Raw genomic sequence first — 57671 nt, forward strand, 5'->3', positions numbered from 1 at the left:
TTCGAGGTTGCCAGCAACAAGCTCTGCATCCGGCAGCTTGAAGTTGTCGACAAATTCGGTGATGTCGGCGCCGACGATGAACACGTCCTTGCCACTGCTGACGATCACGCCCTTGATCGAAGCATCTGCCTTGATGGTGTCTACGGCCTGACGCAGTTCGTTCAGGGTTAGACGGTTGAACTTGTTGACGGACTCACCCTTGAGGTCGAACTTCAGTTCGACGATGCCACTTTCAAGAGCCTTAACCGTGATGGCTTTACCTTCGTAAATCATCAACTGATCTCCACGATATGGAAGCTGAACAGTACACGTCGGACGCAGGCGAATGGCTTGGCAGGGACGTTAATCGTCGATGCTACGCCCATTCCCCCGGCACACCCGCCAACGCGATAGTCGGGATTCTGTAGGAGCGGTCTGAAATACAAACGCTCAATTCATACGCCCGTTTGATTTGGGTACGTCACCTTCACGGAATTTCCGGCAATTGTCAATCGCCCGAAACACGGGTTGAAACGCGACTTTCCGGTCATATCCGTACTGCGAAGACCTTAAACACGCCGAAGCATGCGGGGTCATTCATAGAATCAATTGTTAGAAAATGCGCCCTAATTCGCTGCAGCCCGTGTTTAACAAGCTACGCTGGCGGAACCAAGGGGAAATTGTGAACGCTTTTGGCGAATGCCCAGCGCAAGATCAGCCAACACCGATTTACCGGCCTGCCTGGCCAACCCGCCCGATGATTTTGTCGGGCTTTTTATTGCGTGCGACACAAGCCCCTGTAGGAGCTGCCGCAGGCTGCGATCTTTTGATCTTGCCTTTAAAAACCAAAGTCAAAAGATCGCAGCCTGCGGCAGCTCCTACAGGGGGATCCGAGTATGGACCGGAGCTTCAGGCGAGCGCCTTGAGGGTGGCGTCGATGTGCTGCAACACCTCGGCCTCGCCCTTCTCACCCCAATACAAGGCGATGATTTGCTTGTCGGCCTCGACCTTGTAGACATTACCCGGCAACTTTTCGAAATGATTGAGCAGCGCCTGATCTTCACAAGTTTCCTGCCATTGATTGACCCAGATACCCGGTGATTTTTGCCAGTAACTCCAGCATGCTGGCTGAGTGCCACGCCGTGGACGATGGTACTGGGCGCACGGGTTCGGCGGCTCCTGACTCAGCCAGTGTGGCCACTCCTGGGGCGCCAGTTGCATGGCCAGCCCAATGCGCCGGGCCTCCATGCGCAGGGCGATGCGCCCACTCTGGGCACGTGACGGGCGCAACCATGCCAGCGGGCTGAGTACCACCAGCAGGATTGACACCACTATCCACACCGTCATATCTGTACTCCCGATTCTTGATGAGCCCATTGTGTCACTTTGGAACCAATGCGCTTGAAACCAGCCATACTTACCAATATTGCAATCCTCAGGAGGAGCACCTCATGCCCTACAACCATATTCTGGTCGCTGTAGATCTGACCGAAGAGTGCGACCCTGTGATCCACCGCGCTCGCGAGCTGTCGGTGAGCAACGGCGCGAAATTGTCACTGGTGCACATTGTCGAGCCGATGGCGATGGCCTTCGGCGGCGACGTGCCGATGGACCTGTCACAACTGCAACAGCAGCAGTTCGATCAGGCCAAGGAGCGCCTTGACCGCTTGATCCTCAAATACCCGGAGCTCTCCAGGGAATACAGCCACCTGACCTATGGCCAGCCACGCCAGGAAATCCACCACCTGGCCAAGGAGCAAACCTGCGACCTGATCGTGGTGGGCAGCCACGGCCGGCACGGCCTGGCACTGCTGCTCGGCTCCACCGCCAATGACGTGCTGCATGGCGCGCCTTGCGATGTGCTTGCGGTGCGCCTGCAAACCAAAAGCTGACAACACCCGTCCTGTAGGAGCGAGCTCGCTCGCGATGAACCTGAGAACGCCGCGGGGCATCAGGTTTCCCGCGTCATCGTTGACGACCATCGCGAGCGAGCTCGCTCCTACAGGGAACTGCGTTGCATATGAAAAGCCCGGCGTTCATCTCTGAGCGCCGGGCTTTTTATTGCAGGATCAATCAGGCATCCAGTTCGGCCCAGCGCTCGACCATCACGTCGAGTTCAGCCTGCAACTGCGCCAGTTGAGCGATCACTGCAGCCGTCTCGGCAGCCGGGCGCAGGTAGAAACCCGCGTCGGCCATCTGCGCTTCAACGGCAGCGATCTGCTGCTCCATGGCTTCGATCTCGCCAGGCAACGCTTCCAGTTCACGCTGCAATTTGTAGCTGAGCTTCTTCTTTGCCACTGGTGCTTCGACAACTGCCGCCACTGGCGCGGGTTCGGCCTTGACTACAGCAGAGTTCAGGTCGGCCTTGCCGGACTTGCTCTCGGTCACGCCGAGCAGGCGCGGCGAGCCGCCCTGACGCAGCCAGTCCTGATAACCGCCGACGTACTCGCGCACCTTGCCTTCACCTTCGAAGACCAGGGTGCTGGTCACCACGTTGTCGAGGAATGCCCGGTCGTGACTGACCATCAATACGGTGCCGTTGAAGGTCAGCAGGACCTCTTCGAGCAATTCGAGGGTTTCGACGTCGAGGTCGTTGGTCGGTTCGTCGAGTACCAGCAGGTTCGCCGGCTTGCTGAACAGCTTGGCCAGCAACAGACGGGCACGTTCACCGCCGGACAGCGCCTTGACCGGCGTGCGCGCACGCTGCGGGCTGAACAGGAAGTCGCCTAGGTAGCTCAGTACGTGGCGGCTCTGGCCGTCGATATCGATGAAGTCGCGACCTTCGGCGACGTTGTCGATCACGGTCTTTTCCAGATCCAGCTGATGGCGCAACTGGTCGAAGTAGGCGACATCGATCCTGGTGCCCTCTTCCACCTTGCCGCTGGTTGGCTGCAAGCCGCTGAGCATCAGCTTCAGCAGCGTGGTCTTGCCGGTACCGTTGGCGCCGAGCAGACCGATACGGTCGCCGCGCTGCAGCACCATGGAGAAGTCCTTGATCAGGAACGGACCGCCCGGGTGAGCAAAGCTCACGTTATCGAGAACCATCACCTGCTTGCCGGACTTGTCGGCGGTTTCCAGCTGGATGTTGGCCTTGCCGGTCCGCTCGCGACGTTCGCTGCGCTCGACGCGCAAGGCTTTCAGCGCGCGTACGCGGCCTTCGTTACGGGTGCGACGGGCCTTGATACCCTGGCGAATCCACACTTCTTCCTGGGCCAGGCGCTTGTCGAACAGCGCGTTGGCGGTTTCTTCGGCCGCCAGAGCGGCTTCCTTGTGCACGAGGAAACTGGCGTAGTCGCCGTTCCAGTCGATCAGGCCGCCACGATCCAGTTCGAGGATCCGGGTTGCCAGGTTCTGCAGGAAAGAACGGTCGTGCGTGATGAACAGCACGGCGCCCTGGAAATCCTTCAGCGCTTCTTCAAGCCAGGCGATGGCACCGATGTCCAGGTGGTTGGTCGGCTCGTCGAGCAGCAGCAGGTCCGGCTCGGACACCAGGGCCTGGGCCAGCAGGACGCGACGACGCCAGCCGCCGGACAACTCGGCGAGGGTCTTGTCGGCCGGCAGTTGCAGGCGGCTCAGGGTGCTGTCGACCAGTGTCTGCAAGCGCCAGCCATCGCGGGCTTCGAGGTCGTGCTGGACGTGCATCAGCTTGTCCAGGTCGGCATCGGTGACGATGTTCTGGCTCAGGTGGTGATACTCGGCGAGCAACGCACCGACGCCGTCCAGGCCTTCGGCCACCACGTCGAACACTGTCCGCTCGTCGGCCACCGGCAATTCTTGCGGCAATTCGCCGATCTTGAGGCCGGGTGCGCGCCAAACGGAGCCGTCATCGGGCTTCTGGTCGCCCTTGACGAGCTTCATCATGCTGGACTTGCCAGTGCCGTTGCGGCCGATGATGCACACCCGCTCACCACGGGCGATCTGCCAGGACACCTTGTCCAACAACGGCATAGCGCCGAAAGCAAGGGACACATCGCTGAATTTGAGCAGGGTCATGAGCTTCTCCAAAAACCGGGCGCGCATTCTACCTGACTTGAGGCTTCAGAAGGCCGGCAATTTCACTCTCGTAGCACTCTGAACGACAAATGTTGCGAACTGATGCGGGAAGACCCGCAAAGCTTTCGCCGGCTGCTGGCAAAAGGCTAAGCTACAGACAATTCAGTGCGGGCCCGACCCGCACTTGTCATGTTTTCTCTGCCTGGACGTCTCATGCGCAGTCGCCTTTTCAATCTTTTGTCGTGCTTTTTACTTTCAGCCGCAGCGTTTCAATCCGCCCAGGCGGTGGACCTGTCCACCCAACGCCAATATTACGATGAAGCCAAGCGCGCCCTGGCCAAGGGTGATACCGGCCCGTATTTCCGTTACAGCCAGGCCCTCGCCGATTATCCGCTGGAACCGTACCTGGCCTACGACGAACTGACCGCGCGCCTGAAAACCGCGAGCAACGCCGAAATCGAGAAATTCCTCGCCGAACACGGCGACCTGCCCCAGGCCAACTGGATGAAACTGCGCTGGTTGCGCTGGCTGGCGGATCGGGGCGACTGGGCGACTTTCGTCAAGTATTACGACCCGAAAATGAACTTCACCGAACTGGACTGCCTGAATGCGCAGTACCAGCTCAGCCACAACCTCAAGGCCGAAGGTAACGCCAACGCGGAAAAACTCTGGCTGACCGGCAAATCCCAACCCGATGCCTGCGACACCCTGTTCGGCATGTGGGCGGCCGAAGGCCAGTTGACCGAGCAAAAACGCTGGGAGCGCGCCAAACTCGCCGCCCAGGCGCGCAACTACCCGCTGGCCAACGGCCTGGTCAACGGCTTGACCACCCTCGCCCCGCGCGGTCGCTTGCTGGTGGACGTCGCGCAGAAACCGGAACTGCTCAACCAGCCGTCACGCTTCACACCGGCCGATGAAGCCATGTCCGACGTGGTCAGCCTCGGCCTGCGCCGCCTGGCTCGCCAGGATCCGGACAAGGCCATGGACCTGCTCGACGGCTACGCCAGCAGCATGCACTTCTCCCGGGATGAAAAAGTGGCGATCGCCCGGGAAATCGGCCTGACCCTCGCACGACGTTTCGACAGCCGTGCACTGGATGTCATGACCAAATACGACCCCGAGCTGCGCGACAACACGGTTTCCGAATGGCGCCTGCGCCTGCTCCTGCGCCTGGCGCGCTGGGACGATGCCTATCAATTGACCCGCCGCCTGCCCCAGGACCTGGCCACCACCAACCGCTGGCGCTACTGGCAGGCCCGCAGCCTGGAACTGGCGCAACCACAGAATCCCGAAGCGCAGACGCTCTACAAGAACCTGGCCCGCGAACGCGACTTCTATGGCTTCCTCGCCGCCGATCGCTCGCAGTCGCCCTACTCGCTGCTCAACAAACCGTTGGTGCTCAGCCAGGCCACCATCAACAAGGTGCGCAACACCCCCGGTGTGCGCCGCGCCCTGGAGCTGCATGCCCGAGGGCAGATCGTTGATGGCCGTCGCGAGTGGTACTACGTCAGCCGTCACTTCAGCCGCGACGAAATGGTCGCCCAGGCCAAACTGGCCTACGACCTGAAATGGTACTTCCCGGCGATCCGCACCATCAGCCAGGCGCAGTATTGGGACGACCTGGATATCCGTTTCCCGATGGCTCACCGCGAGACCCTGGTGCGTGAAGCGAAGAGTCGCGGCCTGCATCCGAGCTGGGCGTTCGCCATCACCCGCCAGGAAAGTGCATTCATGGACGACGCCCGTTCCGGTGTCGGCGCCTCGGGCCTGATGCAACTGATGCCCGCCACCGCCAAGGAAACCGCACGCAAGTTCAGCATTCCCTATAGCTCGCCACAGCAACTGTTCGATCCGGACAAAAACATCCAGCTCGGCGCCGCCTACCTGAGCCAGGTGCACAGCCAGTTCAACGGCAACCGCGTCCTTGCCTCCGCCGCCTACAACGCCGGCCCGGGTCGCGTGCGCCAATGGCTGCGCGGTGCCGACCACCTGAGTTTCGATGTGTGGGTGGAAAGCATCCCGTTCGACGAAACCCGCCAGTACGTGCAAAACGTGTTGTCGTACTCGGTGATCTACGGCCAGAAGCTCAACTCGCCACAGCCGATCGTGGATTGGCATGAGCGGTTTTTCGACGATCAATGACCGGTAATGCCGGTTATGTAGGAGCTGCCGCAGGCTGCGATCTTTTGATCCTGCTCTAAAAAATGCCCGCATCAAACGATGCGGGCATTTTTTTGTCAGGGGCCTTGAAGATCAAAGGATCGCAGCCTGCGGCAGCTCCTACAGTTCGGCGGTAGCCTTGCCGTCACTGAACTGCAATGCCGCCAGACGTGCATACAAGGCATTGCTGGCAATCAGTTCCTGGTGCGTTCCTACCGCCACCAGTTTCCCCTGGTCCATCACTGCGATCCGGTCGGCGTTTTTAACCGTGGCCAGGCGATGGGCGATCACCAGGGTGGTTCGATTCTTCATCAGGCTCGGCAGCGCCTGCTGGATCAGGTGCTCACTCTGGGCATCGAGGGCGCTGGTGGCTTCGTCCAGGAGCAGGATCGGCGCGTCCACCAGCAACGCGCGGGCGATGGCCAGGCGTTGGCGCTGGCCGCCGGACAAGCCGAGCCCGCCATCCCCCAGATGAGTCTGGTAACCGTTGGGCATGGCTTCGATAAAGTCATGGGCGTAAGCGATCTTTGCCGCATCCTGTACCTCGGTCAGCGTCGCCTGCGGATTGCCGTAGCGAATGTTGTCTTCAATGCTGCCGAAAAACAGCGCCGGGGTCTGTGACACCAGGGCGAAGCAGCGGCGCAGATCCAGCGGATCGAGTTGAGTCAACGGCACCTCATCGAGCAGGATGCGCCCCTCGGCCGGGTCGTAGAAGCGCAGCAGCAAGTCATACACCGTAGACTTGCCGGCCCCGGAGGGCCCGACCAGCGCGAGCGTCTCACCGGCATTGACCGTCAGACTCAGGCCGTCGACGGCATAGCTTTCCGGCCGCGACGGGTAGGAAAAACGCACATTTTGCAGTTGCAGGCGACCCTCGACCCGTTCCGGCAGCGTCACCGCGCCTGCGACCGGTGGCAGGATGATGTTTTCCGAACGCAGCAACTCGGCGATCCGCTCGGCCGCACCGGCTGCCCGCTGCAATTCACCGACCACCTCGCTCAAGGTGCCGAACGCACTGCCGACGATCAGGCTGTAGAACACGAACGCCGCCAGCTCACCGGCGGAAATTCGCCCGGCAATGACGTCCATCCCGCCAACCCAGAGCATCACCCCGACCGCGCCCAGGACCAACACGATCACCAGGGTTATCAGCCACGCCCGCTGGAAGATGCGCTTGCGTGCGGTGGTGAACGCCTCCTCCACGGTCACGGCAAACCGTTGCTCGTCCTGGACCTGATGGTTGTAGGCCTGCACGGTCTTGATCTGCCCCAGGGTTTCGGAAACATAGCTGCCGATATCGGCAATCCGGTCCTGGCTCAGGCGCGAGAGGTTACGCACCCGACGGCCGAAGATCAGGATCGGCGCGATCACCAGGGGCAAGGCCACTACCACGATACTGGTGAGCTTGGGGTTGGTGATGAACAACAGGACGATCCCGCCGATCACCATCAACAGATTGCGCAGGAACAACGACAGCGAAGAGCCGATGACCGATTGCAGCAGCGTGGTGTCGGCGGTCAGGCGGGACTGGATTTCGGAGCTGCGATTGTCTTCGTAAAAACCCGGGTGCAGGTAAATCAGGTGATTGAACACATCACGCCGGATATCGGCAACGCAGCGCTCGCCGATCCACGACACCAGGTAAAACCGTGCAAAGGTTCCGATCGCCAGCCCCACGACCAGCAACATGAACAGGCCAATGGACTGATTGAGCAGGTGTGGCGACTGGGTCATGAACCCCTTGTCCACCAGCAGGCGGATGCCCTGCCCCATGGACAAGGTGATGCCGGCAGTGGCGATCAACGCCAGCAAGGCGCCGAAGGCCTGCCAGCGATACGGCGCAATGAAACGACTCGCCAGGCGAACAGCACGGCGGTGACGGGCAGAGAGCATCGCAAACATCCGGGACAAGACAATCATTAGGGTCAGCCTACACCGCTCAATGGGGTGGCTCGCTGCAAATCACAATGAGTCAGGTTAATTATGTCCACCAACACTAGAGGCTAGACGCTATTGGTCTAAAGTTCGGCTAGCCACGCGAAGGCATTTCTGCTGCACTGGTTCTGTCCCCCCGGAAAGATCGCAGGGAGTTGTCATAGCCCGGTCACCTGGCGGTTCTACAGTAAGCGCACAACCTGATGAGGAGACAGGCCATGTCCTTGCAACACAGCAGCGATGACAAGATTCAAGTGATCCGCACGCAACCAGACCAGTCTCTGGGCTGCTCGATTATCGACGAGCAAGGCCGCGAAGTACCGATCACTGAAGAAATGATCCAGAAAGCTTGCAGCGAACTGGAAAAGCGATTGGTCAAGCCTGCCGAACAAGAGTGATATAGCCACCGTCTTCTTGACCCGGCCCATTGTTGGCCGGGTTTTTTATGCCTGCTGATCCAATCCAGAACTGTGGCGCGCCCTTCGCGAGCAGGCTCGCTCCCACACTGGATCTTCATGCACCACAAATCCCCTGTGGGAGCGGGCTTGCTCGCGAAGGGGCCGCCACGGTCTATCAGATTGCCGTCGCCCCCAACGCCGCCACAATCCGCTGCAACTCAGGCGCATCCCCCTCGATCCGCACCTGCAACCCGTCGATCTCACGGCGCGACGGGTATTGCTTGCGCAACACATCGAATGCCGCACGCTGCTCGCTGACACTGCCGACAAGGCTGCGACGGAAATCCGCATCATCACGACGCGGGTCATACACGCCACGGCACAGCATCGCCAAGGCCCAGGCCGGGTCGCTTTGCGCATTCAGGGTCACGTGCGACAGCCAGGGTGCCGGCAGCAAATCGCTCAGGCTGACGCGGGCCGGTTGCCCGAGGAAATCGCAATACGCCTGATAAATCTGCGCGGTGCCCCGCTGCTTGCCGTCGAGGCTGTAACCGGCAATGTGCGGTGTGGCCAGCACGCACAGCTCGGCCAGCGCCACGTCGACCTCAGGCTCGCCTTCCCAGACATCGAGCACTGCCTGCAGGTCTTCGCGTTCCAGCAGCACATCGCGCAGTGCCGCGTTGTTGACCACCGGTCCTCGACTGGCATTGATCAGCCAGGTACCGGACCTGAGCTGGTTAAGGCGTTTTTCATCGAACAGATGCCAGGTCGATTGCGGCCCCTGCTTGGTCAGCGGCGTGTGCAGGCTGATGACGTCGCACTCTTCGATGATCTGCTCAAGGCTGACGTAGTCACCGCCTTCAGTCGCCTGCCGGGGTGGATCGCACACCAGCACCTTCCAGCCCAGGCCCTGCAGGACCTTGACCAGTCGGCCGCCCACCTCGCCGGCGCCGACCACGCCGTAGGTACGCCGGGTCAGGTCGGCCCCTTCGATTTCGGCCAGGGTCAGCAAGCTGCCGAGCACATAGTCGACCACGCCGCGGGCATTGCAGCCCGGTGCACTGGACCAGGTGATGCCGGCCTGCTGAAAGTAATCCAGGTCCAGATGATCGGTGCCGATGGTGCACGTACCGACAAAGCGCACCTTGCTGCCTTCGAGCAGCGCGCGATTGACGTTGGTCACCGAACGCACCAACAGCACATCGGCCTGCTCGACCGTGGCACGGTCGATGGCGCGCCCCGGCACCCGGCGGATTTCACCGAAGCCTTCAAAGAAGGCCTCGAGCAGGGGGATATTTTCGTCGGCAACAATCAGCATGGCAGGCTCCTTTGGCGGATCGGCAGTGTAGGCGTAGATGCCTCGTTACGCCTAGCCTGCATACCGTGTAGGAGCTGCCGGAGGCTGCGATCTTTTGATCTTGCTCTTAAAAACAAAGTCAAAAGATCGCAGCCTGCGGCAGCTCCTACAGAGATTACAAATCCATAACACGCGTCTTTTCCTGACTGCCGCGTCAACGCGTAGAATGCGCGGCTGTGCATCAAAACCTCTTGGACGTTTCGCTATTGAATCCTGTTATTGAAAGTACCGTCGCCACTGCTCCCGCGCGAACGACACCCGTTCGCCTGGAACTCAAGGGCCTGCTCGGCCTGGCCCTGCCCATCATGATCGCGCAACTGGCCACCACGGCCATGGGCTTCGTCGATGCGGTGATGGCCGGCCGTGTAAGCCCACGGGACCTGGCCTCGGTGGCCCTGGGCAACTCGATCTGGATTCCGGTCTACCTGTTGATGTCCGGCGTTCTGCTGGCAACCACACCCAAGGTCGCGCAACGCTTTGGTGCCGCGCAGTTCGACGAGATCGGCCCGCTGGTACGCCAGGCGCTGTGGCTGGCATTGTGTGTCGGCTTGATCGGTAGCGGCCTGCTGCTCGGCGCCGAGCCGATCCTGCACTGGATGAAAGTCGATCCGCAATTGATCGAGCCGAGCATGGGTTACCTGCACGGGATCGCTCTCGGGTTTCCCGGCATGGCGCTCTATTACGTATTGCGCTGCTATAGCGATGGCATGGGGCGTACTCGCCCGAGCATGGTCATCGGCTTGTGCGGCCTGCTGCTGAACATCCCGCTGAACTATGCCTTGATCTACGGCCATTTCGGCGCACCGGCCCTGGGCGGCGTCGGTTGTGGCTGGGCCAGCGGCATTGTGATGTGGTTCATGGCGTTGAGCATGGCCGGCTGGACTTTCTGGGCCCCCTTCTATGCCCGCACCCGGGTGCTGGTGCGCTTCGACCGCCCGCAATGGGCCGTGATCAAGCGCCTGGTCGGCATTGGCCTGCCGATCGGTATCGCCGTCTTCGCCGAGTCCAGCATCTTCGCGGTCATCGCGCTGTTGATCGGCAGTCTCGGCTCGACCGTGGTGGCCGGGCATCAGATCGCCCTCAATATCAGCTCGTTGCTGTTCATGATTCCTTATTCGCTGGGCATGGCGGTGACCGTGCGCGTCGGTCAGGCACTGGGGGCCGGCAATCCCTGGCAGGCACGCTTCGCGGCGAAGGTCGGGCTCGGCGCGGCACTGGTGTTCGCGGCGTTCTCGGCGAGCCTGATCCTGCTGCTGCGTGAACCTATCGCCTCGATCTACACACCTGACAAGGCCGTGATCCAGATTGCGTCGATGTTGATTGTGTATGCCGCGCTGTATCAGTTTTCCGATGCCATCCAGGTGATTTGCGCGGGCGCGTTGCGTGGGTATCAGGACACCCGGGTGACCATGATCCTGACCTTGTTCGCCTATTGGGGCATCGGCCTGCCGGTCGGCTACGTGCTGGGACTGACCGATTGGTTCGGTCCGGCCAGCGGCCCGAGCGGGCTGTGGGAAGGGTTGATTGCCGGCTTGAGCTGTGCGGCGCTGATGCTGTCGATCCGCCTGACGCTCAGCGCGCGCCGGCGAATTCGTAACAGCCGCTCGACGGGCTGACTGCACAAACAAAAAGACCTGCGTTTGCAGGTCTTTTTTTGGGTGTCATCAGCCGGACTTCTTGCGAATCCAGTAGAGGTAGGTGCCCTCCTCCTCGTGCTGCGCCACCAGTTCGTGGTCGAGAAACACACAGAACTTGGGAATGTCACGACGGGTCGACGGGTCTGTGGCGATGACCTTGAGCAGGCCGCCGGGCACCAGGTCACGGATGTGCTGGTGCAGCATCATCACCGGCTCGGGGCAGTTGAGGCCGGTGGCATCGAGGGTGCCGTCTACCGGCGTATCAAGCATTTCACTCATGATTCACTCCTGAAACTGGCCGACATTGTCGCGCATTGCCGGATTTGTGGCGAGGGAGCTTGCTCCCGCTCGGCGGCGAAGCCGACGCAAAACCTGTATATGTGGTGTGTCAGACACAACCAATAGCTAATAGATGACTTTAGGGCTGCTTCGCAGCCCAGCGGGAGCAAGCTCCCTCGCCACAAAAGCCCTTGCCAAAATCAACGGGATTTCGGTTTCTTCACGTCCAGCCGGCGCAAATGGCAGGTCACTTCTTCACGATCGTGATACAGCTGCTTGCAGCCGATCTCGACCTTGATGCCCCGCGCCTTGAAACCCTCGGCAATGCGCTCGAGCAGACGCTTCACTTCGGCATAGCGCTGTTTCATCGGCAGCTTGAGGTTGACCACCGCCTCGCGGCAATGGCCGTCACCGATCCACTCTTCCAGCATCGCCGCATTGCGCGCCGGCTTCTCGACGATGTCGCAGACCATCCAGTCCACCGGCTGCTTGGGCTTGAAGGTGAAACCGTCGGCCATCAGGTGTTGCACCAGACCGGTGTCCATCAGGCTTTCGGCCATCGGGCCGTTGTCGATGGCGGTCACCAGCATGCCGCGGTTGACCAGTTGCCAGGTCCAGCCACCCGGAGCGGCCCCGAGGTCGACGCCGGTCATGTCGCTGTGCAGGCGCTCGTCCCACTGGTCGCGCGGGATGAAGTGGTGCCAGGCCTCTTCCAGCTTCAGGGTCGAGCGGCTCGGCGCCTCCCGAGGAAACTTCAAACGGGGAATGCCCATTGGCCACATCGCCGAGTTGTTCGACTCGGCCAGCCCCATGAACACCTCACGGCCGCTTTTGAAGGTCAGCAACAACCGCGGCTTGTGCGCGTCTTCCACCAGTTTGCCGGCGGCCATCAGTGCCTTGCGCAGGTGCACTTCGAACTTTTTGCAGAAGTTCGACAGTTCCTTGCCATCATTGGTATCGACCATTTCCAGCCACAGGCTGCCGCACAGCGGAAAGTCCGCCATATGGGCTAGGATCACACTGATGCGGTCGGTTTCCGGCAGATCGATGAAAATCCCCCGGGCCCACTGGCGCGGGAAGATCAGCTCGGCGAAACGCTGCCCGCGCATCAGGCGCTCGGCGCCGTCTTCTTCGGTGCAGACGAATTCGGCGCAAGCGGTGGCGGCTTTGGCCTTGGCGTAGCCGGCCACGTTCAAGCGCGCGGCGAGGTCGGAAATCTCGGAACAGACTTCGCCTTCGAAGCCCGGCCGGCAATGCATGAATAGGGTGTTCATTCTTACTCCTGGGCAATGGCGATGAATTTCGGCCACTGCACGATGCCCAGGCTTGCCCTGAAGCAAAGCCTGTCACGAAAACCGGCGCATGATAGCCGACTTCGGAACCCAGGACTTACCCATAGAGTCCAGTTATTAGCCAGCTACCGAAAACAGGGCTAGGTTTAAGGCTCTGTCCGTCCCCTCAGTCCGTAGCCGTGCGGACTTCAAGGAGTGATCGCAATGCCGTCCCTCGATAGCCTGAAGACATTGAAAACCCTGCAGGTCGGCAACAAGACCTACCACTACTTCAGCCTGCCCGACGCTGCCAGGAGCCTGGGCGAGCTGGACAGGTTGCCGATGTCGTTGAAAGTCCTGCTGGAAAACCTGCTGCGCTGGGAGGACGAAAAAACCGTCACCGGCGCCGACCTCAAGGCACTGGCCGCGTGGCTCAAGGAGCGCCGCTCCGACCGCGAAATCCAGTACCGCCCGGCGCGGGTGCTGATGCAGGATTTCACCGGCGTTCCCGCCGTGGTCGACCTGGCCGCCATGCGCGCGGCGATGGCCAAGGCCGGTGGCGATCCACAGCGCATCAACCCGCTGTCGCCGGTGGACCTGGTGATCGACCACTCGGTGATGGTCGACAAGTTCGCCAGCAGCAGCGCTTTCGAGCAGAACGTCGACATTGAAATGCAGCGCAATGGCGAGCGTTATGCGTTCCTGCGCTGGGGCCAGAGTGCCTTTGACAACTTCAGTGTGGTGCCGCCGGGCACCGGGATCTGCCACCAGGTGAATCTTGAATACCTCGGTCGCACGGTCTGGACCAAGGACGAGGACGGCCGCACCTATGCCTTCCCCGACACCCTGGTCGGCACCGACTCCCACACCACCATGATCAACGGCCTCGGCGTGCTCGGCTGGGGCGTCGGTGGTATCGAGGCGGAAGCGGCGATGCTCGGGCAACCGGTGTCGATGCTGATTCCCGAAGTCATCGGTTTCAAACTCACCGGCAAGCTCAAGGAAGGCATCACCGCCACCGACCTGGTGCTGACCGTCACCCAGATGCTGCGCAAGAAAGGCGTGGTGGGCAAATTCGTCGAATTCTACGGCGACGGGCTTGCCGACCTGCCGCTGGCCGACCGCGCAACCATCGCCAACATGGCGCCGGAATACGGCGCCACCTGCGGTTTCTTCCCGGTGGACGACGTCACGCTGGAGTACCTGCGCCTGTCCGGCCGCCCCCTTGAAACAGTGCAATTGGTCGAGGCCTACAGCAAGGCCCAGGGCCTGTGGCGCCTGCCCGGCCAGGAGCCGGTGTTCACCGACAGCCTGGCGCTGGACATGGGCAGTGTCGAAGCCAGCCTCGCGGGACCAAAACGCCCGCAGGACCGGGTGTCGCTGCCGGATGTCGCGCAAGCCTTCAGCGACTTCGTCGACCTGCAATTCAAACCTACCAGCAAGGAAGAAGGCCGCCTGGAAAGTGAGGGCGGCGGTGGCGTCGCCGTCGGCAACGCCGATCTCGCCGGAGAGGCGGATTACCATTACGAAGGCCAGACCTATCGCCTGAAAAATGGCGCCGTGGTCATCGCGGCCATCACCTCCTGCACCAATACCTCCAACCCGAGCGTGATGATGGCGGCCGGACTGGTGGCGAAGAAGGCCGTGGAAAAAGGCCTGAAACGCAAACCCTGGGTGAAGAGTTCGCTGGCCCCCGGCTCGAAGGTGGTCACCGACTATTACAAGGCAGCCGACCTGACCCGTTACCTCGATGAATTGGGCTTTGCCCTGGTCGGCTACGGCTGCACCACCTGCATCGGCAACTCCGGACCGCTGCCGGAGCCCATCGAGAAGGCCATCCAACAAGCCGACCTCACCGTGGCATCGGTACTCTCGGGCAATCGCAACTTCGAAGGCCGGGTGCATCCGTTGGTGAAAACCAACTGGCTGGCTTCCCCCCCACTGGTGGTCGCCTATGCGTTGGCGGGCACGGTACGCACCGACCTCAGCCGCGAGCCGCTGGGCGAAGACAAGGACGGCAAACCGGTTTACCTGCGCGACATCTGGCCCAGCAGCAAAGAAATCGCCGACGCGGTGAATCAGGTCAACACTGCCATGTTCCACAAGGAATACGCCGAAGTGTTTGCCGGAGACGAACAATGGCAGGCGATCGAGGTTCCGCAAGCGGCGACCTATGTCTGGCAGGACGACTCAACCTACATCCAGCACCCGCCCTTTTTCGACGACATCGGCGGCCCGCCGCCCGTGGTCAAGGATGTCAGCGCAGCGAACATTCTCGCCCTGCTCGGCGACTCGGTGACCACTGATCACATCTCCCCGGCCGGCAACATCAAGGCGGACAGCCCGGCAGGGCAATACCTGCGCGACAAAGGCGTGGAACCGCGGGACTTCAACTCCTACGGTTCGCGGCGCGGCAACCATGAAGTGATGATGCGCGGCACCTTCGCCAACATCCGCATTCGCAACGAAATGCTCGGCGGCGAGGAAGGCGGCAACACCCGCTACATTCCCACCGGGGAAAAAATGCCGATCTACGACGCCGCCATGCGCTATCAGGCATCGGGCACCCCGCTGGTGGTGATTGCCGGCCAGGAATACGGCACCGGATCGAGCCGCGACTGGGCGGCCAAAGGCACCAATCTGCTGGGCGTCAAAGCGGTCATCGCCGAAAGCTTCGAGCGCATCCACCGCTCCAACCTGGTGGGCATGGGCGTGCTGCCGTTGCAGTTCAAGCTGGATCAGAACCGCAAGAGCCTGATCCTGAACGGCAGTGAAACCCTGGACATCCTCGGCTTGAGCGGTGTCGAGCTGACGCCACGGATGAACCTGACACTGGTCATCACTCGCGAAGACGGCAGCCGCGAGAAGGTCGAGGTGCTGTGCCGCATCGATACGCTCAATGAGGTGGAGTACTTCAAGTCCGGAGGGATTCTGCATTACGTGTTGCGGCAATTGATTGCGTCCTAGCCATGCGCTGATACAAACACCGCCTTCGGGCGGTGTTTTTTGTCTGGGCGCCAGCCAGTACAATCGCTCGCCTCATGCTCACCCTTTCATGCCTGACACATGAGCAAATGTGGGAGCGGGCTTGCTCGCAAATGCGCTGGATCAGTCGACACACGTGTTGAATGTCATGGCCTCTTCGCGAGCAAGCCCGCTCCCACAGAACATCAGGGGCGTTCGCAAGACTTCAACTCAAGGACTTCACATGATTGCCCTGCCATGGACGTTTCTGGCCCTGCTTTCCTTCGGCTACGGTCTGGCGCTGACCTACGGCCATCTCGGCTGGCTCTCGGCAATCACGGTGTCATTGTTGCTGGTCGCTGGCACGGCAGTTCGCCAGCGCGAGATCCCTTTTGTCCGCTACCTCGGCCACGGCCTGTTCATCGTCCTGGCCCTGGCCTTGGCGACGCATTGGCTACCCGGTTTCTACAACGGTCGTGTTATCGATCCCCAGCGTTTTACCGACGATGCCGCGTCATTCGCCATGCACCTGAACCTGGACAAGCCGCTGATCGGCTTCTGGCTATTGCTGGTTTGTCCGTGGATTGTCGGCCGCCGTTCGCTTCGATTGTCGCTGTATGCCACCGCAATGGCCCTGACCTTGAGTGCCGTGCTGGCGCTGGGCGGCGCGCTGTTGCTGAGTGTCGTCACTTGGGCACCGAAGTGGCCGGATTCTGCCTGGCTGTGGCTGCTGAACAATCTGCTTCTGGTGACACTGGTCGAGGAGGCACTGTTCCGCGGCTATATCCAGGGTGGCCTGAACCGATGCCTGAAAAACCTGCGCCATGGCGAAAACCTTGCCCTGCTCCTGGCTTCGCTGATCTTCGGCCTGGCCCATGCCGGGGCAGGCTGGCAATGGGTCCTGCTGGCCGGCCTGGCCGGGATCGGCTATGGCCTGGCCTACCGATTCGGCGGGCTGGCGGCCGCCATTGCCACTCACTTCGGCTTGAACCTGCTGCACTTCGGCCTGTTCACCTATCCGATGCTCGCCGGCTGACGCAAGGGTCATTTTGCGACGCATTGCCGATTATCAAAAAATAAACTCAACAATCCGCCGACCTCGCCGATACAGCACTTGAAAGCCTTGCGGATTAAAAAAGCCATGCGTAACAACCAGCCAATTACACAACGCGAGCGGACCTTCCCGGCTCAGCAACGGTTGATTTCCACCACCGATGCCAAGGGCATGATCACCTACTGCAACGACGCCTTTGTCGAAATCAGCGGGTTTTCCCGAGAGGAGCTGATCCGTGCACCGCACAACCTGGTCCGTCACCCTGACGTCCCGGCCGCGGTGTTCGCACACATGTGGGGCACACTGAAACAAGGCTTGCCATGGATGGGCATTGTGAAGAATCGCTGCAAGAGCGGTGACCACTACTGGGTGAACGCCTATGTGACACCGATCTTCGAAGGCAATCAGGTGACCGGTTACGAGTCGGTGCGGGTCAAGCCCACCGCCGAACAGATCCGCCGTGCCGAAGCGCTCTACCAACGCATCAACCAGGGCAAGTCAGCCATTCCCTCCTCGGACAAATGGCTGCCGATCCTGCAGGACTGGCTGCCGTTCATCCTGGTCAGCCAGTTGAGCTTCATGATCGGTGCATCGCTGAACTCCCATTGGGGTTTTGCCCTGGCCGCCGGTCTTTCGGTGCCGCTGGGCCTGATGGGCCTCCAGTGGCAACAGCGCGGCCTCAAGCGTTTGCTGCGCCTGGCCGAGCAGACCACCTCCGATCCGTTGATCGCACAGATGTACACCGACAGTCGCGGTGCCCAGGCGCGGCTGGAGATGTCCATCCTCAGCCAGGAAGCCCGCTTGAAAACCTGTCTGACGCGACTGCAGGATACAGCCGAGCACTTGACCGACCAGGCCAGGCAGTCCGATGCCCTGGCGCACAACAGCTCCAGTGGCCTGGAACGTCAACGGGTCGAGACCGAGCAGGTGGCCACCGCGGTCAACCAGATGGCCGCGACCACCCAGGAAGTCGCCAGCCACGTACAACGCACCGCCGATGCCACCCAGGAAGCCAATCGGCTGACCGGTCGCGGTCGTGACATCGCCGGGGAAACCCGCGAAGCCATCCAGCGCCTGTCGGTGGTGGTGGGTGAAACCGGCGTCACCGTGACCCAGCTGGCCAAGGACAGCAACGAAATCGGTGGCGTGGTCGACGTGATCAAAGGCATCGCCGACCAGACCAACCTGCTGGCCCTGAACGCTGCCATCGAAGCGGCCCGTGCCGGTGAGATGGGTCGTGGTTTTGCGGTGGTGGCCGACGAAGTCCGTCAGCTGGCGCAACGCACCAGCGAGTCCACCGGGCAGATCCATGCGCTGATCGCCAAGCTCCAGCAAACCGCCGGCACTGCGGTGCAAACCATGGAAGCCGGGCATCGCCAGGCCGAAGAAGGCGTGGCGCGGGTGCTGGAAGCGGACCAGGCGCTGGTGGGAATCAGTGAAGCGGTGGCCAACATCACCGACATGACCACCCAGATCGCCGCCGCGACCGAAGAGCAAAGTGCCGTGGCCGAAGAAATCAGCCGCAACATCAGCAACATCTCGGAGTTGGCGGACCAGACCTCGGAACAGGCGCAGAACTCGGCGTTGTTGAGTGAAGAGCTGACCAAGACGGCCAATACCCAGTATTCGTTGGTGGAGCGGTTCAACCGCTGACAGCAAAGTCAAAAGATCGCAGCCTTCGGCAGCTCCTACAGGGATCAGTGGTGTGATTGATTAACAAGGATCGCAGGCTGCGCCAGCCCCTGTAGGAGCTGGCGCAGCCTGCGATCTTTTGATCTTGCTTCCTACAAAAACCCAGCCACCCTGCACGCCGCAGCCGTCAAATGCTGCTCATGACTAAACCCGGAAGCCTTCAGCGGCTTCAAATCATGATCCCCCGCCGCCAGCCAGAACACTTCAATGCTCGGTGACAAGGTGTAACCCTCGACCGCCTCGCGATTGCCCAAAGCATCCCGCTCGCCCTGCACAATCAGGGTTCGGGTTTTCAAAGAAGCCAAATGTTCGACCCGAGGTTTCTCCGGCTTGCCCACCGCATAAAACGGATACCCAAGGCACACCAGCCCATCCGCCCCCAACTCATCGGCGAGCAAACTGGCCATGCGCCCGCCCATGGACTTGCCGCCGATCGCCAGCGCCCCAGTGACATGGCGTCGCACCTGGGCATACACCTCACGCCAGCATTCGAGCAATTTCGGCGCTGGATTCGGTGGGCGCTTGCCGCCGTCGATGCGCCGCTGCGCCATGTACGGAAACTCGAAGCGCAATACGTTGACGCCTTGTGCGGCGAGGCGTGCAGCCATGTCGCTCATCCAGTCGCTGTCCATCGGTGCGCCGGCACCGTGGGCGAGGATCAGCGTCGCCGCTGCCTTGCCGGCAGCGGCATTCCACAACCATCCATGATCCCGCACGCACTGCGCCCATTGATCCCCGTCAATACCGGCCTTGTGCCCTTTGTCCATGCTTGCCTCGCTTTTAGTCTGCCTATAACTCCGGCCGAAGGGTGCGCTGCCTTGCGCGAGTGCGCTCACTTCGGCTGAACCGTGGATGGGGAACCATGAACACTTCTATCAGTACCGCCTACAACTACAAGGTGGTCCGCCAATTCGCCATTATGACGGTGGTGTGGGGCATCGTCGGCATGGGGCTCGGGGTTTTTCTCGCTGCCCAGTTGGTCTGGCCCGAACTCAACCTCAATTTGCCCTGGACCAGCTTCGGCCGCTTGCGCCCGCTGCACACCAACGCGGTGATCTTCGCCTTCGGCGGCTGCGCGCTGTTCGCCAGCTCGTTCTATTCGGTGCAACGCACCTGCCAGACGCAATTGTTTGCGCCAAAAATCGCCGCGTTCTGCTTCTGGGGCTGGCAGCTTGTGATCCTGCTGGCAGCCATCAGCCTGCCGCTGGGCTACACCAGCTCCAAGGAATACGCCGAGCTGGAATGGCCGATCGACATCCTGATCACCATTGTCTGGGTCGCCTACGCCATCGTGTTCTTCGGCACGATCATGCAGCGCAAGACCAAACACATCTATGTCGGTAACTGGTTCTTCGGTGCGTTCATCATCACCGTGGCGATCCTGCACATCGTCAACAACATGGAACTGCCGGTCAGCTTCACCAAGTCCTACTCGCTGTACTCCGGTGCCACCGACGCGATGGTGCAATGGTGGTACGGCCACAACGCCGTGGGCTTTTTCCTCACCGCCGGGTTCCTCGGCATGATGTATTACTTCGTGCCGAAACAGGCCGAGCGCCCGGTGTATTCCTATCGCTTGTCGATCGTGCACTTCTGGGCGCTGATCACCCTGTACATCTGGGCCGGTCCCCACCACCTGCACTACACCGCGCTGCCGGACTGGGCGCAGTCGCTGGGCATGGTGATGTCGCTGATCCTGCTCGCGCCGAGCTGGGGCGGCATGATCAACGGCATGATGACCCTCTCGGGCGCCTGGCATAAGTTGCGCAGCGACCCGATCCTGCGCTTCCTCGTGGTGTCCCTGGCGTTCTACGGCATGTCGACCTTCGAAGGGCCGATGATGGCGATCAAGACGGTCAACGCCCTCTCCCACTACACCGACTGGACCATCGGCCACGTACACGCCGGTGCCCTCGGCTGGGTGGCGATGATTTCCATCGGCGCGCTGTACCACATGATCCCGAAAGTCTTCGGACGCGAGCAGATGCACAGCATCGGCCTGATCAACGCGCACTTCTGGCTCGCCACTATCGGCACAGTGCTGTACATCGCCTCGATGTGGGTCAACGGCATCGCCCAGGGCCTGATGTGGCGTGCGGTGAACGAGGACGGCACGCTGACCTACTCCTTCGTCGAGACCCTGGTGGCCAGCCACCCTGGCTTCGTCGTGCGGCTGGTGGGCGGCGCGATCTTCCTCAGCGGCATGTTCCTGATGGCCTACAACACCTGGCGCACCGTGCGGGCCTCGCAGCCTGCCGAAGTCGCCGCTGCCGCGCAGATGGCCTGAGGAGTCCGCCATGAAACACGAAACTATCGAGAAAAACGTCGGCCTGTTGCTGCTGTTGATGATCCTGGCCGTGAGCATCGGCGGCCTGACCCAGATCGTCCCGCTGTTCTTCCAGGACGTGACCAACAAGCCGGTGGAAGGCATGAAGCCCTACACCGCGCTGCAACTGGAAGGCCGCGACATCTACATCCGCGAAGGCTGTGTCGGCTGTCACTCACAGATGATCCGTCCGTTCCGCGCCGAGACCGAACGCTACGGGCACTACTCGGTGGCCGGCGAAAGCGTTTGGGACCACCCGTTCCTGTGGGGTTCGAAACGTACCGGGCCGGACCTGGCGCGGGTCGGGGCGCGCTACTCGGATGACTGGCACCGCGCGCACTTGTACAACCCGCGCAACGTCGTGCCGGAGTCGAAGATGCCCGCCTACCCGTGGCTGGTGGCCAATCAACTCGACAGCAGCCACACCGAAACCAAGATCAAGGCCATGCGCACCCTGGGCGTGCCGTACACCGACGAAGACATCTCCGGCGCCGTTGCCTCGCTCAAGGGCAAGAGCGAAATGGATGCACTGGTTGCCTACCTGCAAGTGCTCGGCACTGCCATCAAGAGCAAGAGGTGAGCCATGGTTGTTGAACTCAGTACTGGAATGATCCGCGGCCTGGGCACAGTCGTCGTGTTCGTGGCCTTCGTCGGCCTGACGCTGTGGGTATTCAACAGCAAGCGCGGCCCGGAATTCGCCGAAGCGCGCCTGCTGCCGTTCGCCGACGAGCCACAACCCGACATCACCGAAGATTCAGCAACAAGGAGTACCCGGCCATGACCACCTTCTGGAGTACGTGGATCTGCGTACTGACCATCGGCAGCCTGATCGGCCTGACCTGGCTGCTGATCGGCACCCGCAAGGGCGAGACCAAGGGCAGCGTCGACCAGACCATGGGCCATAGCTTCGATGGCATCGAGGAGTACGACAACCCGCTGCCGCAATGGTGGTTCATGCTGTTCGCCGGCACGCTGGTGTTCGCCGTCGGCTACCTGATCCTTTATCCGGGCCTGGGCAACTGGAAAGGCGTCCTCCCCGGCTATGAGAACGGCTGGACCGGCGCCCACGAGTGGGAAAAGGAAATGGCCAGGGCTGACGCGAAGTTCGGACCAATCTTCGCCAAATTCGCGGCCATGCCAGTGGAAGAAGTCGCCAAAGACCCGCAAGCGCTGAAAATGGGCGGCCGCCTGTTTGCCTCCAACTGCTCGGTGTGCCACGGCTCGGATGCCAAGGGTGCATTCGGTTTCCCCAACCTGACCGACAGCGACTGGCGCTGGGGTGCCAGCGCAGAAACCATCAAGACCACCATCATGGGTGGCCGGATGGCGATGATGCCGGCCTGGGGTGAAGTGCTGGGGGAAGAGGGTGTGAAAAACGTCGCCGCTTATGTGCGTCATGATCTGGCCGGCCTGCCGTTGCCGGAAGGCAGCAAGGCGGACCTGCAGGCCGGACAGCAAGCCTTCAGCACCACCTGCGTCGCTTGCCATGGAGCAAACGGCCAGGGCACCGAAGCCATGGGCGCGCCGAACCTGACGCACCCGGCCGGCTTCATTTACGGCACCAGCCTGACGCAGCTTGAACAGACGATTCGGCATGGTCGCCAAGGCCATATGCCGGCGCAGAACGAACTGCTCGGCAATGACAAGGTGCAACTGCTGGCCGCGTATGTGTACAGCCTGTCCCACGGTTTGAATACCGAGCGCCTGCAGGCTGAAGACAACCGCGAATAAATCCCGACCGCTCTGCTGCCGCATTCTCCCGGATGCGGCAGTTCCCTGCCCCTTTGCGACGCATTGTCGCACCCTCTTTGACTCTTCCTTTCGGTTCCCCGGATTCAGGTCTAAGCTTCCCCCGATGCGGACTGGCCGGTGCCGGTTCCAGGTCGACCCTGAACGATGTGTTCGACGAATCTGCCCGATGACAGGCCGCAAAGGCTGGTAGATACCGGCTGTCGCGCCAGTTGCCTTCGGTCAGCCAAACGTTGCGTTTGAACACACCCCGTTACATCCGACCTGACCCCCTCGCCTGATCAGTCCGCCGGGACGTTTTGCCCGCGGGCAATTTTGTCCCTACGCGGCGCATGGAAAGGCCGCAGAATCAGCATTTGAAAGCATTGACCCAGGTCATGGCGCGTTGCAATGACCCCCTGCTTTCTCCATACTTGCGGCCGATTTTTAATCCTAATAAAACACCCAAACCGTGGAACCTTAGAATGAGCACAGCAATCAGTCCGACTGCTTATAACTATAAGGTAGTCCGCCAGTTCGCCATCATGACGGTGGTCTGGGGGATCCTTGGCATGGGGCTCGGTGTCTTCATCGCCTCGCAACTGGTCTGGCCGGAGTTGAACTTCGGTCTGGCATGGACGAGCTTTGGACGCCTGCGCCCGCTGCACACCAACCTGGTGATTTTCGCCTTCGGTGGATGTGCACTGTTTGCCACTTCTTATTACGTCGTGCAGCGAACCTGCCAAACGCGACTGATTTCCGACAGCCTCGCTGCCTTCACCTTCTGGGGATGGCAAGCGGTGATCGTCGGCGCGATCATTACCTTGCCGATGGGTTTCACCACCACCAAGGAATACGCGGAACTGGAATGGCCCCTGGCTATTCTGCTGGCCATTGTCTGGGTCACCTACGGTCTGGTGTTCTTCGGCACCATCGTCAAGCGCAAGACCAAGCACATCTATGTGGGTAACTGGTTCTACGGCGCCTTCATCGTCGTGACCGCGATGCTGCACATCGTCAACCACATGTCGCTGCCGGTCAGCCTGTTCAAGTCCTACTCGGCCTACTCGGGTGCGACTGACGCAATGATCCAGTGGTGGTACGGCCACAACGCCGTGGGCTTCTTCCTGACCACCGGCTTCCTGGGCATGATGTACTACTTCGTGCCGAAACAGGCCGAGCGTCCGATCTACTCCTATCGCCTGTCGATCGTGCACTTCTGGGCACTGATCACCCTGTACATCTGGGCCGGTCCACACCACCTGCACTACACCGCACTGCCGGACTGGGCGCAGTCGCTGGGCATGGCGATGTCGATCATCCTGCTGGCACCAAGCTGGGGCGGCATGATCAACGGCATGATGACCCTGTCGGGCGCCTGGCATAAGCTGCGCACCGACCCGATCCTGCGTTTCCTCGTGGTGTCCCTGGCGTTCTACGGCATGTCGACCTTCGAAGGCCCGATGATGGCCATCAAGACCGTCAACTCGCTGTCGCACTACACCGACTGGACCATCGGCCACGTACACGCCGGTGCATTGGGCTGGGTAGCGATGATCTCGATCGGCGCCATCTACCACATGATCCCGAAACTGTTCGGTCGTGCACAGATGCACAGCACCGGCCTGATCAACACGCACTTCTGGCTCGCGACCATCGGTACCGTGCTCTACATCGCCTCGATGTGGGTCAACGGCATCACCCAGGGCCTGATGTGGCGTGCAATCAACGACGACGGCACCCTCACCTACTCGTTCGTCGAAGCGCTGCAAGCCAGCCACCCGGGCTTCATCGTTCGCGCCCTGGGCGGTGCGTTCTTCGCCACCGGCATGTTGTTCATGGCCTACAACGTCTTCCGTACCGTACGCGCCTCGAACCCGGCTGAAGCCGAAGCCGCCGAACAGATCGTCGTAGTTGGAGCTCACTGATGAAGCATGAAGCAGTCGAGAAGAATATTGGCCTGCTGGCCTTCTTCATGGTCATCGCCGTCAGCGTCGGCGGCCTGACCCAGATCGTTCCGCTGTTTTTCCAGGACGTCACCAACAAGCCGGTCGAGGGCATGAAGCCCCGCACCGCCCTTGAACTGGAAGGCCGGGACGTTTATATCGCCAACGGTTGTGTCGGCTGCCACTCGCAGATGATCCGTCCGTTCCGTGCTGAAACCGAACGCTACGGCCACTACTCGGTCGCCGGTGAAAGCGTCTGGGACCACCCGTTCCTGTGGGGTTCCAAGCGTACCGGTCCGGACCTGGCCCGTGTCGGAGGTCGTTACTCCGATGACTGGCAGCGTGCGCACTTGTACAACCCGCGCAACGTCGTGCCCGAGTCGAAAATGCCGGCCTACCCGTTCCTCGTGGAAAACAAGCTCGACGGCAAAGACACCGCCAAGAAAATGGAAGTGTTGCGCACGCTCGGCGTCCCTTACACCGACGAAGACATCGCCGGTGCCAGGGATGCCGTGAAGGGCAAAACCGAAATGGACGCGCTGGTGGCCTATCTGCAAGGCCTGGGCACCATCATCAAAAGCAAACGGTGAATTAGATGGATATCGGGATGATTCGTGGCCTGGGCACCGTTGTCGTGATGGTGGCCTTCATCGGACTGGCACTGTGGGTGTTCAGTCCCAAGCGCAAGTCGGAGTTTGAAGACGCGACCTTGCTGCCTTTCGCGGATGATCCCGAAGCCATCAAGCACGTCGAGCAAGCTTCTAGGAGTAACAAAGAATGACTACATTCTGGAGTCTGTACGTCACAGTCCTCAGTCTCGGTACGATCTTTTCCCTGACCTGGCTGCTGCTGTCGACCCGCAAGGGCCAGCGCACCGAGCAGACAGACGAGACGGTCGGGCACTCCTTCGACGGGATCGAGGAGTACGACAACCCGCTGCCGAAATGGTGGTTCATGCTGTTCGTGGGCACCATCATCTTCGCACTGGGCTACCTGGCGCTGTATCCGGGCCTGGGTAACTGGAAAGGCCTGCTGCCGGGTTACGGCTACCTCGACAACGAGAAGCAGACCCCCTTCGCCAACGGCCAGACCGGCTGGACCGGCGTCCACGAGTGGGAAAAGGAAATGGCCAAGTCGGACGCCAAGTTCGGTCCGATCTTCGCCAAGTTCGCGGCCATGCCAATCGAAGAAGTGGCCAAGGACCCGCAAGCCCTGAAGATGGGTGGGCGTCTGTTCGCCTCCAACTGCTCGGTCTGCCACGGTTCCGACGCCAAGGGCGCCTATGGCTTCCCTAACCTGACCGACGCCGACTGGCGCTGGGGCGGCGAGCCGGAAACCATCAAGACCACCATCATGGGCGGCCGTCATGCGGTGATGCCGGCGTGGGCTGAAGTGATCGGCGAGCAAGGCGTGGCCGACGTGGCCGCGTTTGTCCTGACCAACCTCGATGGCCGCAAGCTGCCGGAAGGCGCCAAGGCCGACCCGGTTGCCGGACAGAAACTGTTCGCCGCCAACTGCGTGGCGTGCCACGGTCCGGAAGGCAAGGGCACCCCAGCGATGGGCGCACCCAACCTGACTCACCCGGCAGCGTTCATCTACGGTTCGAGCTTCGCTCAACTGCAGCAGACCATCCGTTACGGCCGTCAGGGCCAGATGCCTGCGCAAGAGCAACTGCAAGGTAACGACAAGGTTCACCTGCTGGCCGCTTACGTCTACAGCCTGTCTCACGGAGAGAAGGCAGCGGACGCCGAATAAGGCAAAGGCTTGAAACAACAAAAAACGGCCCCGCCAAATCACATTGGCGGGGCCGTTTTCATTTCAAGTCCATGCACACTTATTTGCGCACAGCTCCGTGGACTTGCTGGCAAGTCCTCCCGGTTATTATTTTTCACGCCCCCTTCGATCAACTAATAAAAAACGACTTCGCCATTTTAGTTGTCGAAGCGGTTTTTAGACGTTCATGAATACACTTCGCATTCATGTGTACTGGCTGTAATCAAGGAAGGTTACCGCCACCCAAACTATCCAGACCGCCGGTCCCTTTCTTTTTGTTTGAAAATCGTCTTAACCGGGCTTCTTGCGCTGTCGACTCCAGCGTATCGACAGTCGTAGCGGGTGCCGGAATCGTGCAATCTGTACCAGGCTCATGAGCTTCGACAGTGATTGGCCCAACCGTCTGAGTTGCTCGAGTGCAACCTTTATCATCATTAGACATTTTTACTCATCCTTAAGTAGACATTTAAAGCATATACGACGCACGATAGAATTTTATTGCCACCGCACTAACAACTTATTAAATCAAGAACAAAACATCCATCTACCAATAATCACAAAGCATGACCAAAGTTAAAAATGTATTCTTTATGCAGTAGACATTGGATGTATCCTTCCCTCAGTTGAAGCTCAACGGAGAAAAAGATAAATCGTCTATAGTCGTCTCAGTAAGGCCTACGCTTTCGGCAACAGGAAAGGCCGCGCCAGTCATCTGGCGCGGCCTTTTTATGGTCAGCCGGCAAAAATCGATTTCACCGGCACCGTCCGGATCAACTGACGCGCCTGCCAGTCGTTGTTCTCCACCAGGCTGACATGCAGCTGCTTGCGATCGTCGGAAAAGCTGGCAATCAGATAAGTCTCCTGGGAAGCGCCGCCACTGAGAAACATTGGCACGCCATTCAGGCTGGAGACCTGTCCTCCGTCCTGATGGTAGTGACCCGCAAAGACGGCCGTGACCTCATATTTGGCAACCATTTCCCGGAAACGCTTTACTTGCTCCCAATCCCCCATCATGCCGTCCGGCTTGTGCATGTTGATGATGATCGCGTAGCCCTGAGCCCGGGCAACCTTCAGATCTTTCTCCAGCCAGTCGAGCGAACTGGTGATTTCGAATGTCGTCGGGTTCAACGGACTAGAGATGCGGACACTGTAGGTCGGCTCATTATTGAGTTGTACCATATGAACCTCGCCTATATTTTTCGAGTAAGCGAGACTACCCGCATACAACCTGTTTAGAGCCCCACCAATTATATCCAGGTCAAACTCCTCGACCTTACCCTGGTGATGCTCTTTGAAGTCCACGATACTGCCTGCAGCGCAGCTATTACTAAAACAATCATCCACATTATTTTGATAGTCATGATTGCCCAGACCGTACAGGTAGTCATCACCAAAGTATTTATTCAATACCGAATTAATGTAGGAGCGCTGCCACCCATGACCGAACGCCGTCATGTCGCCATTGATCATCAGCGGCACCTGCGACGGCGAGCCATGCTTCATGCGGAAGTCGGCAATGCTCGAGAACTGGCTATCCACCAGCCACTTGGAGCGTTTTTCAAAATCCGCAGCGGACTCAGGCTCGCCACTATCGGATTTTTCCGTCCATGGATATTGCGGATCAGACGCAAAAACCATATGACGAGGCATCCCTTCGACCGCATGCACAACAGTAGATACCGAGAACAACAGCAGACAGGCAAAAACCTTGATACTTTCATGAGAAAACATAGAAAAACTTCCATCCATAGAATTGATAACGCACGAATAGAACTTATCCGCACCCAACCCTTAAACTATTGGACGGAAAACAAAACATCAAACAATCAAAGCAGGACAGTCAAGTTAAGATATTTCCCGCGCATCAACCCACTGATATCCGCACCCCGCCGATATGGACTGATTGTTTACACTAACCACAACAACACAGGCCACGTCATCGTCAACGATTGCGCGCGGCCTTGCTGAAAACCGTCCATACTTCACAAGTCAATTGACTCAGATCACGTTTTGTTACATTCGCTACACCATTCATGATTTTTACCCAACGCGACCAAAGGTCGCACCCGCAGGCTAGAGCGACAGGCGTATCATTGCGCCACTGCAACACCCCTTTTTGACCGCGGTCGGCACGTACTGACCGAGGCACTTTTCCACTGCCGTGGGATGCAATGATGAGCAACCAGATTCCGGTACACGACGTCACTCCACCCACCAAGAACGCGAACAACAGCGTCGACCTCTACGCCTCCAGGGAAAAAATCTACACCCGCGCCTTCACCGGCCTGTTCCGCAACCTGCGGATGACCGGCGGTGCCCTGTTGTTCCTGCTGTATTTCGGTACGGTGTGGCTGGATTGGGGCGGTCATCAGGCGGTCTGGTGGAACCTGCCGGAGCGCAAGTTTTTCATTTTCGGCGCCACCTTCTGGCCCCAGGACTTCATCCTGCTGTCCGGCATGCTGATCATCGCCGCGTTCGGCCTGTTCTTCATCACGGTGTACGCCGGACGGGTCTGGTGCGGATATACCTGCCCGCAAAGCGTGTGGACCTGGATCTTCATGTGGTGCGAAAAAGTCACCGAAGGTGATCGCAACCAGCGCATCAAGCTCGACAAGGCGCCGATGAGCGCCAACAAGTTCCTGCGCAAGTTCAGCAAGCACAGCCTGTGGCTGTTGATCGGTTTCGTCACCGGCATGACCTTCGTCGGTTACTTCTCGCCGATCCGCGATCTGGTGTTCGACTTCTTCACCGGTCAGGCCGATGGCTGGTCTTACTTCTGGGTGGGTTTCTTTACCCTCGCCACTTACGGCAACGCCGGCTGGTTGCGCGAACAGGTGTGCATCTACATGTGCCCGTACGCGCGCTTCCAGAGCGTGATGTTCGACAAGGACACCCTGATCGTTTCCTACGACCCGCGCCGCGGCGAAAGCCGTGGCCCGCGCAAGAAAGGCATCGACTACAAGGCCCAGGGCCTGGGTGACTGCATCGACTGCACCATGTGCGTCCAGGTCTGCCCGACCGGTATCGACATCCGCGACGGCCTGCAAATCGAATGCATCGGCTGCGCCGCCTGCATCGATGCCTGCGACGCCATCATGGACAAGATGGAATACCCGCGCGGGCTGATCAGCTACACCACCGAGCACAACCTGTCCGGGCAGAAAACCCATAAACTGCGTCCACGCCTGATCGGCTATGCCGTGGTACTGCTGGCGATGATCAGCTTGCTGGTGACCGCGTTTTTCATGCGTTCGCTGGTGGGTTTCGATGTCAGCAAGGACCGCGTGCTGTACCGCGAGAACGCCGAAGGCCGGATCGAAAACGTCTACAGCCTGAAAATCATGAACAAGGACCAGCGCGACCACACCTACCTGCTTGAAGCCTCCGGCCTGCCGGATCTCAAATTGCAGGGCCGGCGCGAGATCAAGGTCGCGGCCGGCGAGATCGTCAGCCAGCCTGCCGAGCTGTCCGTCGCACCGGAACAACTGCCGTCGAGCACCAACGACGTGAAATTCATCCTCAAGGATGCCGATGACGACAGCGTCCACATTGAAGCCAAGAGCCGGTTCATCGGCCCACACAATCGTTGAGAGAACTGAACATGCCCGCAGCAACTGCCGCAAGCCCCTGGTACAAGCACCTCTGGCCATGGATCATCATCGGGATCCTGGCCTGCTCGGTGACGCTGACCTTGTCCATGGTGACCATCGCAGTGAAGAACCCGGACAACCTGGTCAACGACAACTACTACGAGGCCGGCAAAGGCATCAACCGCTCCCTCGACCGTGAGCTGCTGGCCCAGAACCTGAAAATGCGCGCCAGTATTCATCTCGATGACGTGACCGGCGAAGTTGACCTGCGCCTGAGCGGCGACAGCCATCCGAAAACCCTGGAGCTGAACCTGATCTCGCCGACCCAGCCGGAAAAGGATCGCAAGATCACCCTGGCCCGCAGCGAAACCGAACAGGGTCGCTACATCGGCCAACTGAGCGACAAGATCGAAGGCCGGCGCTTTGTCGAATTGCTCGGCACCCAGGACGACCATATCTGGCGCATGTTCGAAGAAGAACTGGTCAACCATGACAAGGATCTGCTGCTCGGTGATGAACCTCTGCAAGGCGCCGAAGACCTGAAAAAATAAAGAAGCGCTTCGCGCATCGCGAGCAAGCTCGCTCCCACAATTGATCACCACCGTGCTCAGAACCTGAGTACACCTATGATCCCTGTGGGAGCGAGCTTGCTCGCGATGAGGCCCTATCAGACGCCAGAGATTCAGCAGTACTAGTGAATACTCCATGACCACCACCCCACTCCCCTGCTACCACTGCGCCCTGCCCGTCCCGGCCGGCAGTCGCTTTACCGCCGTCGTACTCGGGGAGTCCCGCGAGTTCTGCTGCCCAGGCTGCCAGGCCGTGGCCGAGGCCATCGTCGCCGGCGGCCTGGATAGCTATTACCAGCACCGCAGCGAAGCCTCGGCCAACCCCGAGGCGCTGCCGGTACAACTGGTCGACGAACTGGCGCTTTATGACCGCGCCGATGTGCAGCAACCCTTTGTCCGCCACGATGGCGCAATGGCCGAAACCACACTGTTGATGGAAGGCATCAGTTGCGCCGCCTGCGGCTGGTTGATCGAGAAACATCTGCGCACCTTGCCGGCGGTGGCCGAAGCGCGCCTGAACCTGTCCAACCACCGCCTGCACGTGCGCTGGAGCGACGCGCAACTACCCCTGAGCCGGGTTCTCAGCGAACTGCGCCACATCGGGTACGCCGCACACCCCTATCAGGCCGACCGTGCCAGCGAACAACTGGCCAGCGAAAACCGCCTGGCCCTGCGCCAGCTTGGCGTGGCCGGATTGCTGTGGTTCCAGGCGATGATGGCGACCATGGCCACCTGGCCAGAATTCAACATCGACCTCAGTCCCGAACTGCACACCATCCTGCGCTGGGTCGCGCTGTTCCTCACCACCCCGATCGTGTTCTACAGCTGCGCGCCGTTTTTCAAAGGCGCCATGCGCGATCTGCGCACCCGCCACCTGACCATGGACGTTTCCGTGTCGCTGGCCATCGGCAGCGCCTACGTCGCCGGGATCTGGACCTCGATCAGCGGGGTCGGCGAACTGTATTTCGATGCCGTCGGCATGTTTGCCTTGTTCCTGCTGGCTGGGCGCTATCTGGAGCGGCGCGCCCGCGAGCGCACGGCCGCCGCCACCGCGCAGCTGGTGAATCTGCTGCCCGCCTCGTGCCTGCGCTTGACGCCTGAAGGCCAGAGCGAACGCATTCTGCTCAGCGAACTGCACATCGGTGATCAGGTACTGGTTCATCCAGGCGCCATTCTCCCGGCCGACGGCAAGATCCTCGACGGCCAATCGAGTATCGATGAGTCGCTGCTGACCGGTGAATACCTGCCGCACCCTCGCACCCTCGGCGATGCGGTCACCGCCGGCACCCTGAACGTCGAAGGCGCACTGACCGTCGAGGTCCAGGCCCTGGGCCAGGACACGCGCCTCTCGGCCATCGTTCGCCTGCTCGAGCGTGCCCAGGCCGAAAAACCGCGCCTGGCGGAAATCGCCGACCGCGCCGCGCAATGGTTCCTGCTGTTTTCACTGATCGCGGCTGCGGCCATTGGCCTGTTGTGGTGGGAACTGGACTCATCGCGAGCCTTCTGGATCGTGCTGGCGATGCTCGTGGCGACCTGTCCGTGCGCCTTGTCGCTGGCAACGCCGACCGCCCTCACTGCGGCCACCGGCACCTTGCACAAACTTGGCCTGTTGCTGACCCGCGGCCATGTGCTGGAAGGCCTGAACCAGATCGACACGGTGATTTTCGACAAGACCGGCACCCTCACCGAAGGCCGACTGGCGTTGCGCTCGATCCGCCCCCTCGGCGCCCTCGACAGCGACCAATGCCTGGGCCTCGCCGCCGCCCTGGAAAACCGCTCCGAACACCCCATCGCCCGTGCATTCGGTCGTGCGCCGATGGCGGCCGAAGAAGTCCACAGCACTCCGGGTCTTGGCCTGGAGGGGCTGGTTGAAGGGCGGCGCCTGCGCATCGGTCAACCGGGATTCGTCTGCGAACTCAGTGGCGCCGTGGTGCCGCCGATACCCGATGAAGCCGGCCAATGGCTGCTGCTCGGCGACAGCGAAGGGCCGCTGGCCTGGCTCGTCCTTGATGATCGCTTGCGTGCCGATGCGCCGGCCTTGCTGGCCGCGTGCAAGGCGCGGGGATGGCGCACGCTGTTGTTGTCCGGTGACAGCTCGCCGATGGTCGCCAGCGTGGCGACAGAACTGGGCATCGACGAAGCGCGCGGCGGCTTGCGCCCGGACGACAAACTGCAAGTCCTGCAACAACTGCACAAGGAAGGTCGCAAGGTGTTGATGCTGGGGGACGGGGTCAATGACGTGCCGGTGCTGGCGGCGGCGGATATCAGCGTCGCCATGGGCTCGGCCACTGATCTCGCGAAAACCAGTGCCGATGCGGTACTACTGTCCAACCGCCTCGACGCGCTGGTGCAAGCCTTCAGCCTGGCGCGGCGCACCCGTCGGGTCATTATCGAGAACCTGTTGTGGGCCGGGCTGTACAATGGCCTCATGTTGCCCTTCGCCGCCCTCGGCTGGATCACTCCGGTCTGGGCGGCGGTAGGCATGTCGATCAGTTCGTTGACCGTGGTGCTGAACGCGCTGCGCCTGACTCGAATACCGAGTGAGCGCGCTCTCGACACCCCGCCAGAAACCCGCCCTCTGCCGGCCTGAGCCGCGCGGGCATGGAGTCCAGATGCCAGCTCTTTACGTGATGATTCCCGCTGCGCTGCTGATCGTGGCCATCGCCGTCTATATCTTCTTCTGGGCGGTCGACAGCGGGCAGTACGACGACCTCGACGGCCCGGCCCACAGCATCCTGTTCGACGATCAGGACCCGAACCACACCGCCGCCGTCGACGAAGCCAGCGGCCAACCGGCCAAACCGCAAGACAAGGCCCCGCCCCATGCTTGAACTGGCGCCACTGCTGGTATCGGCGGTGATCCTTGGCTTGCTCGGCGGCGGCCATTGCCTGGGCATGTGCGGCGGCTTGATGGGCGCGCTGACCCTGGCGATTCCCAAGGAGCAACGCAGCCGTCGCTTTCGCCTGCTGCTGGCCTACAACCTGGGGCGGATTCTCAGTTATGCCTGCGCCGGACTGCTGATCGGCCTGGCCGGATGGGCCGTGGCCAGCAGCCCGGCGGCGATGTTCCTGCGCATCCTCGCCGGCTTGCTGTTGATTGCCATGGGCTTGTACCTGGCAGGCTGGTGGAGCGGCCTGATCCGTATCGAAAGCCTCGGTCGAGGCTTGTGGCGGCACATCCAGCCAGTCGCCAACCGATTGCTGCCGGTATCGAGCGTTCCGCGCGCGCTGCTACTGGGTGCGCTCTGGGGCTGGCTGCCGTGCGGCCTGGTTTACAGCACCTTGCTATGGGCGGCCAGCCAGGGCAACGCGCTGGACAGTGCACTGTTGATGCTTGCGTTCGGGCTTGGCACCTGGCCGGTATTGCTGGCGACCGGCCTGGCTGCCGAGCGCGTCACCGCCCTGTTGCGCAAGCGCAGTGTGCGCATGGCGGGTGGGATGCTGGTTATGCTGTTTGGCCTCTGGACACTGCCGGGGCCGCATCAGCATTGGCTCATGGGGCATTAAAAGCAAAAGATCGCAGCCTGCGGCAGCTCCTACATGGCTCGCGTACACCTGTAGGAGCTGCCGCAGGCTGCGATCTTTTGATCTTGATGTAAATCAAGATGCCCCACCCCGACCTCGCATAAGGTGGCCGACACTGCCAGCCTATCCGGGGAATGCCCGCATGATGCTCGACGCCATTCGTTGGGACACTGATCTGATCCGCCGTTATGACCTGGCGGGACCCCGCTACACCTCGTACCCGACCGCCGTGCAATTCAACAGCCAGGTCGGCACCTTCGACCTGTTTCACGCCCTGCGCGACAGCCGCAAGGCCCAACGCCCATTGTCCCTTTACGTGCACGTGCCGTTCTGCGCAAACATTTGCTACTACTGCGCCTGCAACAAGGTCATCACCAAGGATCGCGGCCGGGCGCAGCCGTATTTGCAGCGCCTGGAACAGGAAATCCAGCTGATCGCCTGCCACCTCGACCCCACGCAGAAAGTCGAGCAACTGCACTTCGGTGGCGGCACGCCGACCTTTCTCAGCCACGACGAACTGCGCCAGTTGATGGCACACTTGCGCAAGCACTTCAATTTGCTGGACGACGATTCCGGCGACTACGGCATCGAGATCGACCCACGCGAGGCCGATTGGTCGACCATGGGACTGCTGCGCGAACTGGGCTTCAATCGGGTCAGCATCGGCCTGCAGGACCTTGACCCGGCGGTGCAGCGAGCGGTCAATCGCCTGCAAAGCCTGGAAGAAACCCGAGCCGTGATCGACGCTGCCCGCACCTTGCAGTTTCGCTCGATCAATATCGACCTGATCTACGGCCTGCCGAGGCAGACGCCGGAGAACTTCGCCCGCACCGTCGAAGAGGTCATCAACCTGCAACCGGACAGATTATCGGTGTTCAACTACGCCCACCTGCCGGAACGCTTCATGCCCCAGCGGCGCATCAACAGCAATGAACTGCCGACACCCGCGCAGAAGCTGGAAATGCTGCAGCGCACCATCGAGCAACTGATCAACGCCGGTTACCGCTACATCGGCATGGACCACTTCGCCCTGCCCGACGACGAGCTGGCTATAGCCCAGGAAGAATCGACCCTGCAACGCAATTTCCAGGGCTACACCACCCACGGTCATTGCGATCTGATCGGCCTCGGCGTCTCGGCAATCAGCCAGATCGGCGACCTCTACTGCCAGAACAGCAGCGACCTGAACCACTATCAGAACACCCTGGCTTCTCTGCAACTGGCCACCAGCCGCGGTCTGCTGTGCAATGCCGATGACCGGCTGCGGCGCGCGGTCATTCAGCAATTGATCTGCCATTTCAGCCTGGAATTCTCCGACATCGAACAGGCCTTCAACATCGATTTCCAGGGCTACTTCGGCGAACTCTGGCCCCAACTGCAAGGCATGGCCAAAGACGGGCTGATCGAACTCGATCGCGACAGGATCACCATCCTGCCCGCCGGGCGATTGTTGGTGCGTTCGGTGTGCATGGTGTTCGACGCGTACCTGGAACAACACAGCCGCCAGCGATTTTCACGGGTGATCTAATTCTGCAAGCTAGCGTCCCGGACTGGCCTCGATCTCCTATGGTGAGTTACCCTTACGTCTTATGTGTGAATTCCCACAAGGATTGAAGAAATGTCCGAGCCAGTAAAACAGCGCGCTCATAGTCAAGCCCATTGCAAGGATTGCAGCCTGGCCCCTCTTTGCCTGCCACTTTCGCTGAATCTGGAAGACATGGATGCGCTGGACGAAATCGTCAAGCGCGGCCGGCCGCTGAAAAAGGGCGAGTTTCTGTTTCGCCAGGGCGATACCTTCGATTCTGTCTACGCAGTCCGTTCCGGCGCGCTCAAGACCTTCAGCCTGAGCGACGGCGGTGAAGAACAGCTCACCGGTTTCCACCTGCCCAGCGAACTGGTCGGCCTGTCGGGCATGGACACCGAAAAGCACCCGGTGTCGGCACAAGCTCTGGAAACCACCTCGGTGTGTGAAATTCCTTTCGAACGCCTCGACGAACTGGCCCTGCAACTGCCGCAGTTGCGCCGTCAGTTGATGCGGGTGATGAGTCGCGAAATCCGTGACGACCAGCAGATGATGCTGCTGTTGTCGAAAAAGACCGCCGACGAACGCATCGCCACCTTCCTGGTCAACCTGTCGGCACGTTTCCGCGCCCGGGGTTTTTCCGCCAATCAGTTCCGCCTGAGCATGTCGCGCAACGAAATCGGCAACTACCTGGGCCTGGCGGTGGAAACCGTGTCCCGGGTCTTTACCCGCTTCCAGCAAAACGAGCTGATTGCCGCAGAAGGCAAGGAAATCCGGATTATCGACCCGATCCAGCTGTGCGCCCTGGCCGGTGGCTCACTGGAAGGCTGAAACAAAACGTCGTGGCTGAGCGAAACGGTTCAGCCGCCGTTATACTGCGTCGTTTGCAGCCCTGCCAGGACACCTAGACGATGGTCTTCGACTCCTTCGACATCAAATCCCTCATCCGCCCTGTCATCGACTTCCCGAAACCGGGTGTGATCTTTCGCGACATCACCCCGCTGTTCCAGTCGCCCAAGGCCCTGCGCCTGGTGATGGACAGCTTCGCCCACCGTTACGTCGAGGCTGACTTCACCCATATCGGCGCGATGGACGCCCGTGGTTTCCTGATCGGTTCGGTCCTGGCCTATCAGTTGAACAAGCCGCTGGTGCTGTTTCGCAAGCAAGGCAAGCTGCCGGCTGACGTACTGGCCGAGGGCTATGCGACCGAATACGGCGAAGCCTTCCTGGAAGTGCACGCAGACAGCCTGTGCGAAGGGGATTCGGTGGTGATGTTCGATGACCTGATCGCGACCGGCGGCACCCTGATTGCCGCCGCCAACCTGATCCGCCGCATGGGCGCGCGGGTGCATGAAGCGGCGGCGATCATCGACCTGCCGGAGCTGGGTGGTTCGCAGCGCCTGGAGGACATGGGCATTCCGACGTTCTGCCTGACGCAGTTTGCGTTGAGCGATAAGTAACAAACGTCAAAAGATCGCAGCCTTCGGCAGCTCCTACAAGAGCTGCCGAAGGCTGCGATCTTTTGCATCTAAAGTCCCATCTGCTTGCTGATGATCTCGTTCATCACTTCCCGCGTCCCGCCGCCAATCGACAGGATCCGGTTGTCGCGGTACAGCCGCTCCACCAGGCTCTCGCGCATATATCCCAGCCCACCGAGTATCTGCACCGCATCGGTCACGATCCGGTCTGCGGTATCCGTCGCAAAATTCTTGGCCATGGAAATTTCCTTGATCACGCTCTGCCCCGCCTCCATCTTTGCCGCCTGGCGGTAAGTGAATTCCCGGGATACCTCCAGCGCGGTCGCCATCTCGGCGAGGCGATGCTTGATCACCTGAAACTTGCCGATCGGCTTGCCAAAGGCTTCGCGCTGGCGCGCCCACTTCAGGCTTTCCTCCAGCGCCAGCTGTGCCGTCATGTTGGCCATCAGTGCCAGGGCCAGGCGTTCGCTCTGGAAATTGCCCATGATGCAGGCAAAGCCCATGTTCTCGGCGCCGATCAGGTTTCCCACGGGCACCGGGCAATCATCGAAGAACAGTTCGGCGGTGTCTGAGGCCCACCAGCCCATTTTCTTCAGTTGCCGTCCTACGGTGAAACCGGGCGTGCCCTTTTCGATCAGCAACAGGCTGATGCCGGAGAACCCCGGCTCACCGGTACGCACCGCGACGGTATAAAAGTCCGCACGCACACCACTGGTGATAAAGGTTTTGCTGCCATTGACCCGGTAAAAGTCGCCATCGCGCACGGCACGGGTTTGCAGGTTGGCGACATCGGAGCCGCCGCCGGGCTCGGTGATGGCCAGGGCGCTGATTTTCTCTCCCGACAACACCTGGGGCAGCACACGATCCCGCACTTCGGGTCGTGCCCACTTGAGAATGGGCGGCAAGCCGATATCCAGCGACCCCAGGCCGGCAACCAGCCCGCCTGAGCCGCAGCGCATCAACTCTTCACTGGCGGCAACCTTGGCGAACAGATCCCCTTCGTGGCTGCCTCCGTAAGCCTCCGGGTACCCAATGCCGAGAATCCCCGCTGCGCCGGCCTTGAGGTAGAGCTCGCGAGGAAAGCTTTCGGCTTCTTCCCATTGTTCGATATCGGGAAGAATCTCGCGTTCGACGAAACGTCTGACGCTGTCACGGACCAATTGGTGGCTGGGGTCGAAGTATTCCTGAAAGGCAGGCATCGGCGAGCTCCACTGAAGGGGTCAGTGAAGTTAACCGAGCGCTTGCTTGGTTTACAAGAGACGGATAGAAGATCAAAAGATCGCAGCCTGCGGCAGCTCCTACAGGGGATCGGTGTCTTTCTGTAGGAGCTGCCGCAGGCTGCGATCTTTTCGGCAGGTGCGACTACAACGAAATCGGCTTGCGCCCGGCAAACGAATGCGCCAGCGTGCCGCCATCCACCAGCTCCAGCTCACCGCCGAGCGGCACGCCATGGGCGATGCGCGAGGCGATCAGGCCTTTGCTGCTGAGCAACTGGGCGATGTAATGCGCTGTGGCTTCACCTTCCACGGTCGGGTTGGTCGCCAGGATGACTTCGGCGAAGGTGCCAGCCTCTTCGATCCGCGCCATCAATTGCGGGATGCCGATGGCTTCCGGCCCCAGACCGTCGAGCGGCGACAGGTGCCCCTTGAGCACGAAGTAGCGCCCGCGGAAACCGGTCTGCTCCACCGCATATACGTCCATCGGGCCTTCCACCACGCAGAGCAAGGTGTCGTCGCGACGGGTATCGGCGCATTGCGGGCACAGATCATCTTCGGTCAGCGTACGGCACAAGCGGCAGTGACCAACCCCTTCCATGGCCTGGCTCAAGGCCAGCGCCAGGCGCGAGCCGCCGCTGCGGTCACGCTCGAGCAACTGCAACGCCATGCGCTGGGCGGTTTTCTGACCCACGCCTGGCAAAATTCGCAGGGCGTCGATCAGTTGGCGAATCAAAGGGCTGAAGCTCATGGTGGAAAAGTCCGACAAGACAACGAGACGCGGTTTATACCCGCGCCTCGGTTGAGCGTCAAATTGCGGCGTCAATTACTCAGTCCCGGGAAACCCGAACCACCAGTTTGCCGAAGTTGCGCCCCTCCAGCATGCCGATGAACGCGTCGGGAGCCTGTTCCAGACCATCAACCACATCTTCGCGGAATTTCACTTTGCCATCGCGCACCCAGGGCGCCATGGCACTGAGAAATTCCGGCTGGCGATCACCATAGTCATCGAACACGATGAAGCCCTGGATGCGCACCCGTTTGGTCAACAGGGTGCGCTGCAACAGGGGCAGACGATCCGGCCCGCTCGGCGCTTCATGGGCGTTATAGGAGGCGATCAGGCCGCACAGTGGAATCCGCGCCTTGGGATTGAGCAACGGCACCACGGCGTCGAAGACCTTGCCGCCGACGTTTTCGTAATAGATGTCGATGCCCTTGCCGCAGGCCTTGGCGAGTTCAACGGCAAAATCCGGACTCTTGTGGTCGATGCAGGCGTCGAAGCCCAACTCGTCGACCACATAACGGCACTTGTCCGCCCCGCCGGCCACGCCGACCACACGCAGCCCCTTGATCTTCGCCACCTGGCCGACCACCGACCCCACTGCGCCTGAGGCCGCTGCAACCACCAGGGTTTCACCGGCCTTGGGCTGACCGATGTCCATCAGGCCCATGTACGCGGTCATGCCCGGCATTCCCAGCACCCCAAGGGCCATCGACGCACTGGGCAATCCCGATGGCACCGCAATGATGCTGCGCCCGTCATTGATGCTGTGGCTTTGCCAACCGGTGGCACCGACCACCAGGTCACCTTCCTGAAACTTCGGATTGAGCGAGCGCTCGACCCGGCTGACCGCGCCCCCGGTCATGACTTCGCCGATTTCCACCGGTGCGGCGTAGGACGGCGCGTCGCTCATGCGTCCGCGCATGTAGGGATCCAGCGACAGGAAAACGGTCTTGAGCAGCACCTGACCGTCGGCGAGTTCCGGCAACGCCACCCGCTCCATGCGGAAGTTTTCCGGCGTTGGCGCGCCGATCGGGCGTGAAGCCAGGACAATGCGTTGATTGAGGGTCATGGGGTCGGACATGGCAGCGTCTCCTGTGATCGATGGGGTTCGGTGATATAGGGAGCAGACCTTTGTGGCGGTATGGCGTTCGATGTGTTTTCAGTTGCACCGGGGTGAATTCTTCGCGAGCAAGCCCGCTCCCACACTGGATTTGTGTACGACGCCCACCTGCGGGAGCGGGCTTGCTCGCGAAGGCGCCATCACGGACGACACATACCCAACAGACAGAAACAAAAATGCCAGGCGCAATGCCTGGCATTTTTTGTAGCTCATCTGCCGCCTGAAGGCGAATCAGAATGGCAGTTTCATGCCCGGCGGCAGTTGCATGCCGGCAGTCATGCTGCCCATCTTGTCCTGGCTGTTGGCTTCGATCTTGCGCACGGCATCGTTGACCGCGGAGGCGATGACCGCTTCCAGCATTTCCTTGTCGTCTTCGCTCATGCCTTCGACCAGGCTCGGGTCGATGGTCACGCTCTTGACGTCATGACGCCCGGTCATCACCACGGTGACCATATCGCCACCAGCCTTACCGGTGACTTCGGCGTTGGCCAGTTCTTCCTGCATCTTGGCCATTTTTTCCTGCATCTGCTGCGCCTGCTTCATCAGGCCGGCCATGCCACCTTTCATCATGGTAATCACCTCAAAAGTACTTGGATCAAAACAGCGCCCGGCGGAATGTAGCCGAGCACCTTCAGTTATTAGCCCTGAGTGACCAGGGCGTCGACAGGTTCAATAGTATCGTTACGGACCACCGCACCGAACTGCTGCATCATTTGCTGGATGAACGGATCGCCGTGGATCGATTCCTCCGCCTCGCGCTGACGGTTGGCGCGGCGGCGCGAAGCCGCTTGTGCCGGGGTTTCCTGCTCGGGCTTGATCAGCTCGATGCTCAGGGTCAGCGTGCGCTGGTGATACTGGTTCAGCGCATCGTTGAGGCGACGCTGCTGAGTGGCGTTGAACAAGGCACTGTGGGCCGGGTCCAGGTGCATCAGCCAATTGTCGCCATCCACCGCGATCAGCGTGCAGTTGGCGGCGATGCTGCCGGTCATGCCGGAAATCGGCAATTTCGGGAACAGCTCCAGCCATTGCAGGGCCAGGCCGGTGGCCGGCATTGCCGCGGGCTCAGGCTCGGGCTCCGGCGCCGGGTCGGCGGCATGCTCGCTGGCCAGTTCGTCGAGGTAACTGTAGGCCGAATCCATGTCCGGCTCGATGTAATCCTCGTCCAGCGGCGGCTCGTCATCCAGGTCCATGCCCGGCGTTGCGGCATCGACCTCGGCCACCGAAGGCTCCGGGATTGGCGCCGCAGCCCACTCCGGGGCGTCCGGCACCACGCTGTCCGGCGTCGGTAGCGGCATCGGCGGTAATTCGGGTTGTTCGCTGGCGGTTTCCAGCACCGGCTCCACCGCCGGTTGCTGAACCGGGGCTGGCGCGACCGGGTCATTCCACGGCAGGTCGACCACCTCTTCGACCACGGCCGCTTCAACCTCAGGCACAGGCGCAGCTTCCGGCACAACGACCGGCGCCACCGGTTCCGGTGCTGGCGCAGGCGCCGCCACTGGCGCAGCCACTTTCGGTGCAACGGCCGCAGCAGCTACCGGCGCAACGACCTGCGCGGCAGCCACTGAGTTTGCGGAATCAACTGTGGCCTGGCTGATCCCCACTGGCTTTAGCGGTTGCCTCGGGGCATCCGCGGTGTCTGCGGGCCGGAACGCCAGCATCCGCAGCAACACCATTTCAAAACCGCCCCGGGGATCCGGCGCCAGCGGCAAGTCGCGGCGGCCGATCAGGCCCATCTGGTAGTAGAACTGCACGTCTTCGGCCGGCAAGGCCTGGGCCAGTGCCAGCACGCGATCGCGGTCGCCGTGACCGTTATCGACACCTTCCGGCAAGGCCTGGGCAATGGCAACGCGGTGCAGCACATTGAGAATCTCCGAGAGCACGCCATTCCAGTCCGGGCCTTGTTCGGCCAGGTGGCGGACGGCTTCGAGCAACGCCTTGGCATCGCCTTCGATCAGCGCATGCAGGACGTCGTAGACCTGCCCGTGATCGAGGGTCCCGAGCATCGCTCGCACATCGGCGGCCATGACCTTGCCTTCACCGAAGGCAATCGCCTGGTCGGTCAGGCTCATGGCATCACGCATCGAACCGTCGGCAGCACGGCCCAGCAACCACAGCGCATCGTCCTCGAACGGCACGTTCTCGACACCCAGCACGTGGGTCAAGTGCTCGACAACCCGTTCCGGCGTCATGTTCTTCAGGGAGAACTGCAGGCACCGCGACAGAATCGTTGCCGGAAGTTTCTGCGGATCAGTGGTCGCCAGGATGAACTTGACGTAGGGTGGCGGCTCCTCGAGGGTTTTGAGCAGCGCGTTGAAGGAATGGCTGGAGAGCATGTGCACTTCGTCGATCAGATAGACCTTGAAGCGCCCGCGGCTCGGGGCGTACTGCACGTTGTCGAGCAATTCGCGGGTATCTTCGACCTTGGTGCGGCTCGCGGCGTCGATCTCGATCAGGTCGACAAAGCGGCCTTCGTCGATTTCGCGACACACCGAACACTCGCCACAGGGGGTCGAAGTGATACCTGTCTCACAGTTAAGGCATTTGGCAATGATCCGCGCGATGGTGGTCTTGCCGACCCCACGAGTACCGGTGAAGAGGTAGGCGTGGTGCAGCCGCTGGCTGTCCAAGGCATTGATCAGAGCCTTGAGCACATGGGTCTGGCCGACCATTTCGCGGAACGAGCGCGGACGCCATTTACGTGCAAGAACCTGATAACTCATCGAAAACCGTCGCAGCGAAGGAAGCAGAAGCGGCTAATGCTAGCGGAGCAAGGCACAAATTGCATCCGGTGCGCTCGTGTATTGTGGCTAAGCTGCACATCACAGGCATTTAACGGAGTGTTTATGCGGCTGGCCTTGGGGGCATTGCTGTTGATCAGCCTGGACGTCGCGGCGGCGCCAGCACCGCTGCGTTTCGTGATAACCGACAGCTGGAGCATGCCCATGGTGCAGCTTGAACGGGGCAAACCGACCCAGGGCATCCTGTATGACATGATGCTCAGCCTCGCGACCCAGGTCGGCGTACCGGCCGAATTCCACGTTTTGCCCCGCAGGCGCATACAAGGCGCCATGGAGCAAGGCGAGGTCGATGTCCGCTGTTATGCCGCGCAGTCGTGGCTACCCGAGCAACCCGGCGATTATCTCTGGAGCATCCCGCTCTTCACTCAACCTGACGTGTTGATCACCCGGCATGCGCCGCCCGACGCAGTCAACCCCGCCGACTTGCCACAACAGCCCGTTGGCACCGTGCTGGGCTACAGCTACCCGACCTTGCAGCCGCTGTTCGACAGCGGCCAACTGCAACGCGACGATGCGCGCAATCAGGAACAAGTGCTGGAAAAGCTCCTGGCCGGCCGCAATCGTTATGCCGTCAGCAATCAATGGAGCCTGGACTGGTTCAATCACCGCCTGCTGCCGGAGCAGCAACTGCAAAGCGTGGCAGTGCTGCAGGAAAACCGTCTCGGTTGCTACGTTCGCAACGACCCACAGGTCCCGGTGCAGAGCATTCTGCGCACCCTGGCGCGGATGAAGATGTCCGGGGAGATCGATGAAATTGTTCGGCTGTATATCGGTGGCGAACCGGCGGCTGTGGATAAAGCGCAAACGACGAAAAACCGCCTCGGAGAAGATCCTGGCAGCTAGCGAAAGTCTGTATTCAAGAAGATAACGCGAGAGAACACTCGCGTGGCGTTAAGGTGGTAACCCTACCAGCCACACCCCGGCACACAATGTCACCGCTGCGGCTGCTCCCTTCCAGGCCTGACCGGGTTCACGGCTGATCGTTGCGGGGGGACCGATAGGGTCACCATAACGACGCTCACCTGTCGGCGAGCCGCGCCATTGTACCTATCTGAGGCGAAGTTACAACCGTTGGTTTCGGAATAAAAACATGAGGGGCTTCAAGCACTTGCTATTGCGCCTCAAGCACCGCATCCGCCCTGCCGCCCGCCTGCTGAATCACCAGGTGAATGAAGTGCAGCTTGGCAACGACAGCAGGCGGCAGGACGAAGGGGTAGAAATCCGGCTGCCCCATGCTGCGTGACAGCTCGTTGAGCATGCCGGCCAGTTCGATCCAGGCGTTGACGAACGACAGGAAAGCCGCGCCGCCGGGATGCTGCGGATCGTAGAGGGTTTGGGGTGGAAACGGCTGATAGTCGAAGTCCATTTCCCGGGCGCTCATGCCAAACCCCAGCGCGGTGTCCACGGCGTCCATCATGTGCAGGTAATGCGCCCAGGTTTCCGCCCAGTCTTCCCACGGGTGCATGGTCGCGTAGGCGCTGACGCAGTGCTGCTGCCAGTCGAGCGGCGCGCCTTGCTGATAATGCCGTTCGAGGGCATCGGCGTAGCTCGCACGTTCATCGCCGAACAAGCCGCGAAAAGGCTCAAGCCAATGGCTGTGGGCGATCAATCGGTCCCAGTAGTAATGCCCGACTTCGTGACGAAAATGCCCGAGCAACGTGCGATAGGGTTCGTGCATTTGCACCCGTACCTGCTCGCGATGCGCGTCGTCGGCCTCCTTGATATCGAGGGTGATCAGGCCGTTGGCGTGCCCCGTGGTCGGCCGCTTGCCTTCAAGGTCGACACCGATGAAATCGAAGGCAAGACCAGCCTCTTCATCGACCGCCTTGGAAATCACCCGCAACCCCAGGCTGACCAGTTGTGCGACTAGGCGCCGCTTGGCGGTTTCCACCTTGCGCCAGCGCTCGTGATTTTCCGTGATCGACAGGTCGGGAATCGTGCGATTCAAGCTGCAGGCCATGCACAAGGTTTCGTGGTGATTGGCAGCAAGCAGCCAGTTGCACGCAGCCGGTGAATCGAGGTTGGCACAGCGGCGGAACTCGCCCGCCTGCGGATCGGCGTCGAGCCACCAGGTGTCGGGGCGCTCGCCCGGTTGCAGGGAAGATAAACGACTTTGCTCAGGCTGATACCCGAGGGCCGCTGAACACGCCAGACACTGGCTGTTGCGAAAGAACAGCGACTGCCCGCAACGACACGGCCACACCTTGCTGTTGCGCGAGCTTTCGCCCATGAACGGTGCGGCGATGCGCGAGCTGAGCTGTTCGAAGAACGGGTGCATGGTGATCTCTCCCTGGGGCTTGCAGAGACTAGATCATTTCCGAGAGTTGATTGTTCCCGCTTTCTGCCGGGGTGCTGAAATCGCCTTCGCGAGCAAGCCCGCTCCCACATTCGATCGGATTCTTACAGGAAGAACTCGGTCAAATGTGGGAGCGGGCTTGCTCGCGAATGGCTTTACACCGAAATATCGTGCTCGCGCAGAAACACGACAAAGGCCTCTTCATCCAGCACCTTCAACCCCAGTTCATTGGCCTTGGCCAACTTCGAACCGGCGCCCGGCCCTGCGACCACGCAATGGGTCTTGGCAGAAACGGAGCCGGCAACCTTGGCCCCCAGGCTTTCGAGTTTGTCCTTGGCCACATCGCGGCTCATCAGCTCCAGCGAGCCGGTCAGCACCCAGGTCTGGCCGGCCAGCGGCAAGCCTTCGACGACCTTCTTCTCGCTCTGCCAGTGCATGCCGAAGTCGGCCAGTTGCTTCTCGGCCGCTTCGGCCAATTGGCGATTCTCTTCGAGCGCAAAAAATTCGCGCACCGAATTGGCCTGTTTCTCCGGCAGAGCCTGACGCATATCCAGCCAGTCAGCACCGATCACCGCCTGCAGCGAGCCGAACTTGTCCGCCAGTTTCTGCGCCCCGCCCGGACCGACCGATGGAATATGCAGTTTGTCGAGGAAACCGCCCAATGTCGTACTCGCGGCAAACTCGGCAGCCAACTCGCCCTGGTCCTGAATCTGCAGACCATGCCTGAGCAAATCAGCGATCACCTGCTGGTTATGTGCGTCTTCAAAGAAGCTGTGGATCTCGTGCGCGACTTCCAGCCCGACATCCGGCAAGTACGTCAACACCTGCGGCAAGGCCTGCTGCACCCGCTCCAGCGACCCCAGGGAGCGGGCCAACACCTTGGCCGTCTCTTCGCCGACATCGGGAATCCCGAGGGCGTAGATGAACCGTGCCAGGCCCGGTTTCTTGCTGTCTTCGATGGCGCCGAGCAGGTTCTTGCTCGACAGTTCGGCAAAGCCTTCCAGATCGACGATCTGCTCGAACGTCAGGGCGTACAGATCGGCCGGCGAACTCACCAGGCCTTCGTCGACCAGTTGCTCGACACTCTTCTCGCCCAGGCCTTCGATGTCCATGGCACGACGGGAAACGAAGTGAATGATGGCCTGCTTGAGTTGCGCGCCACAGGCCAGGCGACCGACGCAGCGGTACACCGCACCTTCGCTGACCGTCTCGCGGCCCTTGCTGCGCTTGATCAGTTGCGTGCGCTCGACATGGGAGCCACACACCGGGCATTTCTCCGGGATCTGCACCGGCCGCGCATTGTCCGGACGACGCTCCATGACCACCTGCACCACTTGCGGAATCACGTCACCGGCACGGCGAATGATCACCGTGTCGCCGATCATCAGGCCCAGGCGCGCGACTTCATCCATGTTGTGCAGCGTGGCGTTGGCAACCGTGACGCCCGCGACCTTGACCGGCTTCAGGCGCGCCACCGGCGTCACCGCACCGGTGCGGCCGACCTGGAATTCCACATCGAGCAGTTCGGTGAGCTCTTCCATCGCCGGGAATTTGTGGGCGATGGCCCAACGCGGCTCACGGGCGCGAAAACCCAGTTCGCGTTGGGAGGCGATGCTGTTGACCTTGAACACCACGCCGTCGATTTCATAGGGCAGCGCGTTGCGCCGCTCACCGATGTCGCGGTAGTAGTCCAGGCACTCGGCGATACCCTGAGCCAGTTTCAGCTCGTGGCTGATCGGCATGCCCCAGGCCTTGAGTTGCTGTAAATTGCCGATGTGCGTATCGGCAATGTCCGCCGACACCTGGCCGATGCCGTAGCAGCAGAATTCCAGCGGACGGTTGGCGGTGATCTTCGAATCCAGCTGGCGCAAACTGCCCGCCGCCGCGTTGCGCGGGTTGGCGAAAGTCTTGCCGCCGACTTCCAGTTGCGTAGCGTTGAGCCGTTCGAAACCGGCCTTGGACATGAACACTTCGCCACGCACTTCCAGGGTCGCCGGCCAGCCAGTACCGTGCAGCTTGAGCGGAATGTTGCGTACGGTGCGTACGTTGACGCTGATGTCTTCACCGGTCGCGCCATCGCCGCGGGTGGCGCCGCGCACCAGAACGCCATCCTGGTACAACAGGCTGACGGCCAGGCCGTCGAGTTTGGGCTCGCAGCTGTATTCGACTGCTGCGCCGCCACCGAACAGGTCGCCCGCCGGCAAATCCAGGCCTTCGGTCACCCGGCGGTCGAACTCACGCATGTCGGTTTCTTCGAAGGCGTTGCCGAGGCTGAGCATCGGCACTTCGTGACGCACCTGGGTAAACGCCGACAGCGCCGCGCTGCCCACTCGCTGGGTGGGCGAGTCGCTGGTGATCAACTCGGGATTGGCCGCTTCCAGCGCCTTGAGCTCGTTGAACAAGCGGTCGTATTCGGCGTCCGGAATGCTCGGCTCGTCGAGCACGTGATAGCGATAGTTGTGCTGATCCAGCTCAGCGCGCAGCTCTAAAATACGGTTCTTGGCGGCGGTCATGGGTGTTCTCTCATAAAGCAAAAGAGCAGCCGAGGCTGCTCAATCTTCTAATCACGATAGCCTGATGGCTTGCACTTTGTGGCGAGGGGGCTTGCCCCCGTTCGGCTGCGAAGCAGTCGTAGATCCAGTGTTCGTATTTTATCTGACGCAACGGGTTGGCTGGTTTTGGGGCCGCTTCGCAGCCCAACGGGGGCAAGCCCCCTCGCCACAAAAGCTCTCCTGACATAGAGAGCTCCGTTTGATTTAGCGCTTCTGGGTCAGGGCGCGGCGTTCGAATTCGACGATGCGCTGACGGTAGTGCTCGATCGTCTGGGCCGTCAGTACGCTGCGCTGATCGTCCTTCAGTTCGCCGTTGAGCTCCTGGGACAATTTGCGCGCCGCGGCCACCATCACATCGAAGGCTTGCTTCGGATGGCGAGGACCTGGCAGACCCAGGAAGAAGCTCACCGCCGGGGTGCTGAAGTGGTCGATGTCGTCCAGGTCGAATACGCCCGGCTTGACGGCGTTGGCCATGGAGAACAGCACCTCGCCGTTGCCCGCCATGCTTTCGTGGCGGTGGAAAATATCCATCTCGCCGAAACGCAGGCCGCTTTCCAGAATGTTCTGCAACAGCGCCGGGCCCTTGAAGCCGGCAGCGTCGCGGCAGATCACGCTGATCACCAGCACTTCTTCAGCTTGCGGCTGATCTTTTTCGCCGTGCGCTGGCGAGGACTTGATGTCATCCGGGAAATCGTCGTCGCGGCTGCTGAAGCTCGGGCCGCCATCCAGATCCAGACTGAGGTTCATGTCACCTTGGGAAGGCTCGCCGTGGCCACGCTTGCCGCGCTTGGAGCCCGATTCACGAGGCTCGCGGGCCGGCATGCTCACCGACGGCAGGTCCTGCTCGTCCAGTTGCGGCTCTTTATGCGTGTCCAGCACGCGCGGCGGGCCCAGCAGCTCGGCGCTGCTGTCCTCGTCCGGCAGGTTGGACAGACTTCGGTCAAGACGGAACTTCAGTTTTCCCTTGCCGCCGCGCATACGGCGCCAGCCATCAAAAAGAATACCGGCAATGACAATAATGCCGATGACGATCAGCCACTCGCGCAGACCGATTTCCATGTAATCCCGTGCCTCTATAAAAAATGCTGAAAAATAAGGGGTTTACAACCTGTAAACCGCTTTAAAACGTGGCGCCAACTCTATGTTCTGACAGGCGTTTTGCCCACGTATACGAAAAATTGACATTAAACTAGCACGACCAAAGGCAACTTTACACCGTCTAGCACCTTGGCTAGCGCGAATATGTCGATTGGCCAGCAAGTCGAAGCGAGGAAAAGAGTCCTACAACCCATAAACACGCCTTCCTGCAACCACGACTCAGGCATCCACCATCGCCATCGCCTCCTCGACATCCACTGCCACCAGACGTGAACAACCGGGTTCGTGCATCGTCACCCCCATCAGTTGATCGGCCATTTCCATGGCGATCTTGTTGTGGGTGATATAGATGAACTGCACTGATTGCGACATCTCTTTAACCAATTTTGCGTAGCGTCCAACGTTAGCGTCATCCAGTGGCGCGTCAACTTCATCGAGCATGCAGAACGGCGCCGGATTCAACTTGAAGATCGCAAAAACCAGGGCCAATGCGGTCAGGGCTTTTTCGCCACCGGAGAGCAAATGGATGGTGCTGTTCTTCTTTCCAGGCGGCTGCGCCATGATTGTCACCCCTGTATCGAGTAGATCTTCGCCCGTCAGTTCCAAATACGCGCGGCCTCCACCGAAAACTTTTGGGAAAAGCGCCTGTAAACCGCCATTGATCTGATCAAAGGTATCCTTGAAGCGGTTGCGGGATTCCTTGTCGATCTTGCGTATCACGTTCTCAAGGGTTTCAAGCGCTTCCACCAGATCGGCGTCCTGGGCATCCAGATAACGTTTACGCTCCGATTGTTGCTGGTACTCATCGATGGCCGCCAGGTTGATCGCGCCCAGACGCTGGATCCTCGCGGCGATGCGCTCGAGTTCTTCCTCGGCTTCCTTCTCGCTGGCCTCGGCGGTCAATGTCGCGAGTACGCCGTGGAGATCGTAGCCGTCTTCCAGCAACTGGTCCTGCAAAGTCTTGCGACGCACGGTCAGGGCTTGCCATTCCATGCGCTGGGTTTCGAGCTGGCTGCGAATCAATTGGGATTGCTGTTCGGCCTGGCTGCGGCGCTTCTCGGCGTCGCGCAATTCGCGGTCGGCGTCTTCGAGGGCGATCTGCGCGGTCTTGAGCTCTACGTCGACCGTCATGCGTTTGTCGAGCAGCTCCTCGAGCTTCAAACGCAGCTCTTCCAGTGGCGCTTCGCCCTCCTCCAGATTGAGGCTCAGTTGTTCGCGCTTTTCGGTCAGGCGCTCGGACTGCATCTCCAGACGCTCCAGCGCCTGGCGGGTCGAATCGTGCTGCGCCTTGAGCGACCCCAGGCGCACCGCCAACTGATGGGCATGATCCTTGTGCTGCCGCGCTTCCTGCCGCACCCGATCCAGGCGCTCGCGCAAACTGTCGCGCTGGGCCAGCAACAGCTCGCGCTGCTCGGTGTCCAGCGCCATGCTGTCCAGGGCTTCCTGCAGTTGCAGGCGCGCCTCACCGATGTTTTCGTGCTCCAGCGCGCGCTGCTCATCCAGCTCGGCGAGCTCTTCGTCGAGGCGAGTGCGGCGCAGGGTCAATTGCTCGGCCTTGGCCTTGCCGGCCGACAACTGGGCTTTCAATTCACCTTGCTGGCGGGCTTCGTCTTGCAGCAAACGGCGCAAGTGCTCGCGGCCGTTTTCCTGCTGGCGCTGCTGCGCCCTGAGATTCTGCAGTTGGGTTTCCAGGGTTTCGACCGCGGCTTCGCGCTCTTCGCGCTCAAGGCCCAGTTGCTGGATTTCCTGGCCACGGGCGAGCACGCCGCTTTCCGCTTCACTGGCCCGACGCACGCGCAGGAAATGCCGACCGACCCAGTAACCGTCGCGGCTGATCAGGCTCTGCCCGGCCGCCAATTGCCCGCGCAAGGCCAAGGCCTGCTCAAGGCTGTCGACCGGCTTGACCTGCCCCAGCCATGGCGACAGATCGATCTGCGCCTCGACCTTGTCCAGCAAGCTGCCCGGCACCCGTACGCCATCGCCGGCCGGGCTGAGCAAGCGCAAGTCGCCCTGGGCAAAGCCCGACAGATCGAAATCGTTGAAATCGTCCACCAGTACCGCCTGCAGGTCGGCGCCGAGCACGGTTTCCACCGCCAGCTCCCAACCGGCCTCGACCTTCAGGCCTTCGGCCAGGCGCGGGCGATTCGCCAGGTTCTGTTCGCGCAGCCATTCAGCGGTGCCGGTGCCCGGATCGAGCGCGGCCTGCTGCAAGGCTTCGAGCGAAGCCAGTCGACCGTTGAGCCGCTGCAAATCGCCCTGGGCCTGTTGTTGCGCCGTCAGCGTTTGCTGTAATTGCTGGCGCAGTTGCTCGAGCTTTTCGACCTGGGCCTCTTCACTGGTCTGCAAATCTTCGAGGGTCGCCTCGGACTCGGCGAGCTGCTCGCTGAGCTCCATGATCGCCGCGTCTTCCGGGTCCGCCGAAAGCAAGGTACGCTCTTCGCCCAGACGCTTCTGGCGATCGGCCAGGCGCTCCAGGCTGGTTTCCAGCTGCTGGATCCGCGATTGCTGCACTTCGGCCTGACGGCGCGGTTCGGCGGCGGTGAGGTTGAACGTATCCCACTGCTCCTGCCAGCCATGCATGGTGGTTTCGGACTCTTCCAGCGCGGCGGCGGCCTCTTCGGCGGCGGCGCTGGTGACTTCCTGTTCAGGGGTCAGCATGTCCAGCTCTTCGCCCAGGGTCAGCAGCAGCGTGCGGTCATGGCCGAGGTGGGATTCGGTTTCCAGGCGTGCGCGCTCGGCTTCCTTAAGGTCGTCCTGCAATTGCCGCAAGCGTTGCTGGCCATGCTGGATGCTCTGCTCGACCCGGGCAATGTCACCGCCGACCGAGTAGAAGCGCCCTTGCACCAGATTGAAGCGTTCCGACAGGTCGTGGTGCCCGTCACGCAGGCGCTCGATGCTCGCGTCGGCATTGCGCTGCTCGGCCACCAGGGCTTCGAAGGAAACCTCCTGGTTGCCGATGATCGCTTCACGCTGGCCGACCTGATCGTTCAACGCCTGCCAGCGCAGGGCCGACAGTTGCGCCTTGAGTTGACGCTCCTCGCCCTTGTATTCCTGGTACTTCTTGGCGGCCTCGGCCTGGCGATGCAAGCGCTCGAGCTGACGCGTCAACTCTTCGCGCAGGTCGGTCAGGCGCTCCAGGTTCTCGTGGGTACGACGGATGCGGTTTTCGGTCTCGCGCCGGCGCTCCTTGTACTTGGAGATGCCCGCCGCTTCTTCGATGAAGTTGCGCAGGTCTTCGGGCTTGGACTCGATCAGCTTGGAGATCATCCCCTGCTCGATGATCGAGTAGCTGCGCGGGCCAAGGCCGGTGCCGAGGAAGATGTCGGTGATGTCACGACGCCGGCACTTGGTGCCGTTGAGGTAATAGGTGGTCTGGCTGTCGCGCGTCACTTTGCGGCGAATGGAGATTTCCGCGTAGGCCGCGTATTCGCCGAGCAGGGTGCCGTCGGAGTTATCGAACACCAGTTCGATGCTCGCCTGGCTCACCGGCTTGCGGCTGGTGGAGCCGTTGAAGATGACGTCGGTCATCGACTCGCCACGGAGGTTCTTCGCCGAACTCTCACCCATTACCCAGCGAACGGCGTCGATGATGTTCGATTTTCCACAGCCATTGGGCCCGACCACCGCCGCCATGTTGCTGGGGAAGTTCACCGTGGTCGGATCGACGAAGGATTTGAACCCCGCCAGCTTGATGCACTTGAGCCGCACGCTCAGGCGTCCGTCAGGGCGGAGATCACCAGCTCGCAACTGCGCTGGCCATACGCGGTCAGCACGGTGCGGATCTGCGTAAAGTCACGGGCGATCACGGCGGCGAGCAGGCGTTCGAACAGTTCCAGGTATTCGCTCATCGACGCCTTGCGCTGGTCCAGGGCAAGGAAATAGGCACGGCTCATGGCCGGCTGCAGATTCTCGACGGTTTCCTGCAGGTACGGGTTGTTGGCAAACCCGTAGGTGGCGCGCATCACATTGAAACTGTCGTCGACGAAGGTGTGGATGTCCTGGCGCTCGTAGCTGGCGGTCAGGCGCTGCTGGATCTGCACGAACGGTGCCAGGTCGGCCTGGACTGTCCAGCCGCTGGCCACGGCGTTGGCCAGCAGGATATACATCTCGCTCATCAGCGTGCACAGGCTCTGCACCTTGTGCGGCGTGAGCTCGGTGACGTGGGCGCCACGTCGCGGCAGGATCGCGATCAGGTGCCGACGCTCGAGGATCAGCAAGGCCTCGCGGACCGAACCGCGGCTGACATTGAGGGCCAGCGTGACCTTCTGTTCCTGGATGCGCTCCCCGGGCTTCATTTCGCCGCGAATGATGCGTTCGGCGAGGTGGTGAGCGATTTGCTCGGCGAGGCTGTCCGGCGCCTTGAACGTCATGGTTGTCCTTCAAACTCTTTGATCTGTACAAGCGGCGCAGTGTAGCGCAATTGCTGCGTCAGGGCGGAGTGCCCGCCCGGAGGTTTTTGGCACGATTCAAGCAAAAAAGCAGGCTATCGAACCAACGACAATAATTAAGGAACAAGGGGTTGATCGACAAAATGCAATTTCCTGACCTTTAAGTCAGAAAATCATTGACCGAAAAGTCAGACCTGCTAAATTCGGTTCCTATCGGTTAACAACAATAATGAGTCTGCGAGGCCTTCCGTGATCCAGTTTTTACTAAACCAGGAACTCCGTAGCGAGCACGCCCTGGACCCGAACCTGACCGTGCTCAATTATCTGCGCGACCATGTGGGCAAACCCGGCACCAAAGAAGGCTGCGCCAGCGGTGACTGCGGCGCCTGCACCGTGGTCGTCGGCGAATTGCAGACCGATGACGACGGCCGCGAACACATTCGCTATCGCAGCCTCAACTCGTGCCTGACCTTCGTATCGTCCCTGCACGGCAAACAACTGATCAGCGTTGAAGACCTCAAGCACAAAGGTGAACTGCACAGCGTGCAAAAAGCCATGGTCGAGTGCCATGGCTCGCAATGCGGCTTCTGCACCCCAGGCTTCGTGATGTCGCTGTTTGCACTGCAAAAGAACAGCGACGCGCCGGATCATGCCAAGGCCCACGAAGCACTGGCCGGCAACCTCTGCCGCTGCACCGGCTACCGGCCGATCCTCGAAGCCGCCGAGCAGTCCTGCTGCGGCAAGCAGCCGGACCAGTTCGACGCCCGCGAGGCCGACACCATCGCGCGCCTGAAAGCCATTGCCCCGACCGATATCGGCGAACTCAACAGCGGCGACAAACGCTGCCTGGTGCCGCTGACCGTGGCCGACCTGGCCGACCTCTACGACGCTTATCCACAGGCCCGCCTGCTGGCCGGCGGCACCGACCTGGCGCTGGAAGTCACGCAGTTCCACCGCACCCTGCCGGTGATGATCTATGTCGGCAACGTTGCCGAGATGAAACGCATCGAGCGCTTTGACGATCGCCTGGAAATCGGCGCCGCCACCGCCCTTTCCGATTGCTACGAAGCCCTGAACGCCGAATACCCGGACTTCGGTGAATTGCTGCACCGTTTCGCGTCCCTGCAGATCCGCAACCAGGGCACCCTCGGCGGCAACATCGGCAACGCCTCGCCGATTGGTGACTCGCCGCCCCTGCTGATCGCCCTCGGCGCGCAAATCGTCCTGTGCAAAGGCGAAACCCGCCGCACCTTGGCGCTGGAAGATTACTTCATCGACTACCGCGTCACGGCACGCCAGGAAAGCGAGTTCATCGAAAAGATCATCGTGCCCCGCGCCAGCGTCGAAAAACTGTTCCGCGCCTACAAAGTCTCCAAGCGCCTGGATGATGACATCTCGGCAGTTTGTGCGGCCTTCAACATTCGCCTGGAAAACGGCGTGGTCGCCGAAGCCCGCGTCGCCTTTGGCGGCATGGCCGCGATCCCGAAACGTGCCGCCGCCTGCGAAGCCGCGCTGCTCGGCTCGCCATTCAATAACGCCACCGTTGAACGCGCCTGCGCGGCCCTGGGCGAAGACTTCACACCGCTCTCGGACTTCCGCGCCAGCAAGGAATATCGCCTGCTCAGCGCGCAGAACCTGCTGCGCAAATACTTCATCGAACTGCAAACGCCGCACATCGAGACCCGGGTGACCGCTTATGTCTAATCATCACGCCGTAGAGAAGACCCAAGCCGAATTGGCTGAACTGTTCGCCAAGGACCTGACCACCGGTGTCGGCCGCGCCGTCAAGCACGACAGCGCCGCCAAGCATGTGGCCGGTGAAGCGCAGTACATCGACGATCGCCTGGAGTTTCCGAACCAGCTGCACGTTTATGCGCGCATGTCGGACCGTGCCCATGCCCGCATCATCAGCATCGACACCTCGCCCTGCTATGCCTTCGAAGGCGTGCGCATCGCCATCACCCACGAAGACGTGCCGGGCCTGAAGGACATCGGTCCGTTGCTGCCGGGCGATCCGCTACTGGCGATCGACACCGTGCAGTTCGTCGGTCAACCGGTGATCGCCGTGGCGGCGAAAGACCTGGAAACCGCGCGCAAGGCGGCCATGGCTGCGATCATCGAATACGAGGACCTTGAGCCTGTGCTGGACGTGGTCGAAGCCCTGCGCAAGCGCCACTTCGTACTCGACAGCCACACCCACAAGCGCGGCGATTCGGCCACGGCGCTGGCCACTGCCGAGCACCGCATCCAGGGCACCCTGCACATCGGCGGCCAGGAGCACTTCTACCTGGAAACCCAGATCTCTTCGGTGATGCCGACCGAGGACGGCGGCATGATCGTCTACTGCTCCACGCAGAACCCCACCGAAGTGCAGAAACTGGTGGCCGAAGTCCTGGACGTGTCGATGAACAAGATCGTCGTCGACATGCGCCGCATGGGCGGCGGTTTCGGCGGCAAGGAAACCCAGGCGGCGAGCCCCGCGTGCCTGTGCGCGGTGATCGCGCACCTCACCGGCCAGCCGACCAAGATGCGTCTGCCACGGGTCGAAGACATGCTGATGACCGGCAAACGTCACCCCTTCTATGTCGAGTACGACGTCGGCTTCGACAGCACCGGCCGCCTGCACGGCATCAACCTGGAACTGGCCGGCAACTGCGGTTGCTCGCCTGACCTGTCGGCGTCGATCGTCGACCGCGCGATGTTCCACTCGGACAACTCGTACTACCTGGGCGATGCGACCATCAACGGTCACCGCTGCAAGACCAACACCGCGTCGAACACTGCCTACCGTGGTTTCGGCGGCCCGCAAGGCATGGTCGCCATCGAAGAAGTGATGGACGCCATCTCCCGCCATCTGGCCCTCGATCCTTTGGCCGTGCGCAAGGCCAACTACTACGGCAAGACCGAGCGCAACGTCACTCACTACTACCAGACCGTCGAGCACAACATGCTCGAGGAGATGACCGCCGAACTGGAAGAAAGCAGCCAGTACGCCGAGCGTCGCGAGGCGATCCGTCGCTACAACGCCAACAGCCCGATCCTGAAAAAAGGCCTGGCGCTGACCCCGGTGAAATTCGGTATTTCCTTCACCGCCAGCTTCCTCAACCAGGCCGGTGCCCTGGTGCACGTCTACACCGACGGCAGCATCCACCTGAACCACGGCGGCACCGAAATGGGCCAGGGCCTGAACACCAAGGTCGCGCAGGTCGTGGCCGAAGTGTTCCAGGTGGAAATGGACCGCGTGCAGATCACCGCGACCAACACCGACAAGGTGCCGAACACCTCGCCGACCGCTGCGTCCAGCGGTGCCGACCTGAACGGCAAGGCTGCGCAGAACGCCGCCGAAACCATCAAGCAGCGTCTGGTGGAATTTGCCGCGCGCCAGTACAAGGTCAGCGAAGAAGACGTGGAGTTCCACAACGGCCACGTGCGGGTCCGCGATCACATCCTGACGTTCGAAGCGTTGATCCAGCAGGCGTATTTCGCCCAGGTCTCGCTGTCGAGCACCGGCTTCTACAAGACCCCGAAAATCTACTACGACCGCAGCCAGGCCCGTGGCCGGCCGTTCTACTACTTCGCCTTTGGCGCGGCGTGCTGCGAAGTACTGGTCGACACCCTGACCGGCGAATACAAGATGCTGCGCACCGACATCCTCCACGACGTCGGCGCCTCGCTGAACCCGGCCATCGACATCGGTCAGGTCGAGGGCGGTTTCATCCAGGGCATGGGCTGGCTGACCATGGAAGAGCTGGTGTGGAACAACAAGGGCAAGCTGATGACTAACGGCCCGGCCAGTTACAAGATCCCGGCCGTGGCGGACATGCCGCTGGACCTGCGGGTGAAGCTGGTGGAAAACCGCAAGAACCCGGAAGACACGGTGTTCCATTCCAAGGCCGTGGGCGAGCCGCCGTTCATGCTCGGCATCGCTTCGTGGTGTGCGATCAAGGACGCCGTGGCGAGCCTGGGCGACTACAAACATCAACCGAAGATCGACGCACCGGCGACACCGGAGCGGGTGTTGTGGGGCTGTGAGCAGATGCGCCAGCTGAAGGCGGCGAAGGCTGTCGAGGCTGAAACCGAGTTGGCTTCGCTCTAAGACCGAGGTGCGGCCTTCGCGAGCAAGCCCGCTCCCACATTGAAATGCATTCCAAATGTGGGAGCGGGCTTGCTCGCGAAGAGGCCGGTACAGACAACAGAGATGTTGAGGTGAAACATGTACAACTGGATCGACGCCCTCGCCGACCT

Annotated in this window: 46 protein-coding genes and 1 other RNA gene (2 of these 47 only partly in view); 27 read left to right on the top strand and 20 right to left on the bottom strand. The window is 61.0% G+C overall.

What is annotated here, in order from left to right:
- Together fadB and KW846_RS04560 are read right to left on the bottom strand one after the other, a co-directional pair.
- Nucleotides 1-273, bottom strand: partial view of a fatty acid oxidation complex subunit alpha FadB gene (gene fadB, locus KW846_RS04555; protein ID WP_218481473.1) — the start only. Its footprint begins 1875 nt before the window's first position; 273 of the gene's 2148 nt are visible here — the first part of the coding sequence; the start codon lies at nt 271-273; its stop codon lies off the left edge, out of view.
- 615 nt (nt 274-888) lie between these two features.
- Nucleotides 889-1326, bottom strand: coding sequence for a hypothetical protein (locus tag KW846_RS04560; RefSeq protein WP_218481474.1), 438 nt, complete (start codon nt 1324-1326; stop codon nt 889-891).
- A gap of 104 nt (nt 1327-1430) precedes the next feature.
- Here KW846_RS04560 and KW846_RS04565 point away from each other — a divergent pair, with 104 nt between their 5' ends.
- Complete coding sequence (locus KW846_RS04565) at nt 1431-1871, top strand: universal stress protein (protein ID WP_007974054.1); 441 nt, start codon at nt 1431-1433, stop codon at nt 1869-1871.
- 181 nt (nt 1872-2052) lie between these two features.
- Here the strand turns inward: KW846_RS04565 and KW846_RS04570 are convergent, their stop codons facing one another.
- Complete coding sequence (locus tag KW846_RS04570) at nt 2053-3972, bottom strand: ATP-binding cassette domain-containing protein (protein WP_218481475.1); 1920 nt, start codon at nt 3970-3972, stop codon at nt 2053-2055.
- Nucleotides 3973-4185: 213 nt separating this feature from the next.
- Between KW846_RS04570 and KW846_RS04575 the strand changes: the two genes are divergently transcribed.
- Complete coding sequence (locus tag KW846_RS04575; protein WP_218481476.1) at nt 4186-6114, top strand: transglycosylase SLT domain-containing protein; 1929 nt, start codon at nt 4186-4188, stop codon at nt 6112-6114.
- Nucleotides 6115-6252: 138 nt separating this feature from the next.
- On the opposite strand, the gene KW846_RS04580 is transcribed toward KW846_RS04575, so the two are convergent.
- On the bottom strand, nt 6253-8034 hold the full coding sequence (locus KW846_RS04580) for an ABC transporter transmembrane domain-containing protein (protein ID WP_218481673.1): 1782 nt from the start codon (nt 8032-8034) through the stop codon (nt 6253-6255).
- Between the two features lie 251 nt (nt 8035-8285).
- Between KW846_RS04580 and KW846_RS04585 the strand changes: the two genes are divergently transcribed.
- Nucleotides 8286-8465 (top strand): PA1571 family protein, encoded by a 180-nt coding sequence (locus KW846_RS04585; RefSeq protein WP_007974065.1) that lies wholly within the window; start codon nt 8286-8288, stop codon nt 8463-8465.
- A gap of 175 nt (nt 8466-8640) precedes the next feature.
- On the opposite strand, the gene pdxB is transcribed toward KW846_RS04585, so the two are convergent.
- Nucleotides 8641-9783 carry a 4-phosphoerythronate dehydrogenase PdxB gene (gene pdxB / locus KW846_RS04590; protein WP_218481477.1) on the bottom strand — a complete coding sequence of 381 codons (1143 nt, stop codon included), beginning with the start codon at nt 9781-9783 and terminating at the stop codon, nt 8641-8643.
- A gap of 245 nt (nt 9784-10028) precedes the next feature.
- On the opposite strand from pdxB, the gene KW846_RS04595 reads away from it, so the two are divergent.
- Nucleotides 10029-11438: an MATE family efflux transporter gene (locus tag KW846_RS04595; RefSeq protein ID WP_218481478.1), complete on the top strand. Its 1410-nt coding sequence runs from the start codon at nt 10029-10031 to the stop codon at nt 11436-11438.
- 48 nt (nt 11439-11486) lie between these two features.
- On the opposite strand, the gene tusA is transcribed toward KW846_RS04595, so the two are convergent.
- Nucleotides 11487-11738, bottom strand: a complete 252-nt coding sequence (tusA, locus tag KW846_RS04600) for a sulfurtransferase TusA (protein WP_007974070.1) — start codon at nt 11736-11738, stop codon at nt 11487-11489.
- 200 nt (nt 11739-11938) lie between these two features.
- Entirely contained in the window at nt 11939-13012 is a 1074-nt protein-coding gene (gene rlmM, locus KW846_RS04605; protein WP_007974072.1) for a 23S rRNA (cytidine(2498)-2'-O)-methyltransferase RlmM, read from the bottom strand.
- A 222-nt stretch (nt 13013-13234) separates the two neighbouring features.
- Between rlmM and acnA the strand changes: the two genes are divergently transcribed.
- The 3 genes from acnA to KW846_RS04620 all read left to right on the top strand — a co-directional run bounded on the left by acnA (nt 13235) and on the right by KW846_RS04620 (nt 18680).
- Nucleotides 13235-15976, top strand: a complete 2742-nt coding sequence (gene acnA, locus KW846_RS04610) for an aconitate hydratase AcnA (RefSeq protein WP_218481479.1) — start codon at nt 13235-13237, stop codon at nt 15974-15976.
- A gap of 241 nt (nt 15977-16217) precedes the next feature.
- On the top strand, nt 16218-17009 hold the full coding sequence (locus tag KW846_RS04615; protein WP_218481480.1) for a CPBP family intramembrane glutamic endopeptidase: 792 nt from the start codon (nt 16218-16220) through the stop codon (nt 17007-17009).
- Nucleotides 17010-17114: 105 nt separating this feature from the next.
- Complete coding sequence (locus KW846_RS04620) at nt 17115-18680, top strand: PAS domain-containing methyl-accepting chemotaxis protein (RefSeq protein ID WP_126046451.1); 1566 nt, start codon at nt 17115-17117, stop codon at nt 18678-18680.
- Between the two features lie 131 nt (nt 18681-18811).
- On the opposite strand, the gene KW846_RS04625 is transcribed toward KW846_RS04620, so the two are convergent.
- A complete protein-coding gene (locus KW846_RS04625) occupies nt 18812-19486 on the bottom strand; it encodes an alpha/beta family hydrolase (protein ID WP_256356600.1) in 675 nt (224 codons plus the stop codon).
- 95 nt (nt 19487-19581) lie between these two features.
- Between KW846_RS04625 and ccoN (KW846_RS04630) the strand changes: the two genes are divergently transcribed.
- The 8 genes from ccoN (KW846_RS04630) to ccoP (KW846_RS04665) all read left to right on the top strand — a co-directional run bounded on the left by ccoN (KW846_RS04630) (nt 19582) and on the right by ccoP (KW846_RS04665) (nt 26474).
- Nucleotides 19582-21006: a cytochrome-c oxidase, cbb3-type subunit I gene (ccoN, locus tag KW846_RS04630; protein ID WP_218475016.1), complete on the top strand. Its 1425-nt coding sequence runs from the start codon at nt 19582-19584 to the stop codon at nt 21004-21006.
- A gap of 10 nt (nt 21007-21016) precedes the next feature.
- Complete coding sequence (gene ccoO, locus KW846_RS04635) at nt 21017-21625, top strand: cytochrome-c oxidase, cbb3-type subunit II (protein ID WP_007974128.1); 609 nt, start codon at nt 21017-21019, stop codon at nt 21623-21625.
- A gap of 3 nt (nt 21626-21628) precedes the next feature.
- Complete coding sequence (locus KW846_RS04640) at nt 21629-21826, top strand: cbb3-type cytochrome c oxidase subunit 3 (RefSeq protein WP_218475019.1); 198 nt, start codon at nt 21629-21631, stop codon at nt 21824-21826.
- Nucleotides 21823-22776 carry a cytochrome-c oxidase, cbb3-type subunit III gene (ccoP, locus tag KW846_RS04645; protein ID WP_218481481.1) on the top strand — a complete coding sequence of 318 codons (954 nt, stop codon included), beginning with the start codon at nt 21823-21825 and terminating at the stop codon, nt 22774-22776. Before KW846_RS04640 ends, ccoP (KW846_RS04645) begins: the two co-directional genes overlap by 4 nt.
- Nucleotides 22777-23258: 482 nt before the next feature.
- Entirely contained in the window at nt 23259-24701 is a 1443-nt protein-coding gene (gene ccoN, locus KW846_RS04650) for a cytochrome-c oxidase, cbb3-type subunit I (protein WP_102698755.1), read from the top strand.
- Nucleotides 24701-25309, top strand: a complete 609-nt coding sequence (gene ccoO / locus KW846_RS04655; protein ID WP_011333287.1) for a cytochrome-c oxidase, cbb3-type subunit II — start codon at nt 24701-24703, stop codon at nt 25307-25309. Before ccoN (KW846_RS04650) ends, ccoO (KW846_RS04655) begins: the two co-directional genes overlap by 1 nt.
- A 5-nt stretch (nt 25310-25314) precedes the next feature.
- Nucleotides 25315-25500, top strand: coding sequence for a CcoQ/FixQ family Cbb3-type cytochrome c oxidase assembly chaperone (locus tag KW846_RS04660; RefSeq protein WP_003175465.1), 186 nt, complete (start codon nt 25315-25317; stop codon nt 25498-25500).
- On the top strand, nt 25497-26474 hold the full coding sequence (gene ccoP, locus KW846_RS04665; RefSeq protein ID WP_218481482.1) for a cytochrome-c oxidase, cbb3-type subunit III: 978 nt from the start codon (nt 25497-25499) through the stop codon (nt 26472-26474). The genes KW846_RS04660 and ccoP (KW846_RS04665) overlap by 4 nt, the downstream gene beginning before the upstream one ends.
- 750 nt (nt 26475-27224) lie before the next feature.
- On the opposite strand, the gene KW846_RS04670 is transcribed toward ccoP (KW846_RS04665), so the two are convergent.
- Nucleotides 27225-28223, bottom strand: a complete 999-nt coding sequence (locus KW846_RS04670; RefSeq protein ID WP_218481483.1) for a metallophosphoesterase — start codon at nt 28221-28223, stop codon at nt 27225-27227.
- A gap of 443 nt (nt 28224-28666) precedes the next feature.
- Here KW846_RS04670 and ccoG point away from each other — a divergent pair, with 443 nt between their 5' ends.
- From ccoG to KW846_RS04710, 8 genes are all read left to right on the top strand, one after another.
- Complete coding sequence (gene ccoG / locus KW846_RS04675) at nt 28667-30082, top strand: cytochrome c oxidase accessory protein CcoG (protein WP_116582848.1); 1416 nt, start codon at nt 28667-28669, stop codon at nt 30080-30082.
- An 11-nt stretch (nt 30083-30093) separates the two neighbouring features.
- Nucleotides 30094-30633: a FixH family protein gene (locus tag KW846_RS04680; protein ID WP_116582849.1), complete on the top strand. Its 540-nt coding sequence runs from the start codon at nt 30094-30096 to the stop codon at nt 30631-30633.
- A gap of 154 nt (nt 30634-30787) precedes the next feature.
- Nucleotides 30788-33241: a heavy metal translocating P-type ATPase gene (locus KW846_RS04685; protein ID WP_218481484.1), complete on the top strand. Its 2454-nt coding sequence runs from the start codon at nt 30788-30790 to the stop codon at nt 33239-33241.
- A gap of 22 nt (nt 33242-33263) precedes the next feature.
- Nucleotides 33264-33482, top strand: a complete 219-nt coding sequence (gene ccoS / locus KW846_RS04690) for a cbb3-type cytochrome oxidase assembly protein CcoS (RefSeq protein WP_007971444.1) — start codon at nt 33264-33266, stop codon at nt 33480-33482.
- The gene (locus KW846_RS04695; RefSeq protein ID WP_218481485.1) at nt 33475-34158 is read left to right on the top strand and encodes a sulfite exporter TauE/SafE family protein; all 684 of its coding nucleotides are present in this window, start codon (nt 33475-33477) and stop codon (nt 34156-34158) included. Before ccoS ends, KW846_RS04695 begins: the two co-directional genes overlap by 8 nt.
- A 163-nt stretch (nt 34159-34321) precedes the next feature.
- Nucleotides 34322-35704, top strand: a complete 1383-nt coding sequence (gene hemN / locus KW846_RS04700; RefSeq protein ID WP_218481675.1) for an oxygen-independent coproporphyrinogen III oxidase — start codon at nt 34322-34324, stop codon at nt 35702-35704.
- 90 nt (nt 35705-35794) lie between these two features.
- The gene (fnr, locus tag KW846_RS04705; protein WP_007971448.1) at nt 35795-36529 is read left to right on the top strand and encodes a fumarate/nitrate reduction transcriptional regulator Fnr; all 735 of its coding nucleotides are present in this window, start codon (nt 35795-35797) and stop codon (nt 36527-36529) included.
- Between the two features lie 80 nt (nt 36530-36609).
- Nucleotides 36610-37158, top strand: coding sequence for an adenine phosphoribosyltransferase (locus KW846_RS04710; RefSeq protein ID WP_007971449.1), 549 nt, complete (start codon nt 36610-36612; stop codon nt 37156-37158).
- Nucleotides 37159-37226: 68 nt separating this feature from the next.
- On the opposite strand, the gene KW846_RS04715 is transcribed toward KW846_RS04710, so the two are convergent.
- The 5 genes from KW846_RS04715 to dnaX all read right to left on the bottom strand — a co-directional run bounded on the left by KW846_RS04715 (nt 37227) and on the right by dnaX (nt 43014).
- Nucleotides 37227-38375, bottom strand: a complete 1149-nt coding sequence (locus KW846_RS04715) for an acyl-CoA dehydrogenase family protein (RefSeq protein ID WP_218481486.1) — start codon at nt 38373-38375, stop codon at nt 37227-37229.
- Between the two features lie 163 nt (nt 38376-38538).
- Nucleotides 38539-39141: a recombination mediator RecR gene (gene recR, locus KW846_RS04720; RefSeq protein WP_008050204.1), complete on the bottom strand. Its 603-nt coding sequence runs from the start codon at nt 39139-39141 to the stop codon at nt 38539-38541.
- Nucleotides 39142-39220: 79 nt separating this feature from the next.
- Entirely contained in the window at nt 39221-40255 is a 1035-nt protein-coding gene (locus KW846_RS04725) for an NADP-dependent oxidoreductase (RefSeq protein ID WP_218481487.1), read from the bottom strand.
- Nucleotides 40256-40525: 270 nt separating this feature from the next.
- On the bottom strand, nt 40526-40864 hold the full coding sequence (locus tag KW846_RS04730) for a YbaB/EbfC family nucleoid-associated protein (RefSeq protein ID WP_007971455.1): 339 nt from the start codon (nt 40862-40864) through the stop codon (nt 40526-40528).
- A gap of 68 nt (nt 40865-40932) precedes the next feature.
- Nucleotides 40933-43014: a DNA polymerase III subunit gamma/tau gene (dnaX, locus tag KW846_RS04735; RefSeq protein ID WP_218481488.1), complete on the bottom strand. Its 2082-nt coding sequence runs from the start codon at nt 43012-43014 to the stop codon at nt 40933-40935.
- Between the two features lie 123 nt (nt 43015-43137).
- Between dnaX and KW846_RS04740 the strand changes: the two genes are divergently transcribed.
- Nucleotides 43138-43935, top strand: coding sequence for an ABC transporter substrate-binding protein (locus tag KW846_RS04740; protein WP_218481489.1), 798 nt, complete (start codon nt 43138-43140; stop codon nt 43933-43935).
- A 60-nt stretch (nt 43936-43995) separates the two neighbouring features.
- On the opposite strand, the gene ffs is transcribed toward KW846_RS04740, so the two are convergent.
- From ffs to KW846_RS04770, 6 genes are all read right to left on the bottom strand, one after another.
- An RNA gene (gene ffs, locus KW846_RS04745) (signal recognition particle sRNA small type) lies at nt 43996-44092 on the bottom strand.
- A 111-nt stretch (nt 44093-44203) separates the two neighbouring features.
- Nucleotides 44204-45370 carry a putative zinc-binding metallopeptidase gene (locus KW846_RS04750; protein WP_218481490.1) on the bottom strand — a complete coding sequence of 389 codons (1167 nt, stop codon included), beginning with the start codon at nt 45368-45370 and terminating at the stop codon, nt 44204-44206.
- Nucleotides 45371-45543: 173 nt separating this feature from the next.
- A complete protein-coding gene (ligA, locus tag KW846_RS04755; RefSeq protein ID WP_218481491.1) occupies nt 45544-47901 on the bottom strand; it encodes an NAD-dependent DNA ligase LigA in 2358 nt (785 codons plus the stop codon).
- A gap of 243 nt (nt 47902-48144) precedes the next feature.
- Nucleotides 48145-48999, bottom strand: a complete 855-nt coding sequence (gene zipA, locus KW846_RS04760; protein ID WP_218481492.1) for a cell division protein ZipA — start codon at nt 48997-48999, stop codon at nt 48145-48147.
- 258 nt (nt 49000-49257) lie between these two features.
- Entirely contained in the window at nt 49258-52746 is a 3489-nt protein-coding gene (gene smc / locus KW846_RS04765) for a chromosome segregation protein SMC (protein WP_218481493.1), read from the bottom strand.
- Between the two features lie 2 nt (nt 52747-52748).
- The gene (locus KW846_RS04770; protein ID WP_218481494.1) at nt 52749-53408 is read right to left on the bottom strand and encodes a GntR family transcriptional regulator; all 660 of its coding nucleotides are present in this window, start codon (nt 53406-53408) and stop codon (nt 52749-52751) included.
- Between the two features lie 267 nt (nt 53409-53675).
- On the opposite strand from KW846_RS04770, the gene xdhA reads away from it, so the two are divergent.
- From xdhA to xdhC, 3 genes are all read left to right on the top strand, one after another.
- Nucleotides 53676-55130: a xanthine dehydrogenase small subunit gene (xdhA, locus tag KW846_RS04775; protein WP_116582859.1), complete on the top strand. Its 1455-nt coding sequence runs from the start codon at nt 53676-53678 to the stop codon at nt 55128-55130.
- Entirely contained in the window at nt 55123-57522 is a 2400-nt protein-coding gene (xdhB, locus tag KW846_RS04780; RefSeq protein ID WP_218481495.1) for a xanthine dehydrogenase molybdopterin binding subunit, read from the top strand. The genes xdhA and xdhB overlap by 8 nt, the downstream gene beginning before the upstream one ends.
- 117 nt (nt 57523-57639) lie before the next feature.
- On the top strand, nt 57640-57671 hold the beginning of the coding sequence (xdhC, locus tag KW846_RS04785; RefSeq protein WP_218481496.1) for a xanthine dehydrogenase accessory protein XdhC. It continues 826 nt past the right edge of the window; only the first 32 of its 858 coding nucleotides appear in the window; its start codon is at nt 57640-57642; its stop codon lies off the right edge, out of view.

It is taken from the genome of Pseudomonas sp. PDM32, assembly GCF_019219225.1.
Classification (GTDB): Bacteria; Pseudomonadota; Gammaproteobacteria; order Pseudomonadales; family Pseudomonadaceae; genus Aquipseudomonas; species Aquipseudomonas laurylsulfatiphila.

Bases quoted from the DNA above. Each gene is read 5' to 3' on its own strand.
- KW846_RS04560 (WP_218481474.1), bottom strand. From the start codon at position 1,326: ATGACGGTGTGGATAGTGGTGTCAATCCTGCTGGTGGTACTCAGCCCG.
- KW846_RS04565 (WP_007974054.1), top strand. From the start codon at position 1,431: ATGCCCTACAACCATATTCTGGTCGCTGTAGATCTGACCGAAGAGTGC.
- KW846_RS04570 (WP_218481475.1), bottom strand. From the start codon at position 3,972: ATGACCCTGCTCAAATTCAGCGATGTGTCCCTTGCTTTCGGCGCTATG.
- KW846_RS04575 (WP_218481476.1), top strand. From the start codon at position 4,186: ATGCGCAGTCGCCTTTTCAATCTTTTGTCGTGCTTTTTACTTTCAGCC.
- KW846_RS04580 (WP_218481673.1), bottom strand. From the start codon at position 8,034: ATGTTTGCGATGCTCTCTGCCCGTCACCGCCGTGCTGTTCGCCTGGCG.
- KW846_RS04585 (WP_007974065.1), top strand. From the start codon at position 8,286: ATGTCCTTGCAACACAGCAGCGATGACAAGATTCAAGTGATCCGCACG.
- pdxB (WP_218481477.1), bottom strand. From the start codon at position 9,783: ATGCTGATTGTTGCCGACGAAAATATCCCCCTGCTCGAGGCCTTCTTT.
- tusA (WP_007974070.1), bottom strand. From the start codon at position 11,738: ATGAGTGAAATGCTTGATACGCCGGTAGACGGCACCCTCGATGCCACC.
- rlmM (WP_007974072.1), bottom strand. From the start codon at position 13,012: ATGAACACCCTATTCATGCATTGCCGGCCGGGCTTCGAAGGCGAAGTC.
- acnA (WP_218481479.1), top strand. From the start codon at position 13,235: ATGCCGTCCCTCGATAGCCTGAAGACATTGAAAACCCTGCAGGTCGGC.
- KW846_RS04615 (WP_218481480.1), top strand. From the start codon at position 16,218: ATGATTGCCCTGCCATGGACGTTTCTGGCCCTGCTTTCCTTCGGCTAC.
- KW846_RS04620 (WP_126046451.1), top strand. From the start codon at position 17,115: ATGCGTAACAACCAGCCAATTACACAACGCGAGCGGACCTTCCCGGCT.
- KW846_RS04625 (WP_256356600.1), bottom strand. From the start codon at position 19,486: ATGGACAAAGGGCACAAGGCCGGTATTGACGGGGATCAATGGGCGCAG.
- ccoN (WP_218475016.1), top strand. From the start codon at position 19,582: ATGAACACTTCTATCAGTACCGCCTACAACTACAAGGTGGTCCGCCAA.
- ccoO (WP_007974128.1), top strand. From the start codon at position 21,017: ATGAAACACGAAACTATCGAGAAAAACGTCGGCCTGTTGCTGCTGTTG.
- KW846_RS04640 (WP_218475019.1), top strand. From the start codon at position 21,629: ATGGTTGTTGAACTCAGTACTGGAATGATCCGCGGCCTGGGCACAGTC.
- ccoP (WP_218481481.1), top strand. From the start codon at position 21,823: ATGACCACCTTCTGGAGTACGTGGATCTGCGTACTGACCATCGGCAGC.
- ccoN (WP_102698755.1), top strand. From the start codon at position 23,259: ATGAGCACAGCAATCAGTCCGACTGCTTATAACTATAAGGTAGTCCGC.
- ccoO (WP_011333287.1), top strand. From the start codon at position 24,701: ATGAAGCATGAAGCAGTCGAGAAGAATATTGGCCTGCTGGCCTTCTTC.
- KW846_RS04660 (WP_003175465.1), top strand. From the start codon at position 25,315: ATGGATATCGGGATGATTCGTGGCCTGGGCACCGTTGTCGTGATGGTG.
- ccoP (WP_218481482.1), top strand. From the start codon at position 25,497: ATGACTACATTCTGGAGTCTGTACGTCACAGTCCTCAGTCTCGGTACG.
- KW846_RS04670 (WP_218481483.1), bottom strand. From the start codon at position 28,223: ATGTTTTCTCATGAAAGTATCAAGGTTTTTGCCTGTCTGCTGTTGTTC.
- ccoG (WP_116582848.1), top strand. From the start codon at position 28,667: ATGAGCAACCAGATTCCGGTACACGACGTCACTCCACCCACCAAGAAC.
- KW846_RS04680 (WP_116582849.1), top strand. From the start codon at position 30,094: ATGCCCGCAGCAACTGCCGCAAGCCCCTGGTACAAGCACCTCTGGCCA.
- KW846_RS04685 (WP_218481484.1), top strand. From the start codon at position 30,788: ATGACCACCACCCCACTCCCCTGCTACCACTGCGCCCTGCCCGTCCCG.
- ccoS (WP_007971444.1), top strand. From the start codon at position 33,264: ATGCCAGCTCTTTACGTGATGATTCCCGCTGCGCTGCTGATCGTGGCC.
- KW846_RS04695 (WP_218481485.1), top strand. From the start codon at position 33,475: ATGCTTGAACTGGCGCCACTGCTGGTATCGGCGGTGATCCTTGGCTTG.
- hemN (WP_218481675.1), top strand. From the start codon at position 34,322: ATGCTCGACGCCATTCGTTGGGACACTGATCTGATCCGCCGTTATGAC.
- fnr (WP_007971448.1), top strand. From the start codon at position 35,795: ATGTCCGAGCCAGTAAAACAGCGCGCTCATAGTCAAGCCCATTGCAAG.
- KW846_RS04710 (WP_007971449.1), top strand. From the start codon at position 36,610: ATGGTCTTCGACTCCTTCGACATCAAATCCCTCATCCGCCCTGTCATC.
- KW846_RS04715 (WP_218481486.1), bottom strand. From the start codon at position 38,375: ATGCCTGCCTTTCAGGAATACTTCGACCCCAGCCACCAATTGGTCCGT.
- recR (WP_008050204.1), bottom strand. From the start codon at position 39,141: ATGAGCTTCAGCCCTTTGATTCGCCAACTGATCGACGCCCTGCGAATT.
- KW846_RS04725 (WP_218481487.1), bottom strand. From the start codon at position 40,255: ATGTCCGACCCCATGACCCTCAATCAACGCATTGTCCTGGCTTCACGC.
- KW846_RS04730 (WP_007971455.1), bottom strand. From the start codon at position 40,864: ATGATGAAAGGTGGCATGGCCGGCCTGATGAAGCAGGCGCAGCAGATG.
- dnaX (WP_218481488.1), bottom strand. From the start codon at position 43,014: ATGAGTTATCAGGTTCTTGCACGTAAATGGCGTCCGCGCTCGTTCCGC.
- KW846_RS04740 (WP_218481489.1), top strand. From the start codon at position 43,138: ATGCGGCTGGCCTTGGGGGCATTGCTGTTGATCAGCCTGGACGTCGCG.
- KW846_RS04750 (WP_218481490.1), bottom strand. From the start codon at position 45,370: ATGCACCCGTTCTTCGAACAGCTCAGCTCGCGCATCGCCGCACCGTTC.
- ligA (WP_218481491.1), bottom strand. From the start codon at position 47,901: ATGACCGCCGCCAAGAACCGTATTTTAGAGCTGCGCGCTGAGCTGGAT.
- zipA (WP_218481492.1), bottom strand. From the start codon at position 48,999: ATGGAAATCGGTCTGCGCGAGTGGCTGATCGTCATCGGCATTATTGTC.
- KW846_RS04770 (WP_218481494.1), bottom strand. From the start codon at position 53,408: ATGACGTTCAAGGCGCCGGACAGCCTCGCCGAGCAAATCGCTCACCAC.
- xdhB (WP_218481495.1), top strand. From the start codon at position 55,123: ATGTCTAATCATCACGCCGTAGAGAAGACCCAAGCCGAATTGGCTGAA.